Below are 57671 nucleotides of genomic sequence, written 5' to 3' on the forward strand. Positions count from 1 at the left end.
CCACCCTTACCCCTCCCCTCAACGGGAGACGAAAAGGGGAGACACCTTGTATCTTGTAAGCAGTAAACCCCGTTGTAAGCATGCGTTTGTTTACACCTCTCGTCCTACTCTGCCAATGTTTTCCGCCGATTTGTAAGCATGTAAGCAATACTCTTATATCCCCCTCTCTCTCTATAAAAACGTGTGTGAGTGTATACCTATGTTTACATGCTTACAATTAACTTCAAACGTAGAACTGGCTTCAAAAATCATGTAAGCAAATGGTATGCTTACACGCGTTTACATTGCTTACATCTGGCCTTCCGAAATCATGAAGCCCTTGCACTTCTTGTCGAAGCGAATCCGGCCCTCGGCCAAGCAGCTTTCCCACGGGTCGCCAAATTCCCTTGAGGTCATATGACTGTAATTCTTGTAGAAGCGCCGGTCTTTCCCCGGATATTTCTCGACCAGTGCTACGATCCTCCTCATCCTTTGCATATATCCATCCTGGCCTAGCTCCTCGGTAACCAGATACCGCAAATACTCTTTAAGCCCGTTCATCATCTCGATGGCTTGTTCCATTTTCCCCCGGCCTATGGTACCCTTGAGGTTGCCGTCTGAAATCTCCAGTAACATCGCCGTCTTCAGCAAGTATTCCTGGAGCCTCGCATAGGCAGGACTGAGACGGGGTTCGTGCTCGTCCCTCATCGCCTCTTTTTCGAGTTGCCGTTTCCAGTCGACAAAGGCAAGATAGCTTTCCTCACCGAGCTCGAATTCAATGCCCGTAATCTTGTCTATCGTCCTTCTAAGTCCTATCAAAACTTTGTTTTTCTCCGACTCTGGAACTCGCGGCGGCACGTCATACTGGAATTCCTTCTTCGTTTCCGGGACAAATAGGATCCTGGGGAGCAAACCGGCGAGGATGTCTCTCTCTTTGACTCGGTCGCGGATCCAGTGGGGAGTCGTCGCCCCCAGGATCGAGAGAAAGACCTCTTGAGCCCTGTAGCTCCTTTGCGCGCGTGAAGTCTTGAACACGTCCGGGCAGCCATAAAGTTCGGCAAGGTCCCCTTTAAGACCGCCTAGATATTCTCGTGAATCTATCTGGCTCAAAAACTCCCCGAACTCGTCGATGAAGACTGCGAGCACCGAATCTTTGCTCAATTCTTGGAGCAGGGCTTCAGGGGTGAATCGATCCGAGAAGACCCTGTCCTCATCGAAAGCGAAGGCCAGCCTCTTGGCGAGTTTGAGGCTGGTACTCTTGTGGGGCCAGGTGCTCGCCCCGACGAAGCAGACAAAGAGATTGGGATAGAGCCGGTCGTGACCCCACGAAACCCACGCCTGCCGGGCCACTGCAAGGCCGAGGACAGCCAACCCCCCAAACAGATGGTAAGTTACGGGGGCATCCGTTCCATGTTCGCAGTATGAAATCCAGTCATTGAGCCAACCGCTTCGTGGCATAAGAGCTCGCCAATTCGTCTGCATCTTTGTCTCCCGTTGACATTTCCAGCAGGGCTTGCTCGATCGCCAACGCGTCGAGCTTCGCCGCGATTTTCGCCAGCGCTTTGACGGTCCCGTCCAGGGTATCCATCACTTCACTCCATCGGCGTGCCTGCAAGGCCAGGAGCCTGACCGCCTCGCCGAGTGCGAGCAGACAGACTTCCAATCTCTCCTCACTGCTGGCCGTCCGCAAACTGTCGCTGTCCCAAGGGTTCATCGCAAAATCTCCTTCGCGATCCGTTCGGGCTCGCTTCCCACTCGGAACTGCTCCAGCCACTCATCGAAGTGGGCTCGCTTGACCAAGATCACGCCATCCAGCCGGTAGTACGGTAAGCCTTTCGTCCTCAACAGTTTGCGAAGGGTCCTCACCGACAACCCGCTGTAGGTCTTGAGATCCCGGAGTTTCATATACTCTCGAGCCACTGCCACTTAGGCTTTCCCCTCCCGCATCATGGGAACCACTTTCCGTCGTCGGATTTCGTCCAAAAAGTCCCGAATCTCCACCTGGGTGGGTTCCCGCCCGAACTCTTGCTCGAATTGCAGCCACCAGATCCCGACTGTGACCCCATGAAAAAATGCGAGTACCTCCGGTCGCTCCTTATCGATCATTGAAAAACCCCGCGCATCCTTTTCTTAAAGGATAGCAGCGGGGTTCCATGGGGTCACGGGAAGTCGTTAACTTCCACCAAAATTGTTGAATTATTTCAACGGCTTCCCTTGGTTCTCAGTTTCATCTCGTTAAGCAGCTTTCTGATCCTTTCGGTGAATTTCTCCCGAGCATGGCCGGCGTAGAGTTCGCCCCTGACTAACTTGTCTGTTTTTTGGGTATCGGGAGGGATCGGTACCTGGTCTTGCCTGACATTACAGGCCTCCATTTTGTCAACAAGCTCCGTCAGGGTCCACTCCCGAATGACATCTTGGTGCCTCAAAAGCCAAAAAACCATATTGGCGTTGTGTTGCCTTATCCCACGTCTGGCGACTCCCAGGGCCTTTTGGGTCACGTGGCCGGCCTTTGTGAAGGCGAGACCTAGTTTGTCTCTAGCCTCCTGGTCTCCCGCTCGCGCCTTGGCCTCCAAGACCTCGGCTCTTTCCCGGAAAAGGCTGAAGCAGATAAAATCCTTTATGGCCCTCTCCAGCGGGGGCAGGTCCTGGTCCCACATCTTTTGCCGATAGTCTAGATACTCGCGTTCAGAAATAGCTCCCTTTGCCTTATGGTACTCCAGAGTATGGTACTCTCTCTGGAGAGAGGGCATCTCATTGATATTGGTGCCGGCCCAGGCGTTGACCTCCTCCTGGAGATATTCGATTGCCAGTTGTCTGATGGTCTTTGTCATCCGTCTCACCCCCTAAAATTTGGGTGCGTATAGGGTGCAGATTCTGCCTCATTTCTACCCCATTTTGCCGCATTTTGCAAGCATAAGTTGTTGAAATCATTGAAATCACAAATCTTTTATCCGTCTCATAACCCAAAGGTCGGAGGTTCAAATCCTCCCCCCGCTATCGAGGATTTTGGGGAGTCGCGGTGATGCTGTGGCTCCTTTTTTTGTGGGTCTGATCAGACTATGGATCTGGCAATAGGGCTGTTCCACTGAGTTGGCAGGCAGCCCCACGGCTGGCATTGAGGATCGGGGTCAGACAGGCTCTTCTTCCTTGAAGGCCTTCCTGAAGAGTTCCAGGAAGTCGGCCTCTTCCATGTCTCGGGCGTTGTAGGGGGTCTTTGCAGTCTGATAGGTAACGGCCGCCAGATGGTCGAGATCGTTCCAAGACACGCCCGTCTTCCTCAAGGAGGGGATTCCCAGTTCTTTGACCAGCCCATAGACCCTGAACACGGCCTGGCGTGCCGCCTCCGGGGCGGGGGAGGAGTCCGTACCGCCGGCACCCATGGTCCATCCGATTCTTGCCAGGCGGTCCTGGGCTGCAGGTAGGTTGAATCCCATCACGTAGGGGAGGAATATGGCGTTTGCGACCCCGTGGGGCACATCAAAGATCCCACCCAAAACCTCTGCCATGGAGTGGACGGCCGCCACGCTCGCGTTGCCAAACGAGATTCCGGCAAGCAGGCTGCCGAGCATCATTGCGCTCCTCGCCTCGGGATCGTGACCCCTCTCAACAGCCTGGCCCAGGTATCCGGATATGAGCTCGATAGCGTGAAGAGCCAAGGCATCGCTCAATGGATTGGAGCAGAGGACCGTGTAAGCCTCGATCGCGTGGGTCAGCGCGTCTATCCCGGTGGAGGCCGTGATGGCCGGGGGTAAAGTGAAGGTCAGCTCAGGATCCACCAGGGCCACGGAGGGAGCCAGATTGGGTTTGCCCACGGTTATTTTCCTCTTTTTCGCCCCGTCGGTTATGACGGCCCGGTTGGTGACCTCACTCCCCGTCCCCGCGGTTGTGGGGATAGCGATAAGGGGTATTACGGGAGGGGGGAGTCTTCCAAATCCCTCGTAGTCACTTATGGTTCCACCGTGGCTGGCAACCGCTGCCACGCCTTTTGCCGCATCGAGACTGCTTCCCCCGCCGACGGCAACAATGGTATCCACCCCTTGCTCCACGGCTATCCCGGCCACGTGGTCGACCGTCTTGGCTCTGGGATTTTCCTCGACCCTGTCGAAGATCACGAAGGGGATGCCCCTTTTCTTGAGCAGCCCGGCCAGAGGGGAGACCAATCCAGCCTCAGAGACCCCGGGATCCGTCACGACCAGGACCCTCGTACCGTGGCACCTCAGGATTTCATCGGCGATTTTCTTGGAAATCCCCATCCCGTATTCCACCCGGGTTTGGAGAGAGAATGAGAATCCCTTGGCCAGATCCCCCAGGCCTGTTCCGATCATGGTCCCTCTGCCTCACCAACGAGATTGCCTTTCACGGGCAGCACGACTCGCTGCGAAAAAAGCCGATTCTTCCCTGTCTCAGTTCTTGGGTCGAGGAGTTTTTCTAGGATTACATGGAGTATGGGATCAGGCTGCTGCTCAACGCAAATCCCGGTAAGGTGCTGCTGGTGCATATTATCTACGAGTGGGGCATCGATGTGCCCTTCCCATCCCTTTCTAGTAGACCTCGAGTTCCTCTATGGTTCCACCACCGAACTGGGCGACCGTCTCCGCGGCGATGGCAAGTCCCTGCCTGAGATAGAGCCCTTCAATTCCAGGGACCCCGTAGGCATAGAAGAGAACGTTTTGCGTATCCCCCGTTACCCTGGTCTTCTCGTCTGGCCCCTGGCAGAGGCTACAGACGATCTCTCTCCCGTCCCTCAGCACGATTTCACCCGGCTTCGTGATCAGATCGCGCCCCCCCATACCATGGCATGTTTCTCCCTCCTCGGCCAGGTCCAAGGTCAAGGACCCGTCGAAACGGTCATGGTCTGCTACGGCAACGAGAATCCCCGCGCACATCTCCGCCATGAAGTGGGTATCCACCATCAGGTTGTATCTGGGGAATCCACTGTGGACCGTTCTCTTGAGATGGCCTGGCAGGGGACATTCAAAACCGAAGCGACTGAAGAATCGTTCGTACGTGTCGATACGTTCAGAGATCCGTGCAAGGGTCTCCCGTTTTCTCATCTTTCTCAGGAGTCTCCTCTTGTGCCTGTCGAAGCCGGTTGGGTTGACCGGATTTTCACATCCGGAAATCAAAGTCAACCCGAAGGGGACTCCTTCGTATTGGTCCAGATAAGCCGGAGAGATGGAAAAGGCTATGGACATGGCAGTTCCCAGGAAGTTCCTTTGGTGGCAGCTACAGAGAAACGGCCCTTCCGCTCTGAATGCCGGCCGTGCTCCTCCCGGCCAGCTCGAAGGCCTTCTTCACCGCTTGATGCTCGTCGGAAAGGACGACGATCTTCTCGTCGACCCTATCCCCTCTCTTCAGACTCCATGTAGCGATTCCCACGACAGGCACGTCGAGTTTATGGGCAAAGGCGATCTCAGAGAGGGTTCCGTAGCCGCCTCCGATGGCTATTATGGCGTCGCAAGACCGGACAAGGATGATGTTTCTGCCCTCCCCCATCCCGGTGACCACGGAAAAGGAGAGGTAGGGGTTTGCCTCCCGCCGCTCTGTGCCTGGAAGGATTCCGATGGCGGTCCCCTTTGCGGAGGCCGCCCCGCGAGCGGCTGCTTCCATGACTCCGCCCATGCCGCCGCATACAAGCACCCCTCCATTCTCTGCGATCAGCCTGCCAACCCTCTCGGCAGCCTTCCTGTTTTTTTCGTTGCAGATCCTCTCTCCGATCACACCGATATAGAGAATCATGGCTAGCCCGTGCGGGGTTTTGAGAGGTTTCAATCCCTGATAGAACAAATCCGCCCTTGCAGGGGATTACCAAGGGCGGATTATGGAGTTCTGCGTTTGCAGCTTACTTCTTGTGGCAGTTACTGCACGGGGTATACTTGGGGCCCTTGCCCTCCTTGGTATGGCAGCCTCTGCAACTGTGGGGGCTGGTCTTGCTGTGGAAGGCCTTCATTGCCGATACGGTTGCGCCCTTTTTGTGGCACTCCGCACATGACTTGGGGGTTTCCCCGGTCTTTGTCTTATGGTGGCAATCCACACAGGCGTAACTCGCGGTATGGGCCTTGTGCGGAAAGGTGACGTCCCCCTTCTTCGACTTCAAGGTCAAGACATCTGGCTGGGCCCACAGCACACCGAATAACAAGAGACTAACACCAGCTACAACAAGAACTCCCAAATTGACCTTCTTCATGGAAGCAGCTCACCTCCTTCGGGCACGTGGATTTTTCCTTTTTATAATGGGAATCGCCGGGAAAGTCAAGAAAAAATCCGGATGGTTTCCTGACTTTCGGACAACCTCTTTATCCTCGAAGCTCTGGCAGGCAGTAGGGGCTACTTCTTCCCTATCCTCTCCTTTTCCACCTGTTCCTTGGCCTTTGCCATGGCTTCGTCTTCCTTCTTTATATCCTCCAGGGTCTTGGGCTTCATTGTTTCAGGAATCGGTTCGAGGCCGTACTTCCACCTGAGGAACTGTTTCCCCGTGTGCGGATACAAAGCATAAATGAGCACGTCGAACATGTCTTTTGCCAGGTCTCCCAGTTCCTCTTTTGCCTTTTCCAACTCGGGTTCAAGTACGTCCGCAGGCCTGCAGGTTATGGGTTTTTCTCCTCTTGGGTAGCCCTTCAGGATCTTTTGCTGGACCTCCTTGTCGATGGGAACGGGTGGTCTTCCATAGAGTCCTGCAGCATAGTCCCTTGTCTGATTGGAGACCATCCTGTAACGCCCTGCCAGGACATTGAGCACCGCCTGAACACCCACGATCTGGGAGGTAGGGGTGACAAGAGGGGGGTATCCAAGATCCGCCCTCGTTCTGGGAAGCTCGGCATAGACCTCGTCTATCCTGTGGAGAGCCTTCTGCTCTCTCAACTGGTTCACCAGATTCGATATCATCCCTCCAGGAACCTGATGTTTCAGCACCTGGGTGTCGATGGTCGCCATCCTGGTCGTATTGAGAAAGTCCCTGTATTTTGGAGCAACCGTTTCGAAGTACTCGCCGAGTTTGAGGAGATGGTTCAAGTCGAGTCCTGGGTCTCTGCTGGTCCCCTCGAGAGCCACCACGAAGGGTTCCACCGCAGGTGCGGCCGTGCGCAGGGCCAGGGGAGCAAGGGCCGTGTCGATCATATCGACCCCGGCCTCAATAGCCTTGAGGTAGGTCATGCAGGCCATACCGCTGGTAAAGTGTGTATGAAGCTGGATCGGGACCCGGACGGTCTCTTTGAGCGCCTTAATGAGATCGTAGACGTCGTAGGGAGCGATCAGGCCAGCCATGTCTTTTATGCACAGGCTGTCGATCCCCATGTCCTCCAGGATACGGGCCTTGTCCAGGTAGTACTGGAGGTTGTAAACAGGCCCGCCCATCTTCCGCTCGGTAAGAGAGTAACAGATCGATCCCTGAATGTGCTTCCCGCATCTCTTGATTACTCTGAAGGCGGTTTCGAAGTTGCGCTCATCGTTGACAGCGTCGAAGACCCTGAAGATGTCAATCCCCACCTCTGCCGCCTTTTCGATAAAGGCCTCAACCACATCATCGGGGTAGTTCCTGTAGCCTACGAGATTCTGGCCTCGAAGCAGCATCTGGAATGGGGTGTTGGGCATGAGCTTCTTCAGGGTCCTGGGTCTTTCCCAGGGATCTTCGGCAAGAAAACGATGCATCACGTCAAAGGTCGCTCCTCCCCAGACCTCTACCGAGTAGAAGCCCGCCTTGTCCATCGCCTCGGCAATGGGCACCATGTCCTCGGTCCGCATACGGGTTGCCAGAAGTGACTGGTGGGCATCCCGGAATGTCAGGTCGGTAATCTTGATTGGGTTCTTCTCTTGATCTGCCATAAAGAAATCCTCCTTGGTTTGAGGGGGCTTTAACGGAGCAGGGCGAGAAAAAGGCCTGCAGCCGTCGCCGTTCCAATAACTCCGGCCACATTGGGCCCCATGGCATGCATGAGGAGAAAGTTCTTCGGATCGGCCTGCTGCCCCACCCGCTGAGAGACTCGAGCGGCCATGGGTACGGCGCTCACACCTGCAGCCCCGATGAGAGGGTTGATCTTGTCCTTCAGAAAGAGATTGAAGAACTTGGCCAGCAGGAGTCCTCCCGTGGTGCTGAAGGCGAAAGCCACGAGGCCGAGCATGAAGATGAAGACGGGTTTCGGACTCAGAAAACTCTCAGCCCTCATGGTGGCTCCCACCGAGAGGCCGAGGAAGATGGTGATGATGTTAAGCAGCTCGTTTTGGGCGGCCTTGTTGAGGCGTTCCACGACTCCGCATTCCCGAAAAAGGTTGCCCAGCATGAGCATGGCCATGAGGGGAGCGGCGTCGGGGACGAGAAGACAGATAATGCCGGTCCCGACCAGGGGGAAGAGTATCTTTTCCAGCTTCGAGACCGGCCGGAGTTGTTTCATGCGGATGGCACGTTCCTTCTTCGTGGTCAGCAGTCTCATGATAGGAGGCTGAATCAGGGGGACCATAGCCATGTAAGAGTATGCTGAGATGGCTGTAGCGCCCAGCAGGTGGGGTGCAAGCTTGGCTGTCAGATAGATGGTCGTGGGACCGTCAGCCCCTCCGATGATACCGATTGAGGCAGCCTCCGGGACCTTGAAACCGAGAAGGATGGCCCCGAAAAAGGTCACGTAGACGCCGAACTGAGCGGCAGCACCGAGCAGGAGGGTCATGGGGTTCGCGATAAGGGGGCCAAAATCGGTGAGCGCCCCGATTCCCAGGAAAATCAAAGGAGGTATAACCTCCCACTCCAGGCCGTAGTGAAAAAAGATGTTGATCAGTTCACGTTGCCCCTCCTCGTTGATGCCCATCAAGGGGGTGAAGGGGAGATTGACTATGAATATGCCGAAGCCTATGGGAACGAGAAGCAGGGGTTCGAATTCCTTCTTGATGGCCAGGTAGATAAAGGCCAATCCGATGAGCCACATAACCACATGGCCCCAGTAGAGGTGGACAATCCCGGTTTTGAGGACTATAGTATTTATGAACGACGTCTCCATGAGGGTACGGTTTCTCCTTTAATGTTTGGTTTTTTTGACCGTGCGGGCGATGGCCCCGGAGATGAGGATCGAGACCATCAGGAGGGCGAGGGCGACGAAAACGCCGGAAAAACCGAAAAGGAACACTTTGAATGCGAGATTCCACTCTGACATGGGGGGTTCTCCTTTCGCGGATGAGGGATGAAAAGGATAACAGGGTAGTTAACATATCGCATGCCAAGATTCAAGTCGTTCCTCTCGGGATTTTTCCGTGCCGGGGGGAGAGGATGGACCTGGGGAGAGGCGAGGCAGATTCTCCCAGGCTTTCCGGCTCTGGAGAACGGCGAGCAGAGAAAGTGGACCGATTTTTGCTTGACAAACCGCATCTGGGTCATATACTTATGAGTTCAAGATTTTTCGTTCCCAGGATGCAGGGAGACATCGCCGCTGGCCTTGCATAAGGTAAGGGTTGAAGATATTGCAGAGAAGGGTCTGGTCTTTCATTTCCTGGACCCGAAAGAAGAATGGGATCGGTATTTCGACGACATACCGAGGCGGCAGTTTGCCGTCGCCGAGCCCCTCGAAGCGATGATTACAGTGAGGACCTCGGGCAGGGGGGTCCAGGTCGAAGGTTGGTTCCACACGGTTCTGGGCCTCGAATGCTGCCGATGCCTCGAGGTCTTCTCGTTTCCCCTGACCTCGGAGATCGATGTCACCCTGTTCCCCGAGACGGATATAGTCCAGGAAGAAGAGATTGAACTGGTAAGTGAGGATCTGAAAGCGAGTTTTTTTTCAGGAGATGAGGTCGATCTATCTGGGCTAATCCGGGAACAGATCATTCTGAACATCCCTTTCAAACCGTTGTGCCGTGAAGACTGCCGGGGGTTGTGTCCTCAGTGCGGGGCGAATCTAAACGAGGGCGACTGCGGATGTCGGCGGGATACCGGATTCTCGGTTTTTGAGATGTTGAGAGATCTGAAACTGCAATAGAGAAGGAATACACCATGGCCGTTCCGAAGCGAAGGCACTCCAAGGCTAGGAGAGATAAACGCCGAACCCATCAGGGACTCTCTGTCCCTTCCGTCTCCCTTTGTCCCCAGTGTAACGAGCCGAAGCTTCCGCACCGAGTCTGCCGCCATTGTGGTACCTACAGGGGGAGACAGGTTCTGGAGATTAAGGAGACCTAAGCACCGCGAGTGATTTGATGGCGATTGCAGTCGATGCAATGGGGGGTGATCATGCCCCGGAAGCCATAGTCACTGGGGCGGTCTCTGCCGCTGCGGAGAGGAAAATCCCGGTGATTCTGGTGGGAGACGAAGAGCGGCTTTCGAGCCTGTTGGAGGAGGAGAAGTCGGCCTCACCCCTGGTGAGTGTTCGGCATGCCTCTGAAGTGGTTGGAATGGCTGATTCACCTTCGACAGCGGTGAGACGCATCAAGGACTCGTCGATTCGGGTTGCCTTTGACCTCCTGAAAAGAGGAGAGGCCGATGCCGTGGTGAGCGCCGGGAATTCAGGAGCCACCATGGCGGTGGCGATGTTTGTCCTCAAGAAGATAGAGGGCGTGGACAGGCCTGCTATTGTCACGTTTCACCCCACGGCGAAGGGGTTTTCCCTCCTTCTCGATGCGGGGGGCAATGTGGACTGCAAGCCCTTTCATCTGGTACAGTTCGCAATTATGGGATCGGTCTTCGCGAGCCGCGTCCTGAAGAAGGAGAATCCCCGGGTGGGTGTTTTGAGTAACGGCTCGGAGGAGGGTAAGGGCAACGAACTGACCCGTGAAGCTCACATGATCCTGAAGAGATGCGGTCTGAACTACATCGGTTTGGTGGAGGGAAGAGATATTTACAACGGCAGTGCCGATGTGGTGGTTTGTGACGGATTTGTAGGTAACGTGGGTCTCAAGATGAGCGAGGGGCTGGCCGAGGTACTGGAACGGATTTTTCGGGAGGAGATTCGGAAAAGCCTGAGGGCGAAATTGGGATATCTGCTGATAAAGCCCGTGTTCAAGGAGGTGGCCAAGAAGGGGGATTACTCGGAGTACGGTGGAGCTCCGCTTCTCGGTATCAACGGGACGTGTGTGATCTGTCACGGCAACTCCACGCCGAAGGCTATCGCAAATGCCGTGGGCCTGGCAAACAACCTGGTGGAGAGTCAGTTCAACAGGTTTCTCATGGAAGGTCTGGCCAAGAACCAGGAATTGCTCAGGCTGGGTCAGCGTCAGGTCATGCGGTTTATCGATCAGCTAAAGGGAAAGATTATCCGGTAGAGCCGTTCTTTTTTCGGATTCTGGAGGGTCCTCACAATGAGATGACGGGGGCCTGTCAGGGCCGCGGAGCGGGGATCGGAAAAATTCGAAAAGAGTGGGTTGATTGTGTGTGCTGAAAACGGTAAAATAGCGAGCTTAACTGGTGGTCATTGGAGAACGGCCGCGGGGTGAAGGTTGCGGAATTTCCGGGGCAGTGTCTCTCGCCGGAGGGAGGCCGAAGAGGGGGTAAGGTTGGTTGAGAAAGGGTACCCGGTCGTTTTCAATGAGGGCTGGTCGTGACCAAATGAGTCTTGCTGCGTTGTGAGGAGGAACCGTTGGACTATTTTCTGACTGAAGACCAAAAAATGATCCGGGATTTGGCACGAAAGGTGGCTCAGGAGAAGGTGATTCCTGTCCGGGCTGAACTTGATGAGAAGGAGGAATTCCCCGGAGAGATCATGAAAGTCTGTGCCGATGCCGGCCTTTTCGGGGTTTGCATTCCGGAGGAGTATGGAGGATTTGGGGGCGGGGTCTTTGAGAACTGCCTTGCCGTGGAGGAGATGACCAGGGGTTGTCTCGGTGTGGCCGTCAGCTATGCCGGCAGTAGTCTGGGTGCCTATCCGATCCTGGTATACGGTAGCGAAGAGCAGAAGAAGAAGTATCTTCCGGATATAGCTGCTGGAAAGCGGCTGGCAGCTTTCGGGCTTACAGAGGCGAATGCGGGGAGCGACGCAGGGGCGATCCGGACGACGGCGGTTCTCGACGGGGACGAGTATGTCCTCAACGGGACCAAGCAATGGATCACCAACGGTGGCGAAGCGGAGATCTACAGCATTATCGCTGTGACCGACAGGAGCAAGGGGCCGCGAGGGGCAAGTGCCTTTATTGTGGAGAAAGGTACCCCTGGATTCAATTTCGGCAAGAAGGAGAAGAAGATGGGGATCCGGGCCTCTGCTACCAGGGAACTGATCTTTCAGGACTGTCGGATTCCCAAGGAGAACCTCATCTCGAGGCCGGGAATGGGCTTTATTATTACGATGAAAACCTTCGACAAGACTCGTCCCGGTGTGGGAGCCCACGGGGTCGGTCTCGCCCAAGCAGCCCTGGACGAAGCAGTTCAATATGCCCGCGAGCGGGAGCAGTTCGGCCGGAAGATCATCGCTTTTCAGGCGGTCCAGCACATGTTGGCTGATATGGCAACCCTTGTCGAGGCTTCCCGGGCTCTGGTTTACTCTGCGGCCCGTTTCATAGACAGCGACCCGAAGGATTACTCAAAAATCTCGGGTATGGCGAAGGTCTTCGCCAGCGACGTAGCCATGAAGGTTACCACGGATGCGGTCCAGATTTTTGGGGGATACGGGTATATGAAGGAGTACCCGGTGGAAAAGATGATGCGGGATGCAAAGATCCTTCAGATCTTCGAAGGGACCAACCAGATCCAACGGAACGTGATCGGCCTGGCTTTGAGCAAGGAATATGCCAGTCGCCGGCGACAGAGATAACAGGGGGGCAGGGATGGACAGAGTGGCCTTCGTCTTTCCGGGACAGGGATCCCAGTATGTGGGTATGGGAAAGGACCTGTACGAGAACTTCAAGGTGGCGAGAGAGACCTTCGAAGAGGCGGATGACGTTCTCGAGATGAAGATATCGAAACTCTGCTTCGAGGGGCCTGAGGAAGAGCTCAGGCTGACGGCCAACACTCAACCCGCCATCCTGACCGTGAGTGTTTCGGCCTCAAGGGTCTTGCAGTCGGAGACCGGTGTGTCGCCGGACCTGTTGGCCGGTCACAGCCTGGGAGAGTATGCTGCTCTCGTGGCAGGAGGGGCCATCGAATTTGCGGATGCCGTGAGGGCTGTGAGAGCTCGCGGGCAGTTCATGCAGGAGGCGGTTCCAGTGGGAGAGGGAACCATCGGCGCCCTGCTGGGGCTCGATGACGCCGCGGTGAGCGGGATCTGCGAAGAGGCGGCTCAAGGAGAGGTGCTTACACCGGCAAACTACAACTGCCCCGGGCAGATCGTTATCTCCGGCCACACAGGAGCGGTTACGAGAGCCATCAAGCTGGCCAAGGAGAGGGGGGCCAAGAGGGCCGTCCTTCTCCCTGTAAGTGCGCCCTTTCACTCTCCTCTCATGGAGCCTGCAGCGAGGCGGCTCAAAGAGGTTTTGGAGAGCATTACGATAAGAGATCTTCAGGTTCCGGTTGTGGCTAACGTGGATGCAAAGCCGAACATTTCCCGGGAGCGGATAAGAAAGCTGCTGATTCAGCAGATAAGCGCGCCTGTTCGTTGGGAAGAATCGGTGCGGCTCATGATATCGAGGGCTGTCAGGGGATTCATTGAGCTGGGGCCCGGCAGGGTGCTGCTCGGGTTGCTCAAACGTGTGGACGGAACGGCGAGATTGGCCAATGTCGAGGATACCGAGAGCCTGAACAAGACGAAGTCAATCCTGGAGGGGACCGCGTAGAAATGGAACTCACGGGGAAAGTTGCTCTTGTTACCGGCGGGGCCCAGGGCATCGGGCGGGCCGTGGCAGTGACACTTGCGAGGAACGGGGCCGATGTGGCGGTTTCGGATATTAACGGGGAGATGGCCCGGGCTACTGCTCGGGAGATTGAGAAGATGGGGCGGCGGGCTCTGGCTGTGGAAGCGAACGTGGCTCGCTTCGATGACGGGGAGAGAATGGTCCGCGAGACCGTGGAAGGCCTGGGCCGGATCGATATCCTGGTCAACAACGCCGGCGTTGCCCGGGACAAGCTGGTCCTTCGCATGTCTGAGGAGGACTGGGATGTGGTTCTCGGCGTCAATCTCAAGGGGGCCTTCAACTGCAGCAGGGCGGCGCTCCGTTATATGTCCAAACAGAAGAGCGGTAGAATCGTCAATATAGCGTCCGTTGTAGGGTTGATGGGCAACGCAGGGCAGGCAAACTACGCCGCATCGAAAGCCGGCCTCATTGGGTTCACTAAGACCCTTGCCCGGGAGTTCGGCTCGCGGGGCATAACGGTCAATGCCATTGCACCCGGCTACATCGATACTCCTATGACGCAGGCGCTCCCTGAGAAGGTCAAGGAGGACTTGAAGAGGTTGATTCCTCTGGATCGGTTGGGGAGCCCTGATGACGTTGCCAGGGCTGTGCTCTTCCTTGTGACAGGTGGTTCGGACTATGTTACCGGACAGGTTCTCCAGGTTGATGGAGGCCTGTACATGTAGGCTCGACGGCCGGGGTGGAAGAGGCCCGCCCGGGGGGAACATGGAGGGAGATTGACAAGCATCGGGTTTTCATGAGAAAGATAGTATCCCGTGTCGATGGATACTGACATGAGATGAAAACCCCATGATTTCAGACAAAGGAGGTATGAGCTGTATGGATATCGAAACACGGGTAAAGGAGATTATCGTGGAGCAGCTGGGTGTCAGCGAGAGCGAAGTTGTTCCTGAGGCGAAATTCATCGATGATCTCGGGGCTGATTCACTCGATCTGGTTGAACTCGTGATGGCCCTGGAGGAGGAGTACGGAACGGAGATCTCGGACGAGGAAGCCGAGAAGATTCTCACCGTCGGCGATGCCTACGAATACATCAAGTCCCATCAGCCTGCGTGATTGATGGATATCGCCTGAAGAGTGAAAGAAGGTGACTCGACATGGGCAGGGCCGCTGTTGCCCAGCTCAGAGAACGACATAAGGGTATTTCGCGGGGGATCTGGCCTTGGAGAGAAGAGTTGTCGTGACCGGCTTGGGTATGATTGCACCCACAGGCAATCCGGTGGAAACGGCATGGAAGAATGTCTGTGAGGGGCGATCTGGAATCGGCAGAATTACCCGGTTTGACGCCAGCGAACTGCAGACTCAGATAGCCGGCGAAGTGAAGGGGTTCAATCCGGAGGACTATGTGGAGAAGAAGGATGTGAAAAAGATGGACCTCTTCATCCATTACGCCATCGGGGCGGCGGAGATGGCTGTCAGGGATGCTGAACTCCAGATCAACGAACACAACGAGAGTCGGGTCGGGGTGATTGTGGGGACAGGTTTGGGGGGGCTTCCCAGTCTCGAGAAATACCACAAGGTCCTGCTCGAACGAGGTCCGAGTCGAATCAGCCCCTTTTTCATTCCCATGTTGATCGCCAATCTCGCGGCAGGGCAGATTGCCATCCGTTTTGGAGCAAAAGGCCCCAACACCTGTATCGTAACCGCGTGTGCGACGGGTGCCCACAACATCGGCGATGCCATGAGGGCTATCAAGTACGGTGATGCAGATGCTGTTATTGCAGGGGGGACAGAGGCCAATCTCACACCCCTGTGCATTGCCGGGTTTAATGTCATGAAGGCCATCTCCGTAAGGAATGATGAACCGGAGAAAGCCAGCCGTCCCTTCGACCGTGATCGTGACGGTTTTGTGGTCGCCGAAGGAGCTGGGATCGTGATCCTGGAAGAACTCGAATTTGCAAAGAAGCGGGGTGCTCCCAGGATCTATGCCGAACTTATCGGTTACGGGTACAATGGGGATGCCTATCATATCACCGCCCCGGCTCCGGAAGGTGACGGCGCGGCCCGGTGTATGGAGATGGCCTTGGCCGACGCTGGAATCGCACCGGACGAGGTGGACTACATAAACGCTCATGGAACGTCGACCTATCTGAATGACATCACGGAGACACAGGCCATCAAGCGGGTCTTCAGGGATCACGCAAGAAAGATACCGATCAGTGCCACCAAATCCATGACCGGCCATCTTCTGGGTGCCGCAGGGAGTGTGGAAGCGATTTTCTCCATCTTGAGCCTTCGGGACGGGATTATCCCGCCTACCATCAATCTCGAGAATCCAGACCCCGAGTGTGACCTCGATTACGTTCCCCAAAAGGCCAGGGAGGCGAAGATCCGAGTGGTCATGTCCAATGCCTTCGGCTTTGGTGGTTCGAACGCCGCATTGGTGTTCCGTCGCTTTGACAACTGACCCCCTGATGGCTCCCTAGCCGTTGAACCTTCCTTCTCCTCAAGAAGAGAGAGATGCAAGGATGAAAACCGCCGATAGTGATGAGCCAGTCCAGGAGGCCGGGGCGGGTGGTCTGCGCCGTGAGGGGGGACCCACCGTGAATCGAAAGAGATCCCGCTTGTCCTGGGAGCAGTATTTCATGGAGATCACAAAGCTCGTTGCAAAGCGGTCGACCTGTATACGGCGGCAGGTGGGAGCCCTTCTGGTAAAGGACAACAGAATCCTTACCACCGGATACAATGGGGCGCCCACAGGCATGGAGCACTGTATCGACGTGGGGTGCCTGCGGGCAGAGCTGAACATTCCCTCCGGGGAGAGGCACGAACTCTGCCGTGGGCTTCATGCAGAGCAGAATGCCATCATCCAGGCGGCCTACCACGGGGTGAGTATTCGGGGAGCCACTCTGTTCTGTACAAACCTGCCATGCTCGATCTGTATGAAGATGATCATAAACGCCGGGATCAGGTCGGTCGTCTATTTGGACGGGTATGCTGATGCTCTCTCTCTGGAGTTGATTGCGAAGTCACGGGTGAAACTGATAAAATTCACCCAGGAGGGGGAAAAACCGTGAAGTGCCCCTTCTGCGGCCATACGGAAAGCCGGGTGGTGGATTCAAGGATAAGCAGAGACGGAGAGAGTATCCGACGCCGGAGGGAGTGCCTGAGATGCAGGAAGCGATTCACCACCTCTGAAAGGGGGGAGGCGACCCTCCCCCTGGTGGTAAAGAAGGACGGCCGGAGGGAGCCCTTTGACCGCCAGAAGATTTTCACGGGCCTGAAGAAGGCCTGCGAAAAGCGGCCTATAAGTGTGGATACCCTTGAGAAGATCGTCAATCGAATCGAGCAGGCTCTTATCGAGGGCGGCGAGCGGGAGGTCAAGAGCTCTGTGATCGGGGAAAGGGTCATGGAGGAGCTCTACAACCTGGACGGGGTGGCCTACGTGAGGTTCGCCTCGGTCTATCGCCAGTTCAAGGACATCAACCAGTTCATGAAGGAGTTGAAAGATCTTCTCGCCCAAGGGGGCGGAGAGTGAGTCCTCACCTGATGGAGCGGGTGGATATGTTTTCCGGGATTGTGGAGAAGTTGGGCCGGGTGGTTGCTGCGGAAAGCCGGGATGAGGGTGCTCTCATTCGAATCGACGGGGGCTGGAGTTTGACGGAGGCGGGTCTCGGTGATAGTATTTCTGTCAATGGGGTCTGTCTGACCGTCTCCTCACTGGCGGGTACCGTCTTTGGTGCGGAGGTCTCTGCCGAGACACTCCGAAGGACAAACCTCGGTGACCTGCGGCCCGGTGATTCGGTGAATCTCGAGAGGGCACTGCGCCTGAGCGACAGGGTGGGTGGGCATCTGGTGACCGGCCACGTGGACGGGACAGGCGTCATCCGGGGTATCTCCGGAGAGGGCGACGCTCAGAGGTTCGAGTTCGACGTTCCCGCCGAGATCTCTCGTCTCCTGGCAGAAAAGGGTTCGGTCGCGGTCGACGGCATCAGCCTGACTATCGGCAAGGTGGGGCCTGAGTCCTTTGAGGTCCACGTTGTACCCTATACCCTGGAAAACACCACCCTGAAGACGCGGTCGACAGGTGACCGGGTCAATATCGAGACAGACATAATAGCCAAATACGTCGAGAAGATTCTCTCGCCCGGCGGCGGGGGTGTTACCGTTGAGACGCTGAGGAGAAGCGGTTTTCTGTGAGGTCGGCCTTGGTTGAGGGCCGCTCTCGCCTTGTGGATATTTGCAACCCTCGGGTGTGGGGGTTTGAAATCGAGCGGATCCACTCTGTCCCCCGCCGAGTTGCACCGGGATGGAGGTCGTTGAAGTCCATATCGGCAGGTCGATTCCATGTTGACTTCCGTTGAAAAGGCTATCGAGGATATTCGCCAGGGCCGGATGGTGATTCTCGTGGATGACAAGGGCCGAGAGAACGAGGGGGATCTGACCCTGGCTGCGGAGAAGGTCACGCCTGAGGCCATCAACTTCATGGCGAGGTACGGGCGGGGACTGATCTGTCTGGCCCTCACAGGGGAGAGGCTCGAGGCGCTCAAGATCCCGATGATGGTCAACAACAATACCTCTCATTTCGGTACCGCTTTTGCGGTGTCCATCGAAGCCAAAAAAGGGGTAACCACTGGAATTTCGGCTTCCGACAGGGCGACCACGATAAGGACGGTCGTCGATCCTGCCTCCGGCCCTGACGACATCGTCATGCCGGGCCATGTCTTCCCTCTCAAAGCGCGGAAGGGCGGGGTTCTGGTTCGAACGGGGCAGACCGAAGGCTCCGTGGATCTGGCCAGGTTGGCTGGCTTGCAGCCTGCGGCGGTCATATGTGGAATCATGAAAGACGACGGGACAATGGCCCGGATGCCAGACCTGGAGAAATTCGCCAGGAGGCATAACCTCCGTATCGTTACCATAGCCGATTTGATCAAATACAGGCTGACCAAGGAGTCGCTTGTCAGACGGGTGGCCACGGCATTCATTCCCACGGTCTATGGAGGGGATTTTACGGCCATTGCCTATGAGAACGACGTGGACAACTACCAGCACATCGCCCTGGTCAAGGGGGAGATCCGTCCTGACGATGAGATCTTGGTGCGGGTTCATTCCGAATGTCTTACAGGGGATGTATTTGGATCAAAGCGTTGTGATTGCGGAGATCAGCTCCATGCTGCCATGGCCATGGTGGAGAAGGAAGGCAAGGGGGTCATCGTCTACATGCGGCAGGAAGGCCGTGGTATCGGACTGGTGAACAAGCTGCGGGCTTACTGTATCCAGGACGAGGGTTGTGATACAGTAGAGGCCAATCATAGACTCGGGTTCAAGGCGGATCTGCGAGACTACGGGTTGGGCGCTCAGATTCTTGTCGATCTGGGTCTTCGAAAGATCAGGTTGATGACCAACAATCCCAAGAAGATTATCGGCCTGGAAGGCTATGGTATCGAGGTGGTGGAGAGGGTTCCTCTCGAGATAGAGTCGCGGGCCGAAAATATAGGTTACCTGAGAACGAAGAAGAGGAAAATGGGTCATCTGCTTTCACTGAAGTCGCTGGAATGACGGCGGTTCGGTGAGACTACGGGGAGAGGTGTCATGCCAAGGATTGTTGAAGGACATCTCGGTGCCAAGGGGCTCAGGTTCGGGATCGTTGTGAGTCGATACAACGGTTTTATCACCGACCGGCTCCTCGAGGGGGCATTGGACGGACTGACTCGAAACGGAGCGAAAGAGGAAGACATCAATATCTGGAAGGTACCCGGCTCCTTTGAGATTCCCCTGGCAGCCAAGAAGATGGCGGGTACTGGCAGGTACGATGCCATCATCTGTCTGGGCGCCGTTCTCAGGGGTTCAACGCCCCACTATAACTATATCGCCACAGAGGTGACCAAGGGGATAGCAGCGGTCTCTCTCCAGTCGGAAGTTCCCATCTCCTTTGGAGTGATCACGGCCGATACGCTTGAGCAGGCCATAGAGAGGGCGGGTTCGAAGATGGGAAACAAGGGGTATGAGGCTGCCGTCTCCGCCATCGAAATGACTAATCTTCTAAAAGCCCCATGAATTCGCATGGATAGGGGGGATCTTTTCGAGGTGGTCCTGTCCTCGGTTTTGCCGGCAGGGGCTGCCTGCGGGCGTTTACGTCTTTTAGGGTCGAATTGGGAATTCGGAGACGGGGCAGAGAGTCTGCCCTCCAGGTTCTTTACCAGATCGATGTGACCCGTCTGGAAGCGGGTGAAGCCCTGAAGCTCTTCTGGGATAATTTCATCCATGAAGAGGAGGCCAGGGAATTCTGCGAGTGCCTGGTTCTAGGGGTTGTCCGCCATAGGGAAGAGATCGACCGCCTAATCGAAGGGTATGCCGAGCACTGGAAGCTGAGCCGGATGACCCGGATAGACAGAAACATCCTCAGAATAGCCGTCTACGAACTCCTGCATTGCCAGGATATCCCGCCAAAGGTCACCATCAACGAGGCCGTGGAGATAGGAAAGAGGTTCGGCTCAGAGGAGTCCGGTGCCTTTATCAATGGAATCCTCGACCGGGTCACTCAAAGGCTCGGGCTCTTGAATGAAAAGTAGAGTCTGGGGGATCCCTGGCCCTGTGGCAGGCTTCTCTCGTGCTCGATTTCCCCGGAGGGCAAAGAAACGGCTTTCGTATGTGCCGGATGACATGAGGTGGTCTGTCCCGGCTGGCCGGATAGTCGGTCGTGCTGCGATCTGCCGGGTGTCCGGGTCGGGATTGGAGAGCCACGGTCCAGGGGAGAATCGGAGGTCTCCATGGGGCGCCTGTTTCGAGTGGCGAGCTTCAACGTGAACGGAATTCGAGCGAGGCTGCCCCTGCTTCTCGATTGGCTCGGCCGGGAGGCACCAGAGGTTGTATGCCTCCAAGAGACAAAAGTCCTGGATGGAGAGTTCCCCCGGAAGCCCTTGGAGGCACTGGGTTACGGCCTTCTTTTTCGAGGAGAGAAGGGATTCAATGGTGTGGCGACCCTTAGCCGGGAACCGGAGGAGCTCGTGCATCTGGGTTTCGATGACGGAGGTCCTCCTGATGAGACGAGGCTGATCCTGGTCAGGGTTCTCGGAGTTTCCATTCTCAACACGTACGTGCCCCAGGGGACTGCTCCAGACTCGGACCGCTTTCGATACAAGCTCAACTGGTTTCTCAGGGTGCGAGGCTTTCTTGAGAGCCACTTCGCGCCGGATGAAAGGCTCGTTTGGGTAGGGGATTTCAACGTGGCTCCAGAGGCACGAGACGTGTATGATCCTCAAGGGCTTCGTGGATCTATCGGCTTTCACCCTGAGGAACACGATGCGTTACAGCAGGTGCGGCAGTGGGGGTTTGTCGATGTCTTTCGCCTTCACGTCCGTGAAAGTGGACAGTATACCTTCTGGGACTATCGCATCCGGAACGCCCTGGCCAGGGGCATGGGATGGCGGGTGGATCACATATGGGCCACGAGGCCCATGGCCCGGACGTGTCGGAGAGCATGGATCGAGGCAAAACTCCGCGGTCTCGAAAGACCCTCGGATCATGCCCCGATTCTGGCCGAGTTTGAGCTTGAGTGAGCAGGGGATTCACGGGTTTCTCGGTTTCTCACTTCCCGGTTTCCTCTCAAGGTGCCGGGACGGAAAGGGTTTGCCGTGGGCAGGGTAGATTGTTCTTGCACCGGCCGAGAGGAGTCTCTCCCAACTCTTGTAAATCTGGCGGGTGTCTTCCGCAAGGGCGGGGATGCCGGGAACTCTTCCGAGGGGGGAAGTATTGACGGCCAGATCTCCGACAAAGGCCTCTCCTCCGGCCAAAACCAGTGAAACAGAACCAGGGGTGTGGCCCGATGTGTGGATTATTTTCCCGGGGATCCCGAAGGGATCGAGGCAATACTCATCGTCAAGAACGATGTCCGGTTCCACGGGGTGGAAACGGCCGAGGAAGGAGAAGATACTGAATACAAGAAAAAGGAATTCGCCCCACAGTGTAACAGGTGGTGGAATCCTGACTATTCCCTGGCTAACGAGACGGCTGTCTTGGCGGTGTACGGCCACTCTGGCACCCGTGAGGCTCTTGAGGGCATGGAGGCTCCCCACGTGGTCTGCGTGGCCATGGGTGGCCACGATCAACCGGATTTCACCGGGTTGAAACCCGAGTCTGCCAACCTGCCTGAGAAAGCGTTTTTCCTGGTTCGGAAACCCGGCGTCGACGAGAATACATCCCCTGTCCCCCCTTATTAGATAGGAGTTCGTAAAGGGGCCCATCCGGAAGGAATGGATTTCCATTGCTCTCTGGTGCTTTCCCATGCCGAGTCCTGGAGGAGACTCTTGGTTTCTGTTCCAAGAGCCGATTCTCCGGGTGAGATGCTTCAGCCCCTGCCGGCCTGGCGGGGTGAGGCCTGGATGACCTTTTCTCTGAAATACTCCGCCACCAGTCTCAGGCCTTCGGCACGGCCCACTCTTGGTTCCCACGCCAGGAGCTCCCGCGCCTTCTTGATCGATGGCTGCCTCACTTTCGGATCATTCTCAGGGAGTTCCTTGAAGACGATCCTGCTCTTGCTCTGTGTAAGGGCGATGATTTCCCTTGCAAAGTCGATGATCGTTATCTCGTCCGAAGAGCCGAGATTGACCGGGGTGTGCTCGCCGGAATAGAGGAGGCGATAGATGCCATCTACGAGATCTGACACGTAGCAGAGGCTTCTGGTCTGTGAGCCGTCCCCGAAGACCGTGACGTCCTCTCCCCTGAGGGCCTGGACAAAGAAGGTGGGCAGTGCCCTTCCGTCATCCAGGCGCATTCTAGGGCCGTACGTATTGAAAATCCGGGCGATCCTTGTGTCTATTCCATGGGCGTTGTGATACGCCGTGGTAAGGGCCTCGGCGAAACGTTTCGCCTCGTCGTACACCCCCCTCGGACCGACTGGATTGACGTTGCCGAGATAGTCCTCTGTCTGAGGATGAACCAGAGGGTCACCGTAGATCTCCGAAGTGGAAGCGAGGAGAAACCTAGCCCCCTTCTCCTTTGCCAGACCGAGGGCCTTGTGGGTCCCCAAGGAACCCACCTTCAGGGTCTGAATCGGGAGTTTGAGATAGTCGATCGGGCTTGCAGGAGAAGCGAAGTGTAGGATATTGTCCAATGGACCCTCGACATAGATGTACTCTGTGACATCGTAGTGGATGAATCTGAATCTCTCGTGGCCGATAAGATGGGCAATGTTCTCCGCGCTGCCCGTGAGAAGGTTGTCCATGCAGATCACCTCGTGGCCTCTTTCGATAAAGAGGTCGCAGAGGTGGGAACCGAGGAATCCGGCTCCTCCGGTAATAAGGGTCCTTTCCATGGTGAGCCTCCTGAAGGATTCTAGAGTCGATCCGGGCAGTGCCGTGCTCCTGGGGTTACCCCGTTCAGGCAATACCCGATTCCGCCCTCAGATCAGTAGAAGAGCCTGGCGGTCATGACAATATATATTCCATAGAGGGAGAGTAAAACCAGCCCTTTCCATTTTTCCATCCTGTGCCTGATGCGCATGAAGAGGAGCATGGTTCCAACGATTACGAGCATCCAGGGAAACATGAAATTGATGACCTTTGTGCTCACGTGCAGAGGATTGACCACAGAGGAGACACCCACGATCCAGAGCATGTTCAGGATATCCGCTCCGATGATGTCTCCAGCGGCTATTTCACCTTCCCCCTTGCGGGCGGCAGCTATGCAGGTACTGATCTCCGGGAGGGAGGTACCGAGGGCGATCACTGTGAGTCCGATTATGACTTCAGAAACGTTGAAGGCCGTTGCGAGATTGATGGACGACCAGAGGACCAACCGACTCGATACTATGACCCCTGTCAGGCCCAGCAGGAAGTAAAGGAGCTGCCTTTTCAGGGTTGTCGGACGATTGGCCGATGCTGGGGATGATCCATCCACCACGGCCGTGGGTTCTCTGTTCAACCCTTTCCTTCTCTTCTTTTCCGTTCTGTAGACGGCATAGATATAACCAGCCAGGAGTGAGACGAGAGCCATTCCGTCATATCTGGTAAATGTTCCATCCCAGGCCATGGCATAGGTGACAAGGCAGACGAAGATCAGAAAGGAACCGGCGCTCCTGAGGGTCTTACCGTCGATGAGAATGAATGAGGGGGCAGTTACCGCGGCCAGAGCCATGGCTAGTCCATCGTCGCAGATTACGGACCCCACAGCGTTTCCCAGAGCGATCTCCGGATGGCCGAGATAGGCAGACTGTACGGAGACGGCAAATTCCGGGGCCGTGGTGGCAAACCCCACCAGCACGATGCCTATGATCATCTTGGGAACGCTCAGGATCTCGGCGATTCTCACGGCACTGTCCACGAACGTACTGGCACTCTTGGCGAGGACTGCGAAGCCCGCAAGCAGCAAGCCGAGATAGATGAAGGTATCCAATACCGCCTCCCCGAGATGGACAAAGAGGGTATGCCTGAGACAGCACCCCTCCTCCGCGTAAGGAGAGGTCGGCTGACAGGGCCATACCGATGAGTGAGAGGGTTGAGTACCGGCAGGCTTCCCCGGACCGGCCGGTTCTCTAGCCCGGATCCCGGTCAGGAACCCGCCCGAATCCTCTCATGGGTCATCCGCCGCAACTCATCGGCTGAGGCGATATTAAGGCAGATCCGGGAGGGATGTCAAGGCGCATCGGGCGATTTCTTCTGTCCCTGGAAGAGGTCGGGGTTCAGGAAGGGTAATTAATTAAACGTATGTATAGTTTACTCAGTTTAAAAATCGAGGTATAAATTAAGTGCCGAACATATTCATCATTTACCTCCCATGGATGTGTCGGCAAGGACCGGCCAGGGGTTTTGGTTTGCCCCCCTTACCTTGGCCGGTCCTTTTACTCTGGTGATACTCCCGGTCTCCAGGGTGGATTTCCGCATTTGACGAAGATCCTGCTCAAGTAAATTCAAAATCTTCCGAAATGATTATCCACAAGGGCCATGCCATGTGGGGTCTGCTTAAATGGAGTCCCCGATCATGGCGATGAGAATCGATGGGACCCTGCCAGGCCCGGATCGAGTGGTCCGAGGAGAAACTTTTTTCACCGCCATGGCAAAAATCGTTCCCGTATCCGAGGATTCTTGAAGGGCCCTCCTTCTGGGGATTCGATTTGGGTGTAAAATCGGCTTGTTGAATCGTGGCCTCTTGGAGGTGAAATGGTGGCATGACCTGTGCATAGACCTGCGGGGGAAGACGAGGGGCTTGCAGAATGACGGCGGTGGGGATGCGATTTGCGGTTGATCATTTCCTGAGGAACGGTTTCCTGAAGCTCCAGTATCGGCTTCGGCGTCTCGGTCTCCCCCGAGATGCCGTGGTGAGATGTCTCTTCGTGTCAGAACAGGTGCTTAAGGGTTTGAGGGTATTGAGATGACCCTCCTTTTCCCGCTCATAGGGCAGGCCGGCTCACGGCCTGCCGTTTTTTTTGCCATCAGGTGCTCGATTTCGGGGTGTGCGGTAGGCATTTTGGAGTGATTTCACACGAAATTGTTGAATTTTCGTTCTCCAAATCATATCATACCAAATATTGTCACGGAACCGGGCACTTCTGGTGAAAGGGAAGAGGATGAAGGGAGTCTATATCGAGGACATCGAGCGGCACGTCGGCCAGGAGGTCACTCTTAGAGGTTGGCTCTACAACAAGAGGTCCAGCGGGAAGATCCACTTTCTTCAGGTGCGGGATGGAACAGGCGTGATCCAGGCGGTTGTTTCCAAGAACGATGTTTCGCCCGAGGTTTTCGCCCTCTCGGACAGGCTTACCAGAGAATCGTCCGTGGTGGTTCGAGGGCTTGTTCGCCAGGATCCGAGGTCTCCTCTCGGCTATGAGATTGGGGTAGTCGACCTGGAGGCTGTGCAGATTGCGGAGGATTTTCCCATTGCTCCGAAGGAACACGGAGTGGGCTTCCTCTTGGATCATCGCCACCTCTGGATAAGATCTCCACGGCAGAACGCCATTCTGAGAATTCGTCAGGAGATCGTCAGGGCTTGTCGAGATTTTCTCGATTCCCGGGGATTCGTGCTGGTGGACGCTCCGATTTTTACACCTGCTGCCTGTGAGGGAACGACCACGCTTTTTGAGACAAAGTATTTCGACGAGAGCGCCTATCTCACCCAGAGCGGGCAGCTTTACAACGAAGCTGCGGCGATGGCCTTTGGAAGAGTGTACTGCTTTGGCCCCACCTTTCGAGCGGAGAAGTCTAAGACGCGGAGACACCTCATGGAATTTTGGATGGTCGAGCCGGAGGTGGCCTACGCGGATCTTGATGATATCATGGAACTGGCCGAGGACTTTGTCGTTGCCATTGTCAAGAGGGTCGTACGGAAAAGAGAAAAAGAGCTGAAACTCCTCGACAGGGACATAGGGAAACTCGAGATGGTTGAGAAGCCTTTTCCACGCCTCTCCTATGGAGAGGCGATTCAGGTCCTTAAGGAGAGAGGGCTGAAAGTCGAGTGGGGGCGGGATTTTGGAGCCGAAGAGGAGACGGAGCTTTCCAAGGCCTTTGCGAAGCCCTTGCTGGTCCACCGGTATCCGGTCCAGTGCAAGGCCTTCTACATGAAGGGAGATCCACAGGATGATAGGTTGGCTCTTTGCGTGGACATGCTTGCTCCTGAGGGGTATGGAGAGATCATCGGTGGAGGGCAACGGGAGGAGGACCTTGGGAGGCTCGAAGAAAAGATGAATTCCCACAATCTCCCCGTAGAGCCCTTTGCCTGGTATCTAGATCTGCGCAGATACGGCACTGTGTCTCATTCGGGGTTTGGCCTCGGCATCGAGAGATCCGTGGCATGGATCTGTGGACTCGATCACGTCCGGGAGACCATCCCCTTCCCCCGCATGCTTTACCGGCTCTATCCATGAAAAACCCATAGAGACCGCTCGACTCAAAACTAGGTGGAGAGATTCGGATGGAATATCTGCTGAAACTGCTACGGTCCTTTCACGAGAAGGAGGAGGACAGAATTCAAATCGACCGCTTCGTTCGGCTTCTGAATGAACGGGTTATCCCCCACTACGTTTCCCTCAGTGAGGGAGGGGTGAAGATCGAAGAGAACAGAGCCCTCTTTCCAGCGCCCTGGAAGAGAATCCATGACGGTCTTACGGAGATCGGCTTTTTCAAGTGTTTTATCCCTCCCCAGTATGGTGGAGTGAGAATCTCTGAAGAGGGGCTTTACTCTTACATGGAGCTTCTGGGATTCAGCTGCCCCAGCCTGGGGATCATATTCGTGGCACACGGGCGGGCAGTGGATATGATCCTCTTCGGAGAGAATGAGGATCAGAAGTCTCGATACCTGCCGAGGTTTGCCCGGGGCGAGTTTGGCGCCATTGCCATGACGGAGCCCGGGGCCGGCTCCGATGTGGGTGCCATTGAGTTCTCCGCAGAGCGGGTTGGGCAGGAATACCTGTTCAACGGTCAGAAGTGGTTCATTTCCAACTCGGGTTTGGCTTCGGTCTATACGATCGTGGCGAACACGAAGAAGAAAAAGAGTCCCCGCGCACTGACCGCCTTCATCGTGGAGGACCACGCTGGAGGATTCTCTGTGGAGGATCTTCCCGAAAAGGACGGCCTCAAACTCGTCCCTACAGGGCGCCTGCTTTTCCAAGATACACGAGTCCCAAGAGAGAATATGATCGGGCAGGAGGGGAGGGGACTCCTTCTGGCCTTGAGGGTGATAGACAAGGGGAGGATTCATATCGCGGGAATATGTTGCGGGTTGGCTTATAGAATCTTCGACGAGATCTTCAGCTATTCCAGAAAGCGGGTCCAGTTCGATCATCCCCTAACAAGCAGTCAGGAGATCAGCTTCAGGATCTCTGACATGTACACCCAGATAAACGCGGCCAGGGGGCTCTGCTTCTATGCCCTCCGCCAGGTGGACACCCCTCTTTACCGGGGAAGCTCTTCCCAGGCGAAGCTCTTTGCAAGCCAGATGGTGGCGGATGTGGCTCGAAGCGGCCAGATCATCCTGGGGGGCAGAGGTTACCTGCGGAGCAATGTGGTCAGCCTCCTGTCGGCCGATGCAAGGGGAATGGAGTACGTGGAGGGGACAACCAATATCCAGCGGATGATCATTTCCAGCGAACTGTTTCGGGGCTATGAGTAGTTTTCATTTGGTGTTCCCGCTCTTCCTGGTAAGGCTCGGGCGGGACCTTCGGGCCGGGGCCGGTTTTCTGGAGAGAGTGGAGATGAAGGCACCTCTTGAGGAGGAGCCTGGTGCTATACCGGCTCTCTCTTGCTGGTCTGTTGGAGGGTTCTGTTGATAGATTTTCTCGGTGACTGGAAAAGGACCGACCGATGCGGTGATCTGGGCGTGGAAGATGTGGGGCGGGAAGTGACCCTCATGGGATGGGTCCAGAGGACAAGGGATCATGGCGGGGTGATCTTCGTGGACCTGAGGGATAGGGGGGGAACGGTACAGATAGTCTTCAATCCCAAGGTCTCCACCGCTGTTCACGAGAAGGCAGGAACGGTCCGAAACGAGTGGGTCTTGGCCGTGAAGGGGACGGTTGAAAGGCGCCCCGAAGGCATGACGAATCCGAATATGAAGACCGGGCAGATCGAGGTCACTGCCAGGGAGCTGAAGATTCTCAACCTTTCGGATACCCCGCCCTTCCCGATCGAGGATAGGGTGGAGGCTGCGGAGAGCCTCCGGTTGAAGTACCGGTATCTAGACCTCAGGCGCCCCCGTCTTCAGAGAAATCTCTGGGTGAGATACCAAGCTGCCAAGGCGGTCCGGGAGTATTTCGACGGCAGGGGTTTCATCGAGATAGAGACCCCTTTCCTGACTCGATCCACGCCCGAAGGCGCGAGGGACTATGTCGTTCCGAGCCGGATAAATCCGGGGTGCTTCTATGCTCTGCCCCAATCGCCGCAGATCTTCAAGCAGATTCTGATGATTGCAGGCTTTGACCGGTATTTTCAGATCGTGAAGTGTTTTCGTGACGAAGACCTCAGGATGGACCGGCAGCCGGAATTCACCCAGATCGATGTGGAGATGTCCTTTGTGACAGTGGAAGATATCAAGGCCATGATGAGCGAGATGATCGCCCATCTTTTTCGGAGGGTCATGGGGGTCGAGCTCGAACTGCCGTTTCCAACGCTCAGGTACAGGGAAGCCATGGACCGGTATGGAACCGATCGACCTGATATCCGCTTTGGGATGGAGTTGAGGGAGCTGACTCCCCATGTTCGGGGAAGTGAATTCAGGGTCTTCAGGGAGGCCATCGCATCGGGACGGGTCGTCAAAGGTATCAAGGTGGAGGGTTCCCCCCTGTCCCGAAGGGAGATCGAGGAACTGCCCGGAGTGGTGGATGGATTCGGTGCAGGCGGACTTCTGTGGGCTCGGATCGACTCCGATGGATGGGTCTCTCCGGTAAAGCGGTTTCTCACTTCAGACCAGATGAGGAGCGTGGAGAAGGCCTTTGATGCGTCTCCTGGTGATCTCCTCCTCTTTGTGGCCGACCAGCCGGAGGTCGTCAATGACTCGCTGGGACGGGTGCGGATGCATCTGGGAAGGAGACTCCGACTGCTCGATGAGAAACGGTACAGCTTTGTCTGGATTGTGGAGTTTCCTCTTCTCGAATACGACCCGGAACAGGGAAGGTACGTGGCGGTTCACCACCCCTTCACCGCCCCGATGGATGAGGACGTGGAAAGGCTCTCCACGAGTCCAGAGACGGTGCGGGCAAAGGCCTATGATCTGGTCCTTAATGGTGCCGAGATCGGTGGGGGATCCATCAGGAATCACCGCCGGGACATTCAGCAGCAGGTCTTCGAGAAGCTCGGAATGAGCAAGGATGAGGCGTTTCACCGTTTCGGGTTTCTCATGGAGGCCCTCTCCTATGGCGCCCCGCCCCATGGAGGTATAGCCTTTGGCTTCGACCGTCTCGTCATGATAATGACCGGAAGCGACTCGATCCGAGACGTGATCGCCTTTCCGAAGACACAGAAGGCCGTGGATCTCATGGCAGATGCCCCCTCCCCTATCGACCAGGATCAGCTCGATGAACTCTTCATCAAGGTTAAGAAGACCAAATAGTCGTCAAGAAACCAAATCCCCTTGCCTTTGTTTACGGGAGTTCCAGCCAACCTCTGAGGCGCGAAACTTTCAGGCCCTAGATTTTGCCTCCCAGCCTTGAGGAGTCGCCCGCCGATTGTCCGCAAGAAGGACCACAAAAAGATTGCTTGACAGGGGTCGTGTTTTTTTCTAAAACGGGGTAGGACCCGCGCTAGGTCTGCCCATTGGTCGCGGTCTTTTGTCCCACTCTGTTTTTTTCTGAAGACCGGCTCCAGGGCAATCTGCCGGGAAAGGGGGTGATGGCTCGCCTTTCTTGGAGGCTTGCGAGTTCTTCGATGCGGGGTGGGAATAACGGTTATGAGGAGGGATGAAGATGAAAAAGGAAAAGCTTGTCTGTGTAGTCTCTGTGATCCTCATAGGATTGTACCTTGCTGCCTGCCCCTCGGCTGGAGCAGGGCCCGGCAAGATCGTAATCGGTCATCCAGCGTGCCTGTCAGGGAAGTACGCAAAGGCGGGTGAACAGGCCTTAGGGGGAATAAAGGCCTGCGTCTCCTGGGTAAACAACGTGTATGGAGGTGTTCTCCTAGGGGGCAGGAAGGTGCCTCTCAAGTACAAGTACTACGACTGTGAATCGAAGAAGGAGGCTGTTACGAGCCTTATCAGCAGGTTGATAACCGTCGACAGGGTAAACGTGGTTTTTGCCCCTTACAGCTCGGGGCTTACGCTCAGGGGGGCTCCTGTTGCCGAGAGTCGTAGGATGCTCTATATGGATCATGGAGGGGCCAACAACAGGATTTTCCGCCAGGGATTCAGGTACATCGTGCAGACCATCGGACCTGCGAGCAGGTATCATGAGGGGACCCTGGATATGATTCACCATATTGATCCTGGGTCCAAGAGGATTGCTTTGGCCTATGAGGACAGCGAATTCGCGAAGATGGTGATGGTGGGAGCAAAAGAGCATGCAGAAATGCTCGATTTTGACATTGTCTTCGAGCGGACCTATCCCAAAGGTGTTACGGACCTGACCCCTCTGCTTTCGGCATTGAAAGCGGCACGACCGGATATAGTCATAGGGGGCGGCCACTTCGAGGATGGTCAGCTTTTCAACAGACAGATGGCCGACCTGGAGGTGGATGTTAAAGCCCTGTCGCTGATAGCAGCCGCCACCTTGCCTGCCTTCTACGAGGCTTTGACGAGCATGGCAGAAGGCGTCATGGGTCCATCGCACTGGGAGTATGGGGTGAAGTATTCTCCCCAGGAAGCCGACAAGGTGGGGCTCCCCTGGATCGGCCCCAGCCAGGATGAGTTTGTGAGCCTCTTCAAGAAAGCCATAGGCAAAGAGATGATCCCGGACTATCATGCGGCAGAGGCCGGAGCCCAGGTCTTGGCTTATGTCCTGGCTGTGGAGGCGGCCGGTTCCCTTGACTCGGACAGAGTGAGGGTTGCCCTGGGCGACCTCAAGTTCATGTCCTTCTACGGGGGGTGGGATGTGGACGACACCGGGCTCCAAGTGGGGCATTCCATGGTGGATGTCCAGTGGCAGATGGGTAAGAGGGTTATCGTGTGGCCTCCTGAAGCCCGGACCGGCGATGTCGCTTATCCGATGCCCACCTTTGCTGAGAAGGCTAGGGGGAAGGTGGCCGTACCGAGGTAGGGACAGGCTCATGTGGTTTGGGAGCAGGGGAAGTCTACGTCCTGTGAGGACACGCTAGGATGGTGCTAGAACAGCTGACCGGCAATCTTGTGCAGGGATTGGTTCTTGGTGCGATCTATGGTATGGCGACCATGGGGTTGAGCTTGATCTTCGGGGTCCTGAGGGTCGTCAACGTTGGCCATGGAGCCTTTATCATGGTGGGGGCATTCGTCACCCTCTGGGTCTTCAGTTCTCTCGGGATGAACCCGGTGGTGGCTGCCCCCTTGGCCTTTATGGTAGGCATGGCCCTGGGCTTCATCTTCTACTATTCGACTATCAGGCGTCTTGTCAAGGCACCAGAGCTCGCCTCTCTTCTGGCGACCTTCGCTATGGGGGTGCTGCTGGAAGAGATCGTCAAACTCATTTTCGGGTCCGAGTTCAGGGGCTACAATTGGGTGACAGGAAGGATAGACCTCGGTGTAACGATTCTGCCAGTATCCAAGATTTATGCCTCTGTGGGTAGTCTCTCCATTGCCGTTCTCCTGTATCTCTGGTTCAAGAAGACCAGGTCCGGCACCGCCATGAGATGCGTTGTTGAGGACAGCGAAGGGGCGAGGGTATGCGGGGTGAATGTGGATGGAGTATACGCCTTGAGCTTTGCACTTGGGATCGGGTTGACCGTATTGAGCGGGGTCCTCCTCACGATGTTCATACCGGTTGGAATAAACCCTTACATGGGGGGGGCATATACCCTGAAGGCCTTTGTGATTGCTGTGTTGGGTGGGCTTGCATCACCCTACGGTGCATTTTTCGGCGGCCTTGTCTTCGGGCTGATAGAAAACGGCTCATATACCCTGTTCGCCCTGTTGCCAGGGGTGGAGCCCTTTGCCCTGACGCGGTTTCTGTCGTTCCTGGTGTTGCTCCTCATACTTCTTCTCAAGCCGACAGGACTATTGGGGAAAAAATGAAGCAGTGTGCTGCCAGATACTATCCCCTGCTCCCTGTTCTTGCGGGGTACCTCACCATGTTCTTGATGGGCAGAAGCCTATCAGGCATGTGGCAGTTGATGGCGATGCTGGCTTTCTACTGTGCCCTCGGACAGGCGTTCAATATCTTTCTGGGCATGACCGGTTACGTGGATTTCGGGTACGTGGCTTTTCTTGGAGTTGGGACGTACGGGATGGCCCTGGCTATCACGCGGCTTGCTTCCTTTGAAGGGCTTGGATTGGGGATCATTGCCATAGGTTTGCTCTTGGCATTGGTTATGGCCACCCTGCTGTCTCTGGCTGTGGGAGCGGTTGCACTCAGGCTCAGAGGCGCTTATTTCGCAATAGCGACCATCGGTGTCAATGAAGGATTCCGGTATCTTATTGAAGGCGCCAAGATCTGGAACGGCTCTGAGGGCATCATATTCAATGCAGAGATGAACCGGATCTTCGGGAGAGGCCTGGCCAGTGCCCTTTCGACATTTTGGGCGGACGTGATGGTCTTCATAATAGCCGCGGTGGCTGCATGGGTTACCCTTTACTATATGAGGAGCAAGATCGGCTATGCATTGACGGCACTGAGGGAGGACGAGGACGCCGCAAAGGTCATGGGAATCAATGTGACCCGATACAAGATCATAGCCTTTACGACGAGTGCAAGTTTCGCAGGATTGATCGGCGCCACATCGTGGGCACTGAAAACCCCCTATGTGTTTCCGCCTGAGGTCTTCGAGATCCACTACACCGTGGAAGCGATCATCATTGTGCTCCTGGGCGGAGCCGGAACCCTTCTGGGACCTGTTGTGGGTGGCCTGATTTACGGGCTTTCCAAGTACTGGCTGAGTGTTATCATGCCGGGATTTCAACTCCTCATCTTCGCTCCCGTCATTATTCTCATCATTCTGGCATTTCCAGATGGGGTGGTTGGCATCCTCCGAAAGACCCTGAAAAATACGCAATTAGAGAAGTTCATCGAATAGGCATCGACATGACTCTGCTCAAGCTCGACAAGGTCACAAAACGATTTGGCGGTCTGGTGGCGGTGGATGGGGTGAGCCTTGAAATCCAGGCAGGGGAATTGGTGGGAATCGTGGGGCCCAATGGGAGCGGGAAGACGACGCTCTTCAATATTATCAGCGGAGTCTATTTCCCTGACGAAGGAAACGTCATCTTCGAGGGAAAGGATATTACCCTTCTCCCCTCTTACAGGAGGGCACCACTTGGAGTGGGGCGGACCTTTCAGATCTCCAGGCCCTTCGGCTCGGCCAGTGTGCGGGAGAATGTGGCCATTGGAGCCATGTTCGGTACCATGGCCCACGAAGTCAGTGTAAGCGATTCTCTGAGCATAGCGGATCGCTATATCGACATGGTAGGGCTCCAGGCTCAGAGGGAGAAGGCGGCAGGGAGCCTTACCCCTGTGGAGAAGAAACTCATGGAGATTGCCCGAGCCCTGGCAATGAGACCGAAGCTGCTGTTGATGGACGAGGCCATGGCCGGCATGAATCCTAAAGATATCGATGGGATGGTCCGGTTTATCAGAAGGATAAAGGAGGAGGAGAAGATAGCCGTGGTCTCCATGGTGGAGCACATCATGAGAGCAGTGGCCGGGCTTGCCGAAAGAGTCATGGTGATGCATCAGGGGGCAAAACTCATCGATGCACCAACACAGGAAGCCTTGAGAGATCCGAGGGTGGTGGAGGTCTATCTTGGGCATCCACTGGAGGAAGACCGTGCTGCGCGTTGAAAACCTCGAATCCGGGTACGGCCCCATGCAGGTGCTATGGCGGCCTAGCTTGGAGGTGAGGGGAGGATCTCTGACCTGCCTGCTCGGGCCCAACGGTGTCGGGAAATCGACCCTCCTCAGGACCGTACTGGGTTCTGTGGAACCCTGGGCAGGAAGAATAGTTTACGAGGGCGAGGAGATCACCCGTCTTCCAACACACAAGAAGGTGAACCTGGGGCTCACCCTTGTTCCGGAGGGAAAACATCTGTTTGTCGGTATGACAGTCCATGAAAACCTGATGATGGGGGCCTATCGCAAGGGGGCTCATCGAATGGTTCGGGACTCCCTTGAGCTTGTCTATTCACTGTTTCCGGTTCTTAGTGAGAGAGACGGTCAGCGTGCGGGTACGCTGAGTGGCGGGCAGCAACAGATGCTCACCATCGCCCGGGCCCTGATGACCAGACCGAAGCTCGTGATGCTCGACGAGCCGAGTCAGGGACTGGCTCCGATCCTGGTCAGGGAGGTTTTCGGGACGATCAAGAAACTGCAGGATGAAGTGGGATTAACCATACTCCTCGTGGAGCAGAACGCCGAGGCCTCCCTCGGCGCTGCAAGCTATGTATACATAATGCATGAAGGCCAGATAAAGGCCCAGGGAACCCCGGACGCGATAAGGGCTTCATCTGAGATCAGAAAAACCTACCTCGGTATTTAGCACATTCCACGCTCCTGCTTTTTGTTCTTTTCCCTCCAAGACCCGGGGGCCGGCTTGCCGGAAACTTGCGAAATCGATATTGACCCCCGGAGGGGTTTGTGTTAACGTGAACGCACATGGAGCCGAAGCCGACCATTAAGGACATTGCCCGTCTTGCCAGGGTATCCCACACAACGGTTTCCAGGGCCCTTAACGACAGGCCCCGGGTCAGCCGAAGAACCAGGGATCGGATCCTGGCGATCGCAAAGAAGCTGAACTACCGGCCCAATGTGGCTGCCAGGAGTCTCAAGGTTCGAAGGACCAAGACGCTGGGGCTTGTAATCACAACGATCATCAATCCCTTTTACCCGGAATTGGCCCAGGGGATCGAAAATACCGCCAGGGAGATGGGGTACAATATCATTCTCTGTTCTACCAACTACGACATCGATCTCGAGCTGAGGCATATCGAGATGCTGAGAAGCAAGGGAGTGGATGGCATCATATTCACCTCGACCCATATTCACGACCCAAACATCGAGGGTCTGGTGGAGGAGGGATTTCCCATCATCCTCGTGAATCGGAAGACCTACGACGAGTCGATTGGTAACCGAGTCGATTACGTTGTCATCGAGAACTCTAGGGGAGCCTTCATGGCCGTGGAACACTTGATCAGGATGGGACACAGGAGGATCGGGATCATCACCGGGCTCCGTCAATCCTCCGCATCGTGGGAAAGGCTGGAGGGAGTCGAGAGAGCCATGACAGAGTATGGGGTGGAGCTTGATCCTGATCTGGTTGTCGAGGGGGATTTTCTCAAGGCTTCGGGTGGGAGGGCTGCCAAGAGATTCTCCAGAATGAAGGTGCCACCCACTGCGGTTTTCGCGGTGAACGACTACATGGCTCTCGGAGCCATGGAGGGATTCATGGAGGAGGGCTTGCGCATCCCCCATGACATGGCCCTGGTGGGGTTCAATGATATCGAGATCAGCAGGATGAGAAACATCGAACTCACCACGGTGGGTCAGAAGACATATGAAATGGGATCGATCGCGGTGAGAACCCTCGTGGAGAAGATCGAGGGGGAGGCGCAGGGCCTTGTCAGGCAGATTATTCTCGAGCCTGAACTGCTCATCCGGAAGTCTTGCGGTTATTTCCTCAGCGGGTACAAGAGAGAGGCCTTGAGGCATGGGGTTCTGGCTCCTGAGCGGCCCTACCCGTGAGGTAGCCCTGAATGGAGGAGACATGATCGGTGATAGGGGGAGCGGGTCGATTCTCGGTCCGTGCCCGGCGATCCTCTTGAGCTATCTGAAAGAAGGAGGGGTGGGATGAAGAAAGTCGGTATTATCGGAAGCGGGAACGTGGGCACTAATGCGGCCTTCTATATAGCCGAGAAGCGTGTGGCCAACGTGCATCTCATCGATGTGGTGGAGGGCCTGGCCGAGGGCAAGGCACTGGACCTGATGGAGGCCGCACCGATCAGGGGTTATGACGTCGAGATTCGAGGGAGTTCGTCACCAGAGGATCTGACCGGATCGGACGTGGTGGTCGTAGCGGCGGGAAAGGTGAGACTGCCCGGGATGAAGAGGGAGGATGTCCTTGAGGAGAATGCGGGAATCGTGGCCCCCATCTGCCGGGAGATCACCCGGTGGGCCCCGGAGTCGATTGTGGTCGTGGTCACAGAGCCGGTGGATACCATGACCCATCTGGTACTGAAACAGACGGGATTCGACCCGCGCAGGGTGATGGGAGTTGCAGGGGTTCTTGACGGTGTCCGGCTTCGCTACTTTATTGCACGGAAACTGGGGATCTCGCCTCTCGACGTGACAGCCATGGTCCTGGCCGGGCACCACGACTACATGGTTCCCGTCTTTGAATACTGCCGTGTGGCGGGGATTCCGGTAAAAGATCTCTTGTCCGAGAAGGAGTTGGGGGAGCTCCAGAAGTCGGTGCGCAACGCAGGAGGGGAGATCGTATCCCACCTGAAGACCGGTAGCGCCTTCGATGCCGCGGCTGCGAGTGTTGCGGAGATGGTGGAGGTAATCGTTCGTGACAAAAAGAGGATCCTCTCTGCGCCCGCCTATGTGCAGGGAGAATATGGAATAGAGGGGATTTGTCTGGGTGTCCCGATTCTCCTGGGAGCCCGAGGGATCGAACGGATTTTCGAACTGGAACTGACCGACGAAGAGACGGCCGCCTTGAAGGTTTCCGCCTCGGTGCTCGAAGGGATGCAGAGGGAGTTTCTCACCAGTCTGGGTTTGAATTAGCGGTCACCGGAAAACGGCCGAGAAGAGAGGATCGGGAATTTTTCGGGGTCGCGCTGGTTCGGATAGAGGGGAGAGGGTATCATGAACAAGGTGAGTGTCATAGGGAGTGGAAACGTGGGGGCAACTACGGTAAAGTACCTGGCGGAGAAGGGGGTGGCAGATCTGGTCATGATCGATGTCGTCGAGGGAATGCCCATAGGAAAGGCCCTCGATTTTGTCCAGTCAGGACCGATTCGTGGATACGATGTCGAGATCACGGGGAGCAATGACTTTGCCAGCATGAGAGGGTCGGATGTCGTGGTAGTCACGGCCGGGCTACCGAGAAAACCCGGGATGAGCCGGGAGGATCTGCTGCTCAAGAACGCCTCCATCATGACCAGTGTGAGCGAGAAGGTGGCTCTCTACGCTCCCAACTGCGTCCTCATCGTGGTGACCAACCCTCTTGATGTGATGTGTTACGTGGCGCTGAAGGTGACGGGCTTTGGACTGAAGAAGGTTGTGGGGATGGCCGGGGTCTTGGATTCGACGAGGTTTTGCTATTTCATTGCCGAGGAACTCGGGGTCGACCCCCTCGACGTAACCGCCCTTGTCTTGGGGGGCCACGGGGACCAGATGGTTCCCCTGCCGAGATACACGGCTGTTTCAGGAGTACCCGTCACGCAGCTCCTTCCCCGGGAGACCATCGAACGCCTCGCGGAGCGAACCCGCAAGGGAGGGGCGGAGATAGTGAGTCTCCTCAAAAAGGGGAGCGCTTTCTATGCGCCCGCGGCCTCGGTCTCTGAGATGGTGGAGGCGGTTGTTCGCGACACCAAGCGTATTCTCCCCTGTTCGGCCTATTTGAGGGGTGAGTACGGGCTGGAGGACGTCTATGTGGGGGTGCCGGTAAAACTCGGCAGGGACGGGGTGGAGTCGATTATCGAGCTGGCCCTGACAGAGGAAGAAATGGATGCCCTCCGCGCCTCGGCCCTTGTGGTAAGGCGGAACATCGAGATATGGGAGAAGGCGAGGCGTTCAGGGGAAATCGGGGAGGCGGTATGAGGGAGATCGATGTGGGGCTGGTGGCCCGGAGTATAAGGGATCTCTGCATAGCAGCCAACTACGAGCTTGACAGAGATGTGCTCGATGCGTTTGAGAGAGCCCTGGAACAGGAGGAATCGCCTGTGGCCAGGGATATTCTGAATCAACTCAGAGAGAATGCTAGGATCGCCAAGGAGGAGATGATCCCCATCTGCCAGGATACGGGGTATGCGGTGGTCTTCGTGGAACTCGGCCAGGAAGTCCGAATCGTGGGAGGAAACCTCGACGAGGCGGTTCAAAAGGGTGTAAGGGATGGGTACCGGGAAGGATTCTTGAGGAAGTCCATCTGCCATCCCTTTACACGGGCAAACACAGGAGACAACACGCCGGCCGTCGTCCATCTGGAATTGGTTCCAGGTGACCGGATGAGGCTGATCGTGCTTCCCAAGGGGGGTGGAAGTGAAAACATGAGCGGTGCTCAGATGCTTACCCCTGCCGTGGGTATGGAAGGGGTAAAAGACTACGTGGTGGAGAGGGTGAGAATGGCAGGGCCCAATCCCTGCCCACCGACAGTCGTTGGCGTGGGTATTGGGGGGACCTTTGAAACTGCGGCGCTGATGGCAAAGAAGGCACTGCTCAGACCGATCGGGAGCCGGAACCAGGATCCTGAGCTGGCGGCGATGGAAGAGGAACTGCTTCAACGGATCAACCGGCTCGGTATCGGCCCCCAGGGTCTGGGAGGGCGAACCACCTCTCTGGCCGTTCACATAAACATGATGCCCTGCCATATTGCGAGCCTGCCTGTGGCTGTCAATATCCAGTGTCATGCCCACAGACACAAGGAAGAGACCCTTTAGCCCGGCCCCCTGAGCAGGGCCGCGGATCAGCGGGCACCGGGGTAATGAGGGTTGAGGAAGAGTTTCGCTATGACTGAGCCCATAAGACTCACACCGCCATTGGAGGACCGGGACCTGGAGAATCTGAGAATCGGGGATTCGATTCTTTTGAGTGGAGTTCTGTACACGGCAAGAGACGCAGCTCATAAGAGGATGATCGATCTACTGGACCGGGGGGAGGGGCTTCCCTTTGACATTCGCGGACAGGTTATCTACTATGTCGGGCCGAGTCCCGCCAGACCAGGGCGCGTGGTTGGAGCGGCAGGTCCCACAACGAGTTACCGGATGGACGACTACAGCCCTCGCCTCATGGAGCGGGGGCTCAAGGGCATGATAGGCAAGGGAATCCGCTCCAAAGAAGTGATCGAGGCAATGGTGCGTTACCACTGTGTCTATATGGCCGCCGTGGGGGGCGCAGGGGCCCTGCTCTCCAAGTGCATCAAGAAGGCGGAGGTCATCGCCTACGAGGATCTGGGGCCTGAGGCCGTGAGGCGGCTGGAGGTGGAGGATTTCCCGGTCATCCTCGTCAATGATATTCGGGGCAACGACCTCTACCAAGAGGGGATGAAGAGGTACGAGAGGTAGCTCCCTGCGGCCTTGCCGGGCCGCGAGAGGCCGTGAAATTCCCCGTGACTCCTCGCCATCTCCGTTCGCTGATGGGTCAGGGACGAGAAGAGCCCTGGGGCCTGATTTGCGGAAACGTTTGCTCAAAAATTAGCTCTTAATTATCGGACACTTACCTACCACTCGGATTTCTGCTGTTGAGATTTGTCTCAGGTGGGTGGTATATTTGAGCGGTGCCGCGGTTCGTACGACAGAGCGCGAGGGGTGACGATGAAGATCGAGATATCTCGAGGGACGGTTCATGATGATCTCGCCCAGACGGTTGAAGCTATCAGCGGTCAGAACCTTTTTGCCTGTTACCAGTGCGGGAACTGCACGGCCGGTTGTCCTGTCTCCTTTGCCATGGACCTCGGTCCCCACCAGGTGATTAGGTATACCCTCTTGGGGCTGGATTCAGAGGTTCTGGCTTCGAACACCTTCTGGATCTGTGCTTCCTGTCTCCAGTGCACCTCGAGATGCCCGAAGGGTTTGGACATAGCCAGGATCATGGAGGCCCTCAGGACCGTGGTCCTGCGGAAGAAGGAGCGCCTCGATCATCTCAGTATGGGTGACCTGACCGAGGAAGAGATCGACCGTACCCCCCAGATTGCCTTCATCAGTGGGTTCCGGAAATTCTTGTCCTAAGTCGGCGTCGCATTCGAGAAGGTCCCCGTGAGTTGGACAAGGGCACTCTGAGCGGATGGTGTCTGGGGGCCGTTGCTCGTGGATCGTGACAACTGACAAACGTAATGGTGGCTTTGATGGACTATCTCTACTTTCCCGGTTGTACCCTTTACACGAAGGCCAAGAATCTCGACAGGGCTGCCCGTGAAGCAGCCAGGGTCGTTGGTTTTGAACTCCACGAACTCTCAAACTGGACGTGCTGCGGAGCTGCCTTTCCCCTTGCGACGGACAATATCATGGCTCTGCTTCCTCCCTCTCGTATACTGGCCAATGCTATGAAGGAAGGAGAGAATCTGACCACCCTTTGTTCTGTCTGCTTCAATGTTCTGAGACGGACCCTTCATCTCCTGGAGTCAGACCCAGAAAAACGGGAGAAGATCTTTGATTTTATCGAGATGGAATACCGTGAGGGATTTCATCTAGTCCACTACCTCGAGATCCTGAGGGATGAAATCGGCTTTGAAAATGTAAAGAAGAAGGTGGAACGGGATCTCAAGGGGCTGAGAGTTGCTCCCTTCTACGGTTGTATGCTCCTCCGCCCTTCCGAGGAGATGAGATTCGACGACAAGGAGAATCCCTCGATCTTCGAGAATCTCGTCGAGAGTATTGGATGTAAGGCCGTTGATTTTCCCTACAAGATCGAGTGCTGCGGTTCTTTTCAAGCGGTTGGGGCGCCCGAGGTGGCCACCGAGTGCGGCCATGCGATCCTCTCTTCTGCACTCAAGAACGGGGCTGAAGCCGTGACCACCACGTGCCCTCTCTGTCAATTCAACCTCGATACGAAGCAGAGGGAGATGAAAGAGAAATACCCGGACTTTCCCGGACTTCCGGTCCTCTACTTTTCCCAGCTCATGGGCCTCTCCCTCGGTCTTCCGGTGGAGACCCTGGATTTTGGGAGAAACGATGTGGATCCCGTGCCCCTTCTTGAGGGAAGAGGGATTCTGTAGGATTGGACAGGCCTGTGATAGAGCAGGGTAGGCCGACACGTAGCCGTGAGGGTACGGAAAAGTGCAGACGCTTAATGCCTCATCAGAGGAATTGGGAAGAGAAGGAGGATCCCGCCCAGGCGCGCCGTTCATTGCCCGGGTGATGATCATCGGTGGGGGTATCGCGGGTATGACGGCCGCCATTGATCTCGGCAATGCCGGTTACGAGACCGTGCTGGTCGATCGGCTTCCCTCGATAGGCGGGCGGATGCTCCAGCTCTCAGAGACATTTCCCACTCTGGACTGCGCCCAGTGCACACTTACTCCAAAGACGGTCGAGACCGGCCAGCATCCCAACATAAGGCTCAGGACGTATTGCGAGATCGAAAAAGTCGAGGGTGGGATCGGGCATTTCACGGTGACCCTCAGGCGGAAGATAGCCTACGTGGATTGGGAGAAGTGTACGGGCTGTGGCCTCTGCCAGGAGAAGTGCCCGAAAAAGGTTCCTTCGGCATTTGACCGAGGGATAGGGCTTGGAAAAGCCATCTACACCCTCTCTCCCCAGGCGGTTCCCAACAAACCGGTCATCGATCCTGAAGCCTGCCGGTATCTTACGGAAGGCAAGTGCAGGGTCTGCGAGAAGGTCTGCCCCGCCCATGCGATCGACTACGAACAGAAGGAGGCCTTTTTCACGGAAGAGGTGGGGGCCATCATTGTGGCCACTGGATTCGATCTCTATCCGCTGAGGGGGATTGGGGAGTATGGTTCCGGAGAGATTCCCGATGTCATCGACGGGCTTGCCTTCGAGAGGCTGCTGTCGGCTTCCGGCCCGACAACTGGCGAAATCAGGCGTCCTTCGGACGGACGGACTCCAAAGGAACTTGTCTTCATCCAGTGTACTGCTTCAAGGGATCCTGAAAGGTACATGGCCTACTGCTCGAGGGTCTGCTGCATGTATACGGCCAAACACGCCAGGCTGTATAAACACAAAGTCCCTGATGGAAGGGCCTATATATTCTACATGGACATCCGTTCCACAGGAAAGGGGTATGAGGAGTTCGTCCAGCAGGCTGTGGAGGAGGAGGGGATCTGTTACCTGAGGGGACGGGTTTCCAGGCTCTTTCAGGACGGAGACCGGATCATGGTCTGGGGGGTGGATACCCTGACAGGAAGGAAGGTGGAGATCGCCGCTGACATGGTAGTCCTGGCTACGGCCATAATTCCAAGCGAGGGTTCGCGGGAACTGGCTCGGAAGCTCCACCTGGAGATAGACGGCAACGGATTTTTCACGGAGACGAACTGGAAGCTCCACCCGGTGGAGACGGGTACCCCGGGGATCTATCTCGCTGGTTGCAACGTGGGTCCCAAGGATATTGCCGACACAGTGGCGCAGGGGAGTGCCGCTGCCAGTAAGGTTCAGGCCCTCCTGTCGAGAGGTGGAAACAGGGTGTCACCAGGGTCTGATGGTTAGAGGTTCTCGGCTGGACGTGTGAGTTACGATACCGGAGACACGAGATCGAGGGCGAGGACATGGAATCGAGCCATGCGGGGGGAGGGCTCGTCGAGCCTGCCGATGCTTGCGATTGTTGCCCTGGTCCGAGGCTGTGGAAGACTGACAGGTAGAACCAAAGTATGAAAAGGCTGGGCGTTTTTGTCTGCCACTGTGGCGTCAATATCGCCGGTACGGTCGACGTCAAAAAGGTGGCCCACCGGATGGGAATGGAGAAGGACGTGGTCCACAGTACGGACTATATCTACATGTGCTCGGATCCCGGCCAACAGTTGATCAGAGATGCCATCCGAGAGCAGGGGCTTGATGGAGTGATTGTGGCGTGTTGTTCGCCGAACATGCATGAGAACACCTTCCGAAAAGCCGTTCAGTCCGAGGGGCTCAATCCCTATCAGTGTGAGATTGCCAATATCCGGGAGCAATGCAGCTGGGTGCATCAAAAGGAGAAAGAGAAGGCAACAGAGAAGGCAGAGCAGATCATCGCCGCGGTTCTCCAAAAGGTGAGGGGAAACCTGGACCTGGAGGCGATCCGGGTACCGGTCAACAAAAGGGTTTTGGTGGTTGGCGGGGGGATCACGGGAATCACGGCAGCCCTCGACCTGGCCGAGGGGGGATACCGTGTAGTGCTTGTGGACCGCCTTCCCTCTGCCGGCGGGCGCATGTTGCAGCTTGCCGAGACTTTTCCACATCTGGAAGATGCCACGAGTATCCTCGCGGTGAGGTTGAAAGATATCGAGAAGAATCCCCTTATCCGTCTGGAAACCTACGCAGAAATCGAAGAAACCAAGGGCTACGTTGGGAATTTCCATGTAAGGATTCGGAGGAACCCCCGGTACGTGGATCTGGAGAGATGTTCGGGCTGTGGCCGGTGTCTGGAGGTATGCCCGGTTGAGGTTCCATCTCTGTTTGATAGGGGACTGGCCAGCCGGAAGGCCGTATATTTTTGGGGGGAGAGGGGGGTCCCTCACAAGCCGGTCATCGATGGGGAGGCGTGTCTACACTTCCAGGACGCTACATGCCGGGCATGTGCCGAGATCTGTCCCGACAAAGCGATCAGATTTGACCAGGAGCCCCTATTCATCGAAGAAGACGTGGGGGCCATCGTGATGGCCACAGGTTATGATCTGTTCCCCCTGGCAGAGATCGGGGAATACGGTTACGGGAGGATCCCCGATGTGATTGACGGCCTTGCCTTCGAACGGATGCTCAGCCCGGATGGCCCTACTGGCGGCCAGATCCGGAGGCCGTCTGACGGAAAGATCCCCAGGGAGGTTGTATTTATCAAATGTGTTGCCTCGAGAGACCCGGAGCGGTATATGCCGTATTGCTCCCGAGTCTGTTGCATGTATACTGCCAAGCACGCCATGCTCTACAAGAGGAAGGTCAAAGACGGCCAGGCTTACGTCTTCTACATGGACATCCGGACCGACAGCAAGGGGTATGAGGAGTTTTTCCAGGAAACGGTAGAGCAGGAGAAGCCGCTATACCTGCGGGGGAGAGTCGCCCGGGTCTTCCAGGATGGAGAGAAGATCAGGGTCTGGGGGACCGACACCCTGTCCAACCGGAAGATCGAACTAACGGTGGATATGGTGGTTCTGGCCACCGCCATGGTTCCGAGCCGTGGGGTGAGGGATCTGGCCGCCAGCCTGAGGGCAACCACCGACAAGTACGGGTTCCTGACGGAAGCTCACATCAAGCTCTATCCCGTGGAGAGCTCCACACGGGGCATCTACCTGGCGGGTTGTGGACAGGGTCCCAAGGATATTACAGACAGTGTTGCTCAAGCCGGCGCGACTGCAGGCAAGATCCAGGCCCTTCTTTCAGCGGAGAAGCTGGTTCAAGATCCCCTGGTTGCCTCTGTTGACGAAAACGTGTGCAGCGGGTGCGGTATCTGTGTCGAGGTCTGTCCCTATGAGGCCAGGGAGATCGATTCCTATCGCAGGATCGCAATGGTTCATGAGGCCCTTTGTCAGGGATGCGGTGCCTGTGTCGCCTCGTGCCCGAACAACGCCTGTGAACTCAAGAATTCGACGTCTGTTCAGGTTGGGGGGATGATCGAGACATTTGCCGGCTGAACAGACCCGAAGGAGCAGGGAAGGATGGAGATCGATCAATCCTTTGCCAGAGAGGTTCAGGAGCGGAGCGGCCAGAATCTGCAGCTCTGCTACCAGTGCTTGAAGTGTTCGGTGGGTTGTCCTACTGCGCGGTATATGGATTACACTCCGAACCGTTTGATCCGTCTGGTCCAGTATGGGCGGAAGGAGAGGGTGTTGAAGAGTCACGCCCTCTGGTTGTGCGTGTCGTGTTGGACCTGCGGGACCCGATGCCCCAACGAGATCGACATGGGGATTATCATGGATACTCTCAGGCAGATGGCCATTGAGGGCGGCTTTGTGGCGGACAGGAACGTGGTCCTCCTCCACCAGGAGTTTGTCGATTCGATCCGCCGGCTGGGGCGGGTCCACGAGGCCACCATGCTGGCTTTTTACAAGCTAAGAAGCCACGATTTCATGACCGATCTCGGCCCAGGACTAAGGCTTTTTCTAAAGGGGAAGATCCCCCTGCTTCCTTCCCGCATTCGGGGAGTCAGAGAAATCCGGAGTATTTTTGAGAAAACCTATAAGCCCCTGAAGATTTGATCATGAAGATTGGCTCCAGCACATTTGTCGGTTGTCGGTCCCCACGGACCACGACCACGGACCAGGACCACGGACACGCACCACGACCACGGACCACGAACACGAACACGAACACGAACCACGAACACGGACACGAACCACGAACACGAACCACGAACACGAACCACGACCACGATGCCTGACGGGAGCCTTCTCAGAAACCAGTGCGTACCGATAATTTGGCACTAAACTGAAATGGGGGTTCACATTGCAATTGTCCTATTATCCAGGCTGTACGAGCCATTCCACTGCGGCTGAGTACGGCATGTCGACCGAGGCCGTCCTGCGAGCCCTGGGAGTGGAACTGCTGGAGATCGAGGATTGGAACTGTTGTGGTGCTGCGGCCGCTCACACCCTCAGCCGCCTCCTCTCCCTCGCCTTGCCGGCGAGGAACATCGCAAAGACTCAGGAGAGGGAACTTCCCCTGGTTGTCCCTTGCGCGGGCTGCTTCAACAATCTGAAGAAAGCAGAAGCAGTCTTGAAAACAGGAGGGGAGCTGGCCCGGCAGATCGAAGAACTGGTGGGCTTTAGATACGAGGAGTCGACAGACATACTCGCCCTCATCGATGTGGTGGTAAACCGGATAGGTCTGGACAGGGTCAGGCAGAAGGTGGTAAGGCCCCTTACCGGGCTGAGGGTTGCCGCCTATTACGGCTGCGCCCTGGTACGGAACCCGAAGATCACTCATCTTGACGATCCGGAAAACCCCATGTACATAGATCGCATAGTGGAAGTCCTGGGGGCCACTCCTGTGGAGTGGTCTTACAAGACCGAGTGTTGCGGTGCGGATCTGGCTCTGACCCACGGTGAGAGAGTCGCAGAAATGGTCACTCGTATCATAGAGATGGCCCGGGAGGCTGGAGCGGATTGTCTTGCCTGCTCCTGTGGACTGTGTCAGGCCAATCTGGAGATGAGGCAGAAATCGGAGGCGGAGGGGCTCCCGGTTTACTATTTCACTGAGCTGATGGGCCTTGCCATGGGTCTTGAAGGCCAGAAGAGGTGGTGGAGCAAGCATGTTGTCGATTCAACCCGACTGTTACGAAAGCTGAAGCTCATCTAGCCTAGAGGAAGGCCGTGCTATGGAAACAAGCGGGGAAATGGACGCTCTGGTTGTCGGGGGAGGGATTGCCGGAATGCAGTCGGCACTGGTCCTGGCCGAGGGTGGCTACCGTGTAGCTCTTCTCGAAAAACGGCCGGCCATCGGCGGGTACTTTCCTCTCCTCGACCGGACGTTCCCGACCAACTCCTGCGGTGTCTGTTTCATGTCCCCCACGCCTCCCGCGTATTGCCCTATCTACGAGATCGACCTCCACGAGAATATCGAGGTTCTTACAAACTGCGATCTTGAGGCCATCCAGGGAGAGGCCGGGAGCTTTGAGGTATCGATCACCGAGAGGCCTCGTTTTGTCGACGGGGCGAAGTGTACCCGCTGCGGTCGGTGTATGGAGGTCTGTCCTGTAGAGGTTCCCTCCGAATTCGGTGGGGGACTTGAAAAGAGAAAAGCCATCTATCTCCCTTTCCCCCAGGCCGTTCCGCGGTCCTATGTGATCGATCCCCTTAATTGTACCAGGTGTGGAGAGTGCACCAAGGTCTGCACCGTCGGGGCCATCTGTCTCGATGAGAAACCGGTTCAAAGGAGTCTGCGCGTGGCCGGTGTGATCCTGGCCCCTGGTTTTGAACCCTTCAGGGCGGAGGTCAAGGGTGAATATGGATTCGGCAGATATGCCAACGTGCTGACGAGCATCCAGTATGAGAGAATGCTCAGTCTCTCTGGTCCCACCCAGGGGGTTCCAAAAAGGATATCTGACGGAGAAAAGCCCAAGAGGATCGCCTTCATCCAGTGCGTGGGATCACGGGACCCCTCCTGCGGCCAGCCCCACTGCTCCACCATCTGCTGCATGTACGCCACAAAGCAGGCCATGATCTCCAAAGACCGGGACCCCGGCCTGGAGATCACGGTCTTCTATATGGATATCCGCCCCATGGGCAAGGATTATGAACGCTACTATGAGGGGGCGAGGGAACGATCCGGGATCAGATACCAGAGGAGCGCTGTCTCGGCTATTCGTGAGCTCCAGAAGAGCAAGAATCTTCTGATCACCTACGGTCTTGAGGACGGGTCCCTGAGGGAGGAAGAGTTTGGTATGGTGGTTCTTTCCGTGGGAGTTACTCCGCCGGAAGGGGCTCGCCAAATAGCGGAGCGCCTGGGGGTCGCCCTCAACGAGATGGGCTTCTGCAAGACGCAGGAATTCAGCCCGACCGCTACGTCGAGGCCGGGTGTCTTTGTGGCCGGTGCCTTTCGATCACCCGGGGATATCCCCCAGGCCGTGATGGAAGGGTCGAGTGCGGCTGCCGGTCTGGCGTGCCTTGTCAAAGGGGCGGGAGGGCAGATAGCCGATGAGGTCGAATATCCGGGCCTTGGTGACTCCGACCAGATCGTTCCCAAGATAGGGGTCTTTCTGTGTGACAGCGGAAGGGGGGTCCTTTCCCTTGCAGAAATCGGCAAGGCCGTGCGGGCGGAGCGGGATGTGGTCCATGTGGAAGAGATTGGCCTTGCCTGTGAGAGTGAGGGGCTCCGTGAGATCAGGGGGCGCATCGGGGAGAAGGGGATCAACCGGGTGGTGATCGCGGGCGGCTCCCTCATGAAACTGCGAAGAGCGGCGGAGAAGATGGCCCGGGAGGCTGGATTCAGTCCCGAGGTCTTTGAGTATGCAAATATTGACGAGCAGTGTGCCTCGGTCCATTCGAATGACCCCCCTCTGGCTACCGAGAAGGCGAAGGTGCTGGTACGGAGTGCCGTGGCCAGGGCGCGATGGGTTAGGCCCGTAAGGCGGGCGGGAAAAGAGGTCGTTCGGAGAGTCCTGGTGGTTGGGGGAGGACTTGCCGGGCTCGCAGCCGCCCTCGGCCTTGCCGAGCAGGGGATCGAGGTCACCCTTGCCGAGAAGGAGGAATCCCTTGGGGGCAATGGGCGGTTTTCCTACTATACACTCCAGGGGTCGGATTCTCAGTCTTCTCTCGAGGAACTCATAGCGCGTGTGGAGGCCCATCCCCGCATCGAAGTGTGGAAGGGAGCTGAACTTGAATCACTGGACGGGAGTTGGGGTGACTTCCGAACCCGTTTTTCTGTGGATGGAGAGGCAAGAGAGGCCCGTCATGGGGCGATTATCCTTGCCACGGGCGCTCATGAGATGAGACCCAGGGAGTATCTCTACGGGGAAGACCCCAGGGTGTTCACCCAGAGGGAACTGGAGAGGATGGTCCACGAGGGTGACAGGAGATTGGAAGGGCTCAGGGCGGTGGCGATGATTCAGTGTGTCGGCTCCCGGGACGAGCAACATCCCTACTGCAGCCGGATCTGCTGTGGCCAGGCCGTCAAGAATGCCTTGAAGCTGAAGCGGATGAACCCAGACCTCTTGGTTGTCGTCCTCTATCGCGATGTGAGGACGTACGGCTTTTACGAGACCTCTTATGAGGAGGCAAGAAACCAGGGGGTGATCTTTGTCCGATATGAGCCGGACAACAAGCCCCGGGTGGCCTGTGTTGATGATGCCTTGGAGATTCGATTCGACGATCCTGTCGCAGGCGAGCAGATCCGCCTCGAGATCGACCTTCTGGTTCTGAGTGTGGGAATCGAGGCAAATGACAATCGTAGACTTGCCGAAAAGGTCGGCGTCGAGCTCGATGCCGACGGTTTCTTCAAAGAGGTCAACTCGAAGAGCGCTCCCCTCGACTCGGTGGACCGTGGGAAGTTTTTCTGTGGCCTGTGCCTTGCCCCCTGTTCGATCGAGGACTCAATCGTTCAGGGCAGGGGGGCTGCCATGCGGGCAGCGGTCCTTTTGGCAAACAGGAGGGTGGAATACAAGCCCTATCCAGCCTACGTGATTGAGCGGCTCTGTTCGGGGTGCGGCCTTTGTATCACTACCTGCCCCTATGGGGCAAGGGTTTTGGATGAGGAGACCTGGAAAGCCCGGGTCCTTGAAGATCTGTGCCAGGGATGCGGGAATTGCGTTGTTGCCTGTCGCAACGGAGCCTCCCAGCAGTTGAACTACGAGAAGGTTGGAGTCCTTGCGACACTCGACGCGGCAATAGAGTGAGAGAGGCTCTTCGGTTTGCAACCGGTGAGACAGACGAGCCCGGATGGTCTTGGCTGGAGGACGGATACCGGAAGATCCCCGCTGAGAGATGAGGACGGAAAAACCCGGAGGATTTGCCCATGAGCGAGTTTGAACCGCGAATCGTGGCTTTTCTCTGCCACTGGTGTACCTATACAGGGGCCGACCTGGCAGGGACGACCCGGCAGCAGTACCCCCCGAATATTAGAATTATCCATCTCATGTGTTCCGGCGCAGTGGATACCATCTATGTGCTGAAGGCCCTTATTGATGGAGCTGACGGAGTCTTGATCGGGGGATGCCACCCCGGCGATTGCCATTATCAGACGGGGAATTACAAGGCAAGGAGGAGAGTGGCGATTCTTAAGAACATTCTGTCTCAACTCGGATACGATCCCGAACGGATCTGGCTTCGCTGGATCAGTGCAAGCGAGGGGAAGCTCTTTGCCGATACCGTGACACAGATGGTTGAGGAACTGAAACAGAAAGGACCCAACCCGATCAAGAAGATGTGGGCCCTGTAATGCACGAGGAGAATCCATGAAGGCTGCAATCCTGAGCGTTGAAAACGGCGACCCCTTGGCCGCCCTGAGAGGTTTCTTGCGGCGTCTCCTTGAAACGAGAATGGTCGGAATGATTCTCGTTCCAAAGGCGCTTCCGTCCGGGGCGGGATTCGTCCAGACCCTCATCAGAGACCCGGCGATGCTCGACGATGTTCACCCTGTGGCACCGACCATGCCTGTCCAATCAGCAAGGATCCTTTCCGGTCTGACGGTGGGCGACCCCGGCGAGCGGATCGGAGCGGTACTGAAACCGTGCGAACTGCGTGCCGCTGTCGAACTCACCAAGTTCCTTCAGGTGAAACTCGACCATCTGGTCACCATCGGGGTGGATTGTCCGGGAACCTATGAGGTCGAGGATTACGCCAGGGTGGCCGGGGAGAAGGGGGCTGGTGACTCTCTGTGGGAAGGCATGGTCAGGGGGGTCAAGACCGGCCGGCTTGACGGGCAGGAAGAGGAAGGGATAGCCCTTCGCCTTGCCTGTCGGATTTGCGAGAACCCTGTCCCTGTAAATGCCGACATCACTTTCGGGTTTTTTGGCCATGACCCGAGCAGGGAGATCGAGGTGATCGTCGGCGAGCGGGTGGTAGGGGAGTTTGAGGAGAGAGGCATTATCGGTCTCTCCTCCGAGGAGTCGAGTGAAAGGGGGCAGGTGATCTCCCAGTTGAAGGAGGAGCGGATCAGGAAGAGGGACGAGGTGTTCGGTAGGTTCAGGCAGCAAACCACCGATCTTCAGGCTCTGATGAGTACTTTTTCCACGTGTGTCCGGTGCCACAACTGCATGGTTGCCTGCCCGATCTGTTACTGCAAGGAATGCGTGTTCCGGACGCCGACTTTTGAGCACCAATCAAACCAGTTCGTCCGATGGGCAGACCGGAAGGGGGGCATCCAGATGCCCACTGACACGCTCATCTTTCATCTGACCAGGTTGGCTCACATGGCCACATCCTGTATCGGCTGTGGGCTGTGTGACAGCGCGTGCCCCAGCGGGTTGCCTGTAATGACCCTTTTTAGGACCGTAGCCCAGGGCGTGCAGTCCCTGTTCGACTATCTTCCCGGTCGTGACCCTGAGGAGACCCCACCTGTAGCCACTTTCAGGGAGGATGAGCTTCAGGTCGAGACCGGTGCCAAGGACTGAGACCAGGTCTGCATGTTGGCGCGATGTGGTCTCTATGGTGAACAAGAACTCTGGAGGAGATTGATGGAATCGGGGAAGAAAGAGAATGAGAGATCAGGTCATTCCGAGATGGTTCCCATCTTCGTCATGGGCAAGAGGTACGACGTCCCCGCGTCTCTGACCATCCAGAAGGCGATGGAGTATGCGGGATATCAGTGGATCCGGGGATGCGGATGCCGAGGAGGCATCTGCGGTGCCTGTGCGACGGTATACAGGTTTCCCGAGAGCTACAAGATCGAGGTGGGTCTTGCCTGCCAGACCGTGGTTCAACCCAACATGTACATTACCCAGATTCCTTTCTTTCCGGCTGTCAAGAAGACCTATGACCTGGAGAAACTCACTCCGACCCTGGAAACCCTGGTCAAGTTGTATCCGGAGACATTACGGTGCCTCCAGTGCAACGTGTGCACGAAGTCCTGCCCCATGGACATTCAGGTGATGGATTACATGGCGGCGGCGATGCGTGGCGACATTGAGAGAGTCGCCGAATTGTCCTTCAGCTGCGTCATGTGCGGCCTCTGTACCTCTCGTTGTCCTGCCGAGATCTGTCAGTACAACATTGCGATTCTTGCCAGACGGCTCTACGGAAAGTATATGACCCCCAAGGCCGAACATCTCCAGGCAGTGATTGAGGAGATAACAAAGGGCCGCTACGACTCGATGATGACGGAGCTCATGGAGACCGATGAAGAGAGACTCAAGAAGCTCTATACGGAAAGGGAGATTGAGCCCGAGGAGGCCGATGAAATGTGGACTCCGAAAGACACTTCCCGTCTCTGAGACGGCCGTACAGGTAATAGCGGAGGATTCACCATGTCCTACACCGAGGAACTCAAGAGACTCATAAAGAGGGTGGAAGCCACCCGTATGGCCCGGGTGGAGCGGAAGAGGAGGGGAGAGGAGTACCCCATGCTCTCCCTGGCGGAGAGGGAGGAACGGCTCAGGAAGTACCACCCTGATTTTGTTGAAGGAGCTCGAAGGGAGATCCGGGTGGGACCCAACAAGGGTTATGCCATCTCTCCCGAAATCGCCGATCTTCTTGAGAGCAGGAGCCGGATCGATCCGGACAAGGTAGATCTTTCACGGATCGACTACGAGACAGACGTTTTGATTCTCGGAGGGGGAGGAGCCGGGACTTCTGCGGCCCTGGTCGCTCAGGAGCAAGGTGCCAAGGTAATACTCGCCACCAAGCTCCGCCATGGTGACGCCAACACCATGATGGCTGAGGGTGGAATTCAGGCTGCCTCCAAAGGGACCAAGGATTCACCCTACTTTCACTATCTCGACATAATGGGCGGCGGCCATTTCAAGAATGTTCCGGAACTGGTCAGGACCCTCGTCATGGAGGCGCCCCGTGTTCTCGGCTGGCTCGAGGATTTGGGGTGCATGTTCTCAAAATTCGAGGACGGCCGGCTGAAGACGCTTCATGGGGGAGGAACCTGCCGAAAGCGGATGCACTATGCAGCCGATATCACAGGGGCAGAGATTATGCGGACTCTCAGGGATGAGGCGAGGAACCGGGCAGAGGACATTACCGTGCTCGAGTTCGTTCCGGCTGTTGAGTTGATCCTGAACGAACGCGGCCACTGTGCAGGGGCTCTTCTGTATAATCTGGAGACCGAGGAGTATCTTGTCGTGAAAGCCAAGGCCGTGGTCATAGCCACAGGTGGATCTGGACGCCTCCACATTCAGGGGTTTATGACGACCAACCATTACGGGGCGACCGGAGACGGTCTGATTCTGGGTTACAGGGTCGGTGTGAAGGTCTGCTTTCTCCACACCGTCCAGTACCATCCCACCGGTGCGGTCTTTCCCGAGCAGGCCGAGGGGCTTCTCATCACCGAGAAGTTTCGGGGGGCCGGGGCCAACATACTCAACATCGACGGAGAGCAGTTCGTCTACGAGAGGGAACCCCGCGACGTGGAGTCTGCCTGTTTCATCCGCGAGTGTACGGAGGTGGGCAAGGGTGTGCCCACACCGACGGGCAAGTTCGGTGTCTGGCTCGATTCACCTATGATCGACATTCTCAGGGGGGCGGGAACCGTGGAGAAGGAGTTCCCTGGAAAGCATATCCTCTTCAAGCGCTATGGGATAGACATCTCAAAGGAGCCGATGCTGGTCTACCCCACCCTTCACTACCAGAATGGAGGACTCGAGATCACGGCTGAGTGCGAGACCACGGTTCCGGGACTCTACGTGAGCGGAGAGGTGAGTGGGGGGGTTCACGGGGAGAATCGACTCATGGGGAATTCCCTGCTCGATGTGACGGTCTTCGGAAGGATTGCGGGGAAGAATGCGGCTGTCTATGCAAGGGAGAAGGCCGAGGACGCTCCCCTCACCCTGGATCATGTGAAGCGTCACCACAAGGAAATCGAGGAGGCCGGGATCGAGACCGGCCAGATTTCACCGATGCTGCTGCCAGACTATTCCAATCCAGAGGTCAGAAAGAAACAGCTTACGGCCCATTACCAGGGCACGATCCGCTGACACTCAGAGAGGGTTGATGGTTTTTGGGGCCGGTTTCTTGCCCCGTTTTTTTATTTGTGGGATAAATAAGGAGAGGGTTTCTTACTCTTCTCGGACTATTCGAGGTGAATCATCGGTGAAGATACACGAATACCAGGCCAAGGCTATTTTTAGGAATTTCGGGATACCGGTGCCGGCAGGAGATATGGCGGAATCTCCAGGAAAGGCTCGCCAGATCGCTACGTCTCTGGGCGGAGATAGGATCGTCGTAAAGGCCCAGATCCATGCAGGCGGGCGCGGCAAGGGGGGTGGTGTCCGGATTGTCGGCACCCCGAAAGAGGCTGAAGAGGCCGCGGGTGAGATGCTCGGCATGAGACTGGTAACCCCCCAGACTGGCCCCCGGGGAAAGACGGTGCGAAAGGTTCTCGTTGAGGAGGGCGTGAAGATCCGTTCGGAAATCTACCTGGCCGTGACGGTCGACAGAAGCGCTCGATGTGTTGTGCTGATGGGCTCTGAGGTTGGTGGCGTCGAGATCGAGAAGACCGCCCGTGAGACACCGGAAAAGATAGTGACGGAGCGGGTCGATCCTACCATCGGCCTCAGGCCTTTTCAGGCTTTTCGTCTCGCCTTGAGGCTGAATCTTCCCTTGAATCTGGTAAGAAAGACGGCATCCGTCATATCCGGGCTGTACAGGGTGTTTAATGAGTTGGATTGTTCCCTAGCTGAAATCAATCCACTGGTTATAACGCAGGAAGACGAGCCTGTTGCTCTGGACGGGAAGATCAACTTTGATGACAATGCCCTTTTCCGCCACCCAGAGGCCAAGGAGTTCCGGGACACGGGTGAGGAAGAGCCGCTCGAAGTGGAGGCATCCAAATTCAACCTCAACTATATCAAGCTGGATGGAAACGTGGGCTGCATGGTCAATGGCGCCGGCCTGGCCATGGCGACGATGGACATGATCAAGCTTGTTGGAGGAGAACCCGCCAATTTCTTGGACGTCGGCGGGGGAGCGACGGCCGAGATGGTCAAAGAGGGCCTCAGGATTATCCTCTCAGATCCCAATGTCGAGGCTGTTCTCATAAACATATTCGGGGGAATTCTGAGATGCGACGTCCTGGCCAGGGGCCTTGTTAAGGCGGCCGAAGAGGTCGCGATAGACCTCCCCGTTGTTGTTCGGCTGGAAGGGACCAATGTGGAAGAGGGGCGGAGGATTCTAGGAGAGTCAGGGCTCAACCTTATCACAGCGATGGATATGAATGATGCCGCCGAGAAAGTAATGGCCTCTCTAAGGGGGTCGGTCCACGGCGGCTCATAGTCTCGCCCGCGGTGGGGATTGGATTAGAGGGACTCGGGCGGAGCCGGCGCCTGGTCTCGGAACCCGCCGTGTCGTATCCTGCACTTGAAGGCCTGCGTGGAGTTGCGGGCTTCGAGTTTCACCGAGAGCCTCCAGAAGGAGAATGTGGCCTTGAGTATTCTCATCGACAGCAGTACCCGCGTACTGGTTCAAGGAATCACCGGCAGGGAGGGGATGTTCCATACTCGCCGGATGGTGGAATACGGGACGGAGGTAGTTTCAGGAGTAACGCCTGGCAAGGGCGGGCTGAAGATCGACGGGATTCCGGTTTTCGATACGGTAGCCCGGGCAGTCGAGGAGACAGAGCCTGATGTCTCGGCCGTCTTCGTCCCTCCGGCCTTTGCGGCTGATGCTGTGCTCGAGGCTGGAGAAAGCGGGATTCCCCTGATTGTCTGCTTCACAGAGGGTATTCCTGCCCTTGATATGGTCACTGTCCGCAGCTATCTTGACAGAAGAGGGGTGAGACTCATTGGACCCAACACGCCTGGGATAATCTCTCCCGGCAAATCCAAGGTGGGGCTCATGGCCGGATATATCCACAGGGAAGGCAGGGTCGGGGTCGTATCGCGAAGCGGCACCCTCACCTATGAGGTTGTCTACCAGCTGACAAAGAGAAAGATCGGTCAGTCGACCTGTGTGGGCATAGGGGGGGATCCGATCGTCGGCCTCTCCTTCACCGACCTCCTGGAGATGTTCGCCTCCGACGATGAGACCGATGGAGTCGTCCTTATCGGGGAGATAGGTGGGACGGCTGAGGAAGAGGCTGCTGATTTTGTCAGGAAAAAGATGGGAAAGCCTGTGGTGGCCTTTATTGCCGGAAAAACCGCACCGCCTGGGAGACGGATGGGGCATGCAGGTGCGATCATCAGCGGGGGGAGAGGAACAGCCGGAGAGAAGATGGAGACCCTGGCAAGGGCGGGGATCAGGGTCGTTGAAAATCCCGCCGATGTGGGAGAGGTGATGGCATCGATTTTGAGGGGGTTGTAAGGGACTTTCGAGTTGGACAGTTATCCCTTGAGCTTTGTCGGCCGGCCTGTGGATGTTCTCAAGGGGACTCTTGCTGTTGAGCAGAGGGCGAGGAGATGGCGCTTTACCTAGTCACCGGAGGGGCGGGGTTTATCGGGTCTCACCTTGTGGAGGAACTGGTGGGCCGCAAAGAAGAGGTGAGGGTTCTTGACGATTTTTCCACAGGGAAAAGGGAGAACATCGAGGAGTGGCTCGACCGGATCGAGTTGATAGAGGGGAGTGTAGAGGATGTGGAAACGTGCAGGAAGGCAGTTCGTGGGGTACAGTTTGTCTTGCACCAGGCAGCCCTCTGTTCCGTGCCTCGTTCGGTGGAGAATCCTCTGGCGACCAACAGGAGTAACGTGACCGGTACCTTGAACATGCTCTGGGCCTCGAAAGAGGCAGGTGTCGAGCGATTCGTGTGTGCGAGCTCTTCCTCGGTATACGGTGATTCAGAAGTGCTCCCAAAGGTGGAGACCATGACTCCGGCACCGGGCTCCCCCTATGCCGTCTCGAAACTCGTCAAGGAGCATTACTGCAGGGTGTTTCACCGGCTCTACGGGGTGGAGACCGTGGCTCTTCGATACTTCAACGTGTATGGAAGCCGCCAGGATGCGGGTTCGGCCTATGCCGCAGTGATTCCGGCATTCCTCAGGGCCGTAATGGGAGGGCAAAGGGCGAAGATATACGGAGACGGGGAACAGTCGAGGGACTTTACCTATGTCAGGGACTGTGTCCGGGCCAATCTCTTGGCCTGTCAGGCCCCGGGGGTTGCGGGAGAGGTCTTCAACGTGGCAGCAGGGAGAAGAGTCACCATCAACGAGTTGTATCGCCGTATTGCTCGCCTTATCCAGACGGAGAACGGCCCTGTACATGAGGCCCCCCGACCGGGGGATGTCCGCCACTCACTGGCGGATATCAACAAGGCGAGAGAGCGGCTCGGTTACGAACCGAGATACACTCTGGATCAGGGACTCAGCGAGGCCGTGGAGTGGTACAGACAGCATCTTTGTTAAGACAACAAGCGGCCGATCGAAAACGACTCTGGGTTCAAGACTGCGGAGTTTCCGGGGTGCCCCCTGTTGCATAGCAGAACGTTGCCGGCAGGGTTGTCATTGTCTCAGGCCGGCGGGTGGAAGTTGGGAGGTCGGCCCGGGGGAGGCTCAGAACGGGTGGGAAAGCCCGTTCAGAGAGGAGGAAGGTTTTTCCGGGAACGACCGGTTGAGGTCTTTTGGAAGGAGGTTTGATAGATGGCGACGACCGATCTTGAGGATCTGTTGAAGGAAGCTGAGAATCGGCTTTCGGAGTTGCGAGGGCATCTTTGACATCCCGGGGAAGAAACAGAGGATTCAAGAACTGGACAGAACAATAGCCCGTCCCGACTTCTGGAGTGACGCCGAGGCAGCCCAGGCCGTCCACAAGGAGAGGACCGCCCTTCTGAAAGTGGTCGAAGAGTGGGAAGCTCTCGCCGAAGAACTTGAGGAAGTCAAGATTCTTCTGGAACTGGCCCTCGAGGAGGATGACAGCGAAGCGATCGGAGAAGTGGACGAACGGCTGACAGGCCTGAGGAAGAAGCTGCGCGGCTTTGAACTGCAATGGATGCTCGGCAAGGAGGGAGAGAGCCGCAATGCGATCGTCAGTATCAACTCTGGAGCAGGCGGCACCGAGGCTCAGGATTGGGCCGAGATGCTTCTG

The 57671-nt window shown here is 56.5% G+C and carries 57 protein-coding genes (1 of these 57 running past the window's edge); 44 read left to right on the forward strand and 13 right to left on the reverse strand.

The features are described 5' to 3' along the window. Positions 1 to 288 precede the first annotated feature (288 nt). The 10 genes from JRJ26_05140 to JRJ26_05185 form a co-directional block, all read right to left on the reverse strand. Positions 289 to 1437, reverse strand: coding sequence for a DUF3987 domain-containing protein (locus JRJ26_05140; GenBank protein ID MBW2056863.1), 1149 nt, complete (start codon positions 1435 to 1437; stop codon positions 289 to 291). Further along, positions 1412 to 1693 carry a hypothetical protein gene (locus JRJ26_05145; GenBank protein ID MBW2056864.1) on the reverse strand — a complete coding sequence of 94 codons (282 nt, stop codon included), beginning with the start codon at positions 1691 to 1693 and terminating at the stop codon, positions 1412 to 1414. Before JRJ26_05145 ends, JRJ26_05140 begins: the two co-directional genes overlap by 26 nt. Beyond that, positions 1690 to 1905, reverse strand: a complete 216-nt coding sequence (locus tag JRJ26_05150) for a helix-turn-helix domain-containing protein (GenBank protein MBW2056865.1) — start codon at positions 1903 to 1905, stop codon at positions 1690 to 1692. The genes JRJ26_05145 and JRJ26_05150 overlap by 4 nt, the downstream gene beginning before the upstream one ends. Before the next feature lie 275 nt (positions 1906 to 2180). Next, positions 2181 to 2810, reverse strand: a complete 630-nt coding sequence (locus tag JRJ26_05155) for a hypothetical protein (GenBank protein ID MBW2056866.1) — start codon at positions 2808 to 2810, stop codon at positions 2181 to 2183. A 297-nt stretch (positions 2811 to 3107) separates the two neighbouring features. After that, a complete protein-coding gene (locus JRJ26_05160) occupies positions 3108 to 4304 on the reverse strand; it encodes an iron-containing alcohol dehydrogenase (GenBank protein MBW2056867.1) in 1197 nt (398 codons plus the stop codon). 216 nt (positions 4305 to 4520) lie between these two features. Continuing rightward, positions 4521 to 5033: a hypothetical protein gene (locus JRJ26_05165; protein MBW2056868.1), complete on the reverse strand. Its 513-nt coding sequence runs from the start codon at positions 5031 to 5033 to the stop codon at positions 4521 to 4523. 172 nt (positions 5034 to 5205) lie between these two features. Then, positions 5206 to 5718: a TIGR00725 family protein gene (locus tag JRJ26_05170; GenBank protein ID MBW2056869.1), complete on the reverse strand. Its 513-nt coding sequence runs from the start codon at positions 5716 to 5718 to the stop codon at positions 5206 to 5208. 103 nt (positions 5719 to 5821) lie between these two features. Then, complete coding sequence (locus tag JRJ26_05175; GenBank protein ID MBW2056870.1) at positions 5822 to 6166, reverse strand: cytochrome c3 family protein; 345 nt, start codon at positions 6164 to 6166, stop codon at positions 5822 to 5824. Between the two features lie 140 nt (positions 6167 to 6306). Then, positions 6307 to 7800: a pyruvate carboxylase subunit B gene (locus JRJ26_05180; GenBank protein MBW2056871.1), complete on the reverse strand. Its 1494-nt coding sequence runs from the start codon at positions 7798 to 7800 to the stop codon at positions 6307 to 6309. 29 nt (positions 7801 to 7829) lie between these two features. Beyond that, on the reverse strand, positions 7830 to 8963 hold the full coding sequence (locus tag JRJ26_05185) for a sodium ion-translocating decarboxylase subunit beta (protein ID MBW2056872.1): 1134 nt from the start codon (positions 8961 to 8963) through the stop codon (positions 7830 to 7832). A gap of 173 nt (positions 8964 to 9136) precedes the next feature. Here JRJ26_05185 and JRJ26_05190 point away from each other — a divergent pair, with 173 nt between their 5' ends. From JRJ26_05190 to xth, 16 genes are all read left to right on the forward strand, one after another. Then, positions 9137 to 9403, forward strand: coding sequence for a hypothetical protein (locus JRJ26_05190; protein ID MBW2056873.1), 267 nt, complete (start codon positions 9137 to 9139; stop codon positions 9401 to 9403). Then, positions 9396 to 9932 carry a DUF177 domain-containing protein gene (locus JRJ26_05195; GenBank protein MBW2056874.1) on the forward strand — a complete coding sequence of 179 codons (537 nt, stop codon included), beginning with the start codon at positions 9396 to 9398 and terminating at the stop codon, positions 9930 to 9932. Before JRJ26_05190 ends, JRJ26_05195 begins: the two co-directional genes overlap by 8 nt. 14 nt (positions 9933 to 9946) lie before the next feature. Then, the gene (gene rpmF / locus JRJ26_05200; GenBank protein ID MBW2056875.1) at positions 9947 to 10129 is read left to right on the forward strand and encodes a 50S ribosomal protein L32; all 183 of its coding nucleotides are present in this window, start codon (positions 9947 to 9949) and stop codon (positions 10127 to 10129) included. A gap of 17 nt (positions 10130 to 10146) precedes the next feature. Beyond that, positions 10147 to 11208, forward strand: a complete 1062-nt coding sequence (gene plsX / locus JRJ26_05205) for a phosphate acyltransferase PlsX (protein MBW2056876.1) — start codon at positions 10147 to 10149, stop codon at positions 11206 to 11208. A gap of 314 nt (positions 11209 to 11522) precedes the next feature. Beyond that, a complete protein-coding gene (locus JRJ26_05210) occupies positions 11523 to 12689 on the forward strand; it encodes an acyl-CoA dehydrogenase family protein (protein MBW2056877.1) in 1167 nt (388 codons plus the stop codon). Between the two features lie 13 nt (positions 12690 to 12702). Further along, a complete protein-coding gene (gene fabD / locus JRJ26_05215; protein ID MBW2056878.1) occupies positions 12703 to 13647 on the forward strand; it encodes an ACP S-malonyltransferase in 945 nt (314 codons plus the stop codon). A 2-nt stretch (positions 13648 to 13649) separates the two neighbouring features. Then, positions 13650 to 14390 (forward strand): 3-oxoacyl-[acyl-carrier-protein] reductase, encoded by a 741-nt coding sequence (fabG, locus tag JRJ26_05220; GenBank protein ID MBW2056879.1) that lies wholly within the window; start codon positions 13650 to 13652, stop codon positions 14388 to 14390. 145 nt (positions 14391 to 14535) lie between these two features. Next, positions 14536 to 14781: an acyl carrier protein gene (acpP, locus tag JRJ26_05225; GenBank protein MBW2056880.1), complete on the forward strand. Its 246-nt coding sequence runs from the start codon at positions 14536 to 14538 to the stop codon at positions 14779 to 14781. A gap of 106 nt (positions 14782 to 14887) precedes the next feature. Continuing rightward, positions 14888 to 16132, forward strand: coding sequence for a beta-ketoacyl-ACP synthase II (gene fabF / locus JRJ26_05230; protein MBW2056881.1), 1245 nt, complete (start codon positions 14888 to 14890; stop codon positions 16130 to 16132). Between the two features lie 61 nt (positions 16133 to 16193). Continuing rightward, positions 16194 to 16742, forward strand: coding sequence for a cytidine/deoxycytidylate deaminase family protein (locus JRJ26_05235; protein ID MBW2056882.1), 549 nt, complete (start codon positions 16194 to 16196; stop codon positions 16740 to 16742). Continuing rightward, the gene (gene nrdR, locus JRJ26_05240; protein MBW2056883.1) at positions 16739 to 17203 is read left to right on the forward strand and encodes a transcriptional repressor NrdR; all 465 of its coding nucleotides are present in this window, start codon (positions 16739 to 16741) and stop codon (positions 17201 to 17203) included. Before JRJ26_05235 ends, nrdR begins: the two co-directional genes overlap by 4 nt. 26 nt (positions 17204 to 17229) lie before the next feature. After that, complete coding sequence (locus JRJ26_05245; GenBank protein ID MBW2056884.1) at positions 17230 to 17865, forward strand: riboflavin synthase; 636 nt, start codon at positions 17230 to 17232, stop codon at positions 17863 to 17865. A gap of 147 nt (positions 17866 to 18012) precedes the next feature. Further along, the gene (locus JRJ26_05250) at positions 18013 to 19224 is read left to right on the forward strand and encodes a bifunctional 3,4-dihydroxy-2-butanone-4-phosphate synthase/GTP cyclohydrolase II (protein MBW2056885.1); all 1212 of its coding nucleotides are present in this window, start codon (positions 18013 to 18015) and stop codon (positions 19222 to 19224) included. Between the two features lie 33 nt (positions 19225 to 19257). Next, positions 19258 to 19722, forward strand: coding sequence for a 6,7-dimethyl-8-ribityllumazine synthase (locus JRJ26_05255; protein ID MBW2056886.1), 465 nt, complete (start codon positions 19258 to 19260; stop codon positions 19720 to 19722). Between the two features lie 95 nt (positions 19723 to 19817). Then, positions 19818 to 20237, forward strand: a complete 420-nt coding sequence (nusB, locus tag JRJ26_05260; protein MBW2056887.1) for a transcription antitermination factor NusB — start codon at positions 19818 to 19820, stop codon at positions 20235 to 20237. 198 nt (positions 20238 to 20435) lie between these two features. Further along, positions 20436 to 21224, forward strand: a complete 789-nt coding sequence (xth, locus tag JRJ26_05265) for an exodeoxyribonuclease III (protein MBW2056888.1) — start codon at positions 20436 to 20438, stop codon at positions 21222 to 21224. Positions 21225 to 21233: 9 nt separating this feature from the next. Here the strand turns inward: xth and JRJ26_05270 are convergent, their stop codons facing one another. The 3 genes from JRJ26_05270 to JRJ26_05280 all read right to left on the reverse strand — a co-directional run bounded on the left by JRJ26_05270 (position 21234) and on the right by JRJ26_05280 (position 24057). Beyond that, positions 21234 to 21950 carry an MBL fold metallo-hydrolase gene (locus JRJ26_05270; GenBank protein ID MBW2056889.1) on the reverse strand — a complete coding sequence of 239 codons (717 nt, stop codon included), beginning with the start codon at positions 21948 to 21950 and terminating at the stop codon, positions 21234 to 21236. 62 nt (positions 21951 to 22012) lie between these two features. After that, complete coding sequence (locus tag JRJ26_05275) at positions 22013 to 22978, reverse strand: SDR family oxidoreductase (GenBank protein ID MBW2056890.1); 966 nt, start codon at positions 22976 to 22978, stop codon at positions 22013 to 22015. Positions 22979 to 23070: 92 nt separating this feature from the next. Next, on the reverse strand, positions 23071 to 24057 hold the full coding sequence (locus JRJ26_05280) for a calcium/sodium antiporter (GenBank protein MBW2056891.1): 987 nt from the start codon (positions 24055 to 24057) through the stop codon (positions 23071 to 23073). 1171 nt (positions 24058 to 25228) lie between these two features. Between JRJ26_05280 and asnS the strand changes: the two genes are divergently transcribed. From asnS to prfB, 28 genes are all read left to right on the forward strand, one after another. Then, positions 25229 to 26521: an asparagine--tRNA ligase gene (asnS, locus tag JRJ26_05285; GenBank protein MBW2056892.1), complete on the forward strand. Its 1293-nt coding sequence runs from the start codon at positions 25229 to 25231 to the stop codon at positions 26519 to 26521. A gap of 47 nt (positions 26522 to 26568) precedes the next feature. Beyond that, the gene (locus JRJ26_05290; GenBank protein MBW2056893.1) at positions 26569 to 27765 is read left to right on the forward strand and encodes an acyl-CoA dehydrogenase family protein; all 1197 of its coding nucleotides are present in this window, start codon (positions 26569 to 26571) and stop codon (positions 27763 to 27765) included. 153 nt (positions 27766 to 27918) lie between these two features. Further along, positions 27919 to 29700, forward strand: coding sequence for an aspartate--tRNA ligase (gene aspS, locus JRJ26_05295; GenBank protein MBW2056894.1), 1782 nt, complete (start codon positions 27919 to 27921; stop codon positions 29698 to 29700). Positions 29701 to 30052: 352 nt separating this feature from the next. After that, positions 30053 to 31336, forward strand: a complete 1284-nt coding sequence (locus tag JRJ26_05300; protein ID MBW2056895.1) for an amino acid ABC transporter substrate-binding protein — start codon at positions 30053 to 30055, stop codon at positions 31334 to 31336. A 59-nt stretch (positions 31337 to 31395) separates the two neighbouring features. Beyond that, positions 31396 to 32283, forward strand: a complete 888-nt coding sequence (locus JRJ26_05305; protein MBW2056896.1) for a branched-chain amino acid ABC transporter permease — start codon at positions 31396 to 31398, stop codon at positions 32281 to 32283. Beyond that, a complete protein-coding gene (locus JRJ26_05310) occupies positions 32280 to 33281 on the forward strand; it encodes a branched-chain amino acid ABC transporter permease (protein MBW2056897.1) in 1002 nt (333 codons plus the stop codon). Before JRJ26_05305 ends, JRJ26_05310 begins: the two co-directional genes overlap by 4 nt. A gap of 8 nt (positions 33282 to 33289) precedes the next feature. Beyond that, entirely contained in the window at positions 33290 to 34045 is a 756-nt protein-coding gene (locus JRJ26_05315; GenBank protein ID MBW2056898.1) for an ABC transporter ATP-binding protein, read from the forward strand. Positions 34046 to 34070: 25 nt separating this feature from the next. Then, the gene (locus JRJ26_05320) at positions 34071 to 34739 is read left to right on the forward strand and encodes an ABC transporter ATP-binding protein (protein ID MBW2056899.1); all 669 of its coding nucleotides are present in this window, start codon (positions 34071 to 34073) and stop codon (positions 34737 to 34739) included. Positions 34740 to 34855: 116 nt separating this feature from the next. Next, positions 34856 to 35941, forward strand: coding sequence for a LacI family DNA-binding transcriptional regulator (locus JRJ26_05325; GenBank protein MBW2056900.1), 1086 nt, complete (start codon positions 34856 to 34858; stop codon positions 35939 to 35941). Between the two features lie 105 nt (positions 35942 to 36046). After that, complete coding sequence (gene mdh / locus JRJ26_05330) at positions 36047 to 36985, forward strand: malate dehydrogenase (GenBank protein MBW2056901.1); 939 nt, start codon at positions 36047 to 36049, stop codon at positions 36983 to 36985. Between the two features lie 81 nt (positions 36986 to 37066). Continuing rightward, a complete protein-coding gene (gene mdh / locus JRJ26_05335) occupies positions 37067 to 38023 on the forward strand; it encodes a malate dehydrogenase (GenBank protein MBW2056902.1) in 957 nt (318 codons plus the stop codon). Beyond that, positions 38020 to 38859 carry a fumarate hydratase gene (locus JRJ26_05340; GenBank protein MBW2056903.1) on the forward strand — a complete coding sequence of 280 codons (840 nt, stop codon included), beginning with the start codon at positions 38020 to 38022 and terminating at the stop codon, positions 38857 to 38859. The genes mdh (JRJ26_05335) and JRJ26_05340 overlap by 4 nt, the downstream gene beginning before the upstream one ends. A 69-nt stretch (positions 38860 to 38928) precedes the next feature. After that, positions 38929 to 39483 carry a Fe-S-containing hydro-lyase gene (locus tag JRJ26_05345; protein MBW2056904.1) on the forward strand — a complete coding sequence of 185 codons (555 nt, stop codon included), beginning with the start codon at positions 38929 to 38931 and terminating at the stop codon, positions 39481 to 39483. 249 nt (positions 39484 to 39732) lie between these two features. Next, positions 39733 to 40146 (forward strand): 4Fe-4S dicluster domain-containing protein, encoded by a 414-nt coding sequence (locus JRJ26_05350; protein MBW2056905.1) that lies wholly within the window; start codon positions 39733 to 39735, stop codon positions 40144 to 40146. 116 nt (positions 40147 to 40262) lie between these two features. Beyond that, on the forward strand, positions 40263 to 41132 hold the full coding sequence (locus JRJ26_05355; protein MBW2056906.1) for a CoB--CoM heterodisulfide reductase iron-sulfur subunit B family protein: 870 nt from the start codon (positions 40263 to 40265) through the stop codon (positions 41130 to 41132). Positions 41133 to 41223: 91 nt separating this feature from the next. Then, complete coding sequence (locus tag JRJ26_05360) at positions 41224 to 42582, forward strand: CoB--CoM heterodisulfide reductase iron-sulfur subunit A family protein (GenBank protein ID MBW2056907.1); 1359 nt, start codon at positions 41224 to 41226, stop codon at positions 42580 to 42582. A 161-nt stretch (positions 42583 to 42743) separates the two neighbouring features. Further along, entirely contained in the window at positions 42744 to 44696 is a 1953-nt protein-coding gene (locus JRJ26_05365; protein ID MBW2056908.1) for a CoB--CoM heterodisulfide reductase iron-sulfur subunit A family protein, read from the forward strand. Between the two features lie 24 nt (positions 44697 to 44720). Further along, positions 44721 to 45260, forward strand: a complete 540-nt coding sequence (locus tag JRJ26_05370; protein MBW2056909.1) for a 4Fe-4S dicluster domain-containing protein — start codon at positions 44721 to 44723, stop codon at positions 45258 to 45260. Positions 45261 to 45507: 247 nt separating this feature from the next. After that, entirely contained in the window at positions 45508 to 46359 is an 852-nt protein-coding gene (locus tag JRJ26_05375; GenBank protein MBW2056910.1) for a CoB--CoM heterodisulfide reductase iron-sulfur subunit B family protein, read from the forward strand. A 19-nt stretch (positions 46360 to 46378) separates the two neighbouring features. Further along, a complete protein-coding gene (locus tag JRJ26_05380; GenBank protein MBW2056911.1) occupies positions 46379 to 49393 on the forward strand; it encodes a CoB--CoM heterodisulfide reductase iron-sulfur subunit A family protein in 3015 nt (1004 codons plus the stop codon). Positions 49394 to 49512: 119 nt separating this feature from the next. After that, complete coding sequence (locus tag JRJ26_05385) at positions 49513 to 49935, forward strand: hydrogenase iron-sulfur subunit (GenBank protein ID MBW2056912.1); 423 nt, start codon at positions 49513 to 49515, stop codon at positions 49933 to 49935. A gap of 16 nt (positions 49936 to 49951) precedes the next feature. Further along, entirely contained in the window at positions 49952 to 51109 is a 1158-nt protein-coding gene (locus JRJ26_05390) for a Coenzyme F420 hydrogenase/dehydrogenase, beta subunit C-terminal domain (protein MBW2056913.1), read from the forward strand. 63 nt (positions 51110 to 51172) lie between these two features. Next, positions 51173 to 51928 carry a 4Fe-4S dicluster domain-containing protein gene (locus tag JRJ26_05395; protein ID MBW2056914.1) on the forward strand — a complete coding sequence of 252 codons (756 nt, stop codon included), beginning with the start codon at positions 51173 to 51175 and terminating at the stop codon, positions 51926 to 51928. Positions 51929 to 51961: 33 nt separating this feature from the next. Then, complete coding sequence (locus JRJ26_05400) at positions 51962 to 53635, forward strand: FAD-binding protein (protein ID MBW2056915.1); 1674 nt, start codon at positions 51962 to 51964, stop codon at positions 53633 to 53635. Positions 53636 to 53750: 115 nt separating this feature from the next. Continuing rightward, positions 53751 to 54932, forward strand: coding sequence for an ADP-forming succinate--CoA ligase subunit beta (sucC, locus tag JRJ26_05405; GenBank protein ID MBW2056916.1), 1182 nt, complete (start codon positions 53751 to 53753; stop codon positions 54930 to 54932). Positions 54933 to 55082: 150 nt separating this feature from the next. Then, positions 55083 to 55958 (forward strand): succinate--CoA ligase subunit alpha, encoded by an 876-nt coding sequence (sucD, locus tag JRJ26_05410; protein MBW2056917.1) that lies wholly within the window; start codon positions 55083 to 55085, stop codon positions 55956 to 55958. Between the two features lie 95 nt (positions 55959 to 56053). Next, positions 56054 to 56992 (forward strand): SDR family oxidoreductase, encoded by a 939-nt coding sequence (locus JRJ26_05415; GenBank protein ID MBW2056918.1) that lies wholly within the window; start codon positions 56054 to 56056, stop codon positions 56990 to 56992. A 271-nt stretch (positions 56993 to 57263) separates the two neighbouring features. After that, positions 57264 to 57671, forward strand: partial view of a peptide chain release factor 2 gene (gene prfB, locus JRJ26_05420; GenBank protein MBW2056919.1) — the beginning only. 678 nt of this gene lie beyond the right edge of the window; the window shows 408 of its 1086 coding nt (coding positions 1-408); it begins with the start codon at positions 57264 to 57266; its stop codon lies off the right edge, out of view.

It is taken from the genome of Deltaproteobacteria bacterium (genome assembly GCA_019308905.1).
Lineage (GTDB): Bacteria > Desulfobacterota > BSN033 > WVXP01 > WVXP01 > JAFDHF01.

Coding starts and splice junctions, on each gene's coding strand:
- JRJ26_05355 (MBW2056906.1), top strand. CDS start 40,263: ATGGACTATCTCTACTTTCCCGGTTGTACCCTTTACACGAAGGCCAAG.
- JRJ26_05180 (MBW2056871.1), bottom strand. CDS start 7,800: ATGGCAGATCAAGAGAAGAACCCAATCAAGATTACCGACCTGACATTC.
- JRJ26_05415 (MBW2056918.1), top strand. CDS start 56,054: ATGGCGCTTTACCTAGTCACCGGAGGGGCGGGGTTTATCGGGTCTCAC.
- JRJ26_05170 (MBW2056869.1), bottom strand. CDS start 5,718: ATGATTCTCTATATCGGTGTGATCGGAGAGAGGATCTGCAACGAAAAA.
- JRJ26_05395 (MBW2056914.1), top strand. CDS start 51,173: ATGGAATCGGGGAAGAAAGAGAATGAGAGATCAGGTCATTCCGAGATG.
- JRJ26_05275 (MBW2056890.1), bottom strand. CDS start 22,978: ATGGAAAGGACCCTTATTACCGGAGGAGCCGGATTCCTCGGTTCCCAC.
- xth (MBW2056888.1), top strand. CDS start 20,436: ATGGGGCGCCTGTTTCGAGTGGCGAGCTTCAACGTGAACGGAATTCGA.
- JRJ26_05160 (MBW2056867.1), bottom strand. CDS start 4,304: ATGATCGGAACAGGCCTGGGGGATCTGGCCAAGGGATTCTCATTCTCT.
- JRJ26_05255 (MBW2056886.1), top strand. CDS start 19,258: ATGCCAAGGATTGTTGAAGGACATCTCGGTGCCAAGGGGCTCAGGTTC.
- fabG (MBW2056879.1), top strand. CDS start 13,650: ATGGAACTCACGGGGAAAGTTGCTCTTGTTACCGGCGGGGCCCAGGGC.
- asnS (MBW2056892.1), top strand. CDS start 25,229: ATGAAGGGAGTCTATATCGAGGACATCGAGCGGCACGTCGGCCAGGAG.
- JRJ26_05300 (MBW2056895.1), top strand. CDS start 30,053: ATGAAAAAGGAAAAGCTTGTCTGTGTAGTCTCTGTGATCCTCATAGGA.
- JRJ26_05340 (MBW2056903.1), top strand. CDS start 38,020: ATGAGGGAGATCGATGTGGGGCTGGTGGCCCGGAGTATAAGGGATCTC.
- JRJ26_05320 (MBW2056899.1), top strand. CDS start 34,071: ATGCAGGTGCTATGGCGGCCTAGCTTGGAGGTGAGGGGAGGATCTCTG.
- JRJ26_05245 (MBW2056884.1), top strand. CDS start 17,230: ATGTTTTCCGGGATTGTGGAGAAGTTGGGCCGGGTGGTTGCTGCGGAA.
- JRJ26_05310 (MBW2056897.1), top strand. CDS start 32,280: ATGAAGCAGTGTGCTGCCAGATACTATCCCCTGCTCCCTGTTCTTGCG.
- fabD (MBW2056878.1), top strand. CDS start 12,703: ATGGACAGAGTGGCCTTCGTCTTTCCGGGACAGGGATCCCAGTATGTG.
- acpP (MBW2056880.1), top strand. CDS start 14,536: ATGAGCTGTATGGATATCGAAACACGGGTAAAGGAGATTATCGTGGAG.
- JRJ26_05350 (MBW2056905.1), top strand. CDS start 39,733: ATGAAGATCGAGATATCTCGAGGGACGGTTCATGATGATCTCGCCCAG.
- JRJ26_05370 (MBW2056909.1), top strand. CDS start 44,721: ATGGAGATCGATCAATCCTTTGCCAGAGAGGTTCAGGAGCGGAGCGGC.
- JRJ26_05380 (MBW2056911.1), top strand. CDS start 46,379: ATGGAAACAAGCGGGGAAATGGACGCTCTGGTTGTCGGGGGAGGGATT.
- JRJ26_05175 (MBW2056870.1), bottom strand. CDS start 6,166: ATGAAGAAGGTCAATTTGGGAGTTCTTGTTGTAGCTGGTGTTAGTCTC.
- JRJ26_05365 (MBW2056908.1), top strand. CDS start 42,744: ATGAAAAGGCTGGGCGTTTTTGTCTGCCACTGTGGCGTCAATATCGCC.
- mdh (MBW2056901.1), top strand. CDS start 36,047: ATGAAGAAAGTCGGTATTATCGGAAGCGGGAACGTGGGCACTAATGCG.
- JRJ26_05345 (MBW2056904.1), top strand. CDS start 38,929: ATGACTGAGCCCATAAGACTCACACCGCCATTGGAGGACCGGGACCTG.
- JRJ26_05155 (MBW2056866.1), bottom strand. CDS start 2,810: ATGACAAAGACCATCAGACAACTGGCAATCGAATATCTCCAGGAGGAG.
- rpmF (MBW2056875.1), top strand. CDS start 9,947: ATGGCCGTTCCGAAGCGAAGGCACTCCAAGGCTAGGAGAGATAAACGC.
- JRJ26_05145 (MBW2056864.1), bottom strand. CDS start 1,693: ATGAACCCTTGGGACAGCGACAGTTTGCGGACGGCCAGCAGTGAGGAG.
- plsX (MBW2056876.1), top strand. CDS start 10,147: ATGGCGATTGCAGTCGATGCAATGGGGGGTGATCATGCCCCGGAAGCC.
- JRJ26_05250 (MBW2056885.1), top strand. CDS start 18,013: ATGTTGACTTCCGTTGAAAAGGCTATCGAGGATATTCGCCAGGGCCGG.
- JRJ26_05140 (MBW2056863.1), bottom strand. CDS start 1,437: ATGCCACGAAGCGGTTGGCTCAATGACTGGATTTCATACTGCGAACAT.
- JRJ26_05315 (MBW2056898.1), top strand. CDS start 33,290: ATGACTCTGCTCAAGCTCGACAAGGTCACAAAACGATTTGGCGGTCTG.
- JRJ26_05290 (MBW2056893.1), top strand. CDS start 26,569: ATGGAATATCTGCTGAAACTGCTACGGTCCTTTCACGAGAAGGAGGAG.
- JRJ26_05325 (MBW2056900.1), top strand. CDS start 34,856: ATGGAGCCGAAGCCGACCATTAAGGACATTGCCCGTCTTGCCAGGGTA.
- JRJ26_05190 (MBW2056873.1), top strand. CDS start 9,137: ATGAGGGATGAAAAGGATAACAGGGTAGTTAACATATCGCATGCCAAG.
- JRJ26_05390 (MBW2056913.1), top strand. CDS start 49,952: ATGAAGGCTGCAATCCTGAGCGTTGAAAACGGCGACCCCTTGGCCGCC.
- JRJ26_05270 (MBW2056889.1), bottom strand. CDS start 21,950: ATGGGAAAGCACCAGAGAGCAATGGAAATCCATTCCTTCCGGATGGGC.
- JRJ26_05235 (MBW2056882.1), top strand. CDS start 16,194: ATGAAAACCGCCGATAGTGATGAGCCAGTCCAGGAGGCCGGGGCGGGT.
- JRJ26_05165 (MBW2056868.1), bottom strand. CDS start 5,033: ATGAGAAAACGGGAGACCCTTGCACGGATCTCTGAACGTATCGACACG.
- JRJ26_05385 (MBW2056912.1), top strand. CDS start 49,513: ATGAGCGAGTTTGAACCGCGAATCGTGGCTTTTCTCTGCCACTGGTGT.
- mdh (MBW2056902.1), top strand. CDS start 37,067: ATGAACAAGGTGAGTGTCATAGGGAGTGGAAACGTGGGGGCAACTACG.
- JRJ26_05305 (MBW2056896.1), top strand. CDS start 31,396: ATGGTGCTAGAACAGCTGACCGGCAATCTTGTGCAGGGATTGGTTCTT.
- JRJ26_05185 (MBW2056872.1), bottom strand. CDS start 8,963: ATGGAGACGTCGTTCATAAATACTATAGTCCTCAAAACCGGGATTGTC.
- JRJ26_05400 (MBW2056915.1), top strand. CDS start 51,962: ATGTCCTACACCGAGGAACTCAAGAGACTCATAAAGAGGGTGGAAGCC.